Genomic DNA, 54960 nt, shown 5'->3' on the forward strand with positions numbered 1-54960 from the left:
GGTGGGACGGTACCTGACGCCGGATCCGGTGAAGCTGGCGGGCGGGTTGAACCAGTACCGGTACGTGCCGAATCCGACGGGGTGGGTGGATCCGTTGGGGTTGAGTTGTAACTGTCCAGGAGCCATTTCTGCTGAGGGGCCTTATAGCGAAATTGTTCCAGGTGGGGGCTTAGAGGCTCACGAGTCTCGAGGTGGGCATGCTATTGCGAGACATGTAGATAGGTCGGAGGCTCAACTCAGAGCTAGGCTAGCGGCCGAGCCGAACATACCTATTGCGTCAACATTTATAAATAGGTCAGAAGCTGAAGCTGCACTCTCGAATGTCATTAGAAACAACAAAGTGACAATTGATAATTTTTTGCAGGGTAATGCAAGCAAACTTGTAATTAATGAACAGGTGTCTACTCCTGCTGGGGTGGGTGTAGTGAGACAAAGCGGAAGGTTGGAACCTTTGTCTAGTATTAGATTGGTGTTGCGGCGAGATGCAGCTTCACCGCTTGGATACTTTATTTTGACGGGATTTGTAAATGACAATTGAAAATTTTCCTAGCCTGTTTCAGTTTCTCGGGGCCTATTTTCATGAGGACTGGATGTGCGAATTTGACTCGGCAGATGATGTTGTTAAATCTTTCATAGCGGAATCGGAAACTCGCGTACTTGAGAAGTTGGTAAAGGAAATCGATTCTCTTTTGTCGATGAAAATTTCAGAAAATGAAACTCGAGATTTTTTGCTGAAGAAGAATGGTTGTTGCTATTGCTACTGGAATGAGTGGCAAGACGGAAGCGCGTGGTTGAAGCACGTTTCTGTACTTGTTAGTGAGGGTTCGAATAATGATGTTTAAGTGCTTTTGGGTTTGTTAGTGGCTTTGTTATCCATTGAATAAGTAGGTGAATTTAAGAGGGGGTGGTGTTGTGGTTGAGCAGAATCGTAAAGTTTGTTTTTTATCAAGGGTTTTGTTTTGTTGTAAATGTATAGGGATGTTTATGATGCAAAGGGCGAAGCTTCTGGTTCAGGAAGTTGAAGAGTTGGCTAGTCATAAACAAGAATTAAATGAGGGGCCTGTTGCTAAAGTTGAAAAATTCCGAGGGGTTCATAGCTCTCGCTTTTTGAGTCATAGAGCGCAGAGGAATGCATATAACGAGGCTGTGACAAGAGAATCCAGAAAAATGCCCCGCTTCACAGGAGAGGATAGTATGGGGAATTTGGTAGTGAGAATGGAGACTGAAAATATTGGTGAGGGATATGAGCCAAATCCTGAAGAACCATCTGATCCACGCTACATCCCTGAAATGTATGGTTTTGAAATGAGGTTTGATTTCGAGACGTTGGAGCCTTGGGCTCTTTATCCGATTGAGAAAGCATAATGTTGATGCATCCTTACCTTGATATTCCTTATCGTCCACGGCTGTCTCACTTTCTCGGTGGCTTTGATATATATGATCGCGAGGAGAGCTTGGGTGAGACGCTGGCTGCGTACGATCCTGAGGATCCATCAGACAGAAGTATTTTAATCTCCAGGTACGTAATTACGCGGTTTTCTAAACTCAGCTATCGGCATAAATTCGTTTTGTTTGCCGTGTTGGGAGAGGCGCTTGAAAAAAGTGGTGATGTCTTTCAAGAAGTGCTGGAGCATGATCCATTCTCTCACTCCTTGCTACCAGACGGCTGGGATGAGATGAGTGATCCAAGGGCGTTTTTCGAAAGCATGTACTTTCAGTTGTCCGAAGCGTGGATAGACGAGCTTTACAAAGCCAGCCAAGAAGACTCATCAACTTGGTGACCAAGACTTGGTGCTCGCCGCGATTTTTTTAAGTTTTGTTGGTATTCATAGGGTGAAGATGCTGGTTGCACGAATTCGGTTATGTCGAATTACCGATGTCCGAGTGTAAGTGCTTCTGCAGGTGGCTGCGCGAACAGGCTATCAATCACATGCAAACTATACCCCGGCGCATTCTTAGCATGATGCTTCGCCTGCGAAGCCATCTCCGCCAACTGGCTGGCATCCAGTTGCGCACACGCTTCAGGATGCAAATGCACCACGCCAATGGACAATGACAACAACGGAAACTCCTGCCGAATGCCTTGGCGATTCGGCGCAACAAAACACCCAGCCTCAAGATGTTCAGGGCGGTAGAAGCGACGGCATTGGCTCTGGAAATCATCAAGCAATTGGTTCAGCCGTTTGCGCCAATCCTCCGGACCCAGCACCAACAGAAAATCATCCCCACCAATATGCCCGACGAAATCGCGGGACGGGTCTACACGTTCGTTCAGGCATTGCGCCAGACACAACAACACCTCATCCCCACGCCCATACCCGTAGATATCGTTAAAGGGCTTGAAGCTGTCGATGTCGACATAGCAAATAACCGACTCCCGTCCCTGTTGCAGCAACCGTGTCAGGCATTGCTGGATCGGTACGTTACCGGGTAGCAGAGTCAGTGGGTTGGCATACCGGGCCTGCTGAATTTTCAGCTCGGTAATCAGTTTGAGCACGTCAATCACCCGACCCAATCCCAGATAGCTGCCGTTGAGGGTGATGATGAAATCTTCTTCGATGCGTTGTCGGGCGCGGCTGGTGATCAGGCGGCTGACCTGTTGCAGCGACTGGCTCATTTCCACGGCGAGGAAGTCGTCGTTCATCAGGCGGCTGATCGGTTTGCGGGCGAACAGGTCGGTGGCGAATGGTTTGAGCAAGGCATCGGACAATGAATGGCGATGCACGATGCCGCAGGGCTGGCCTTGTTCGTCCAGCACCGCCAGCGAGTTCAGGTTGGCCTGGCGGCGAAACGCTTCGAGGACGGTGGCGGTGGGCGTGTCGCGATTCACGGCCGGCTGATCGTTGAGGAGGGCGCTGAGGTCGCTGCCTTCGTCATTCAGCGCGACGGCGCTGCTGTCGTGTTTGGGCATCAAGGCCCGGGCGTCGCGTGGCGGGTGTTCCTGCGGACGCCCGAGCAGGTAGCCCTGCACCAGATCAACGCCCATTTCGGTCAGCACCGCCAGCTCTTCCGGCAGTTCGATACCTTCGGCAATCACCTGCGCCCGGGAGGCCTTGGCGATTTGCAGGATCGATCCGACGAACTCGCGTTTCAACGCATCCTGGTGAATGCCGTCGATAAAGTGCCGGTCGATCTTCACGTAATCCGGCCGCAGCTCCGACCACAGGCGCAGACTTGAATAACCCGCGCCAAGATCGTCCAGTGCAATCGAAAAACCCATTGCCCGGTAGTGATGCAGCGCAGTTTGCAGCAACTGGAAGTCATCGATTGGCGTCTGCTCGGTGAGTTCGATCACCACCTGGCTTGGCGGAATACCGAAATCCTGCAGCAGTTGCAGCGTGCGCCCCGGCTGGTGCGCGGCTTCAAGCAGGGATTCGGGAGAGACGTTGAGAAACAGCTTGCCCGGCAATTGCTGTTCGTTGAAACGGCGGCAGGCGCTTTGGCGGCAGGCGATTTCCAGTTCGCTCAAACGCCCGGCCTGACGAGCCACGGCGAACAGGGCGATGGGGGAGTGCAGCGGGCTGTTGGACGGGCCGCGAGTCAGGGCTTCATAACCGAGAATCCGTCGTTCAGAGAGGCAAATGATCGGCTGGAACAGGCTGTGCAAACCGCTTTGAGTCAGGATCGAGCTCAAGGCACTCAGCTGTTCGGTCGTGGTCATGGCAATCTCTGGCGATAAAAAAAGGACTGGGAGCGCTCTCGATGAAGAGAACCGCTCCCAGTCCTTTATTGCACGACAGAATGATGACTGTTTGATGACGATCCGGGGATCGTCACCATTAAATTGCCATCACCTTACTTCTTGGCCACCTGATTGCTCAGCTTCAGGTAATCCAGCAGCACGCGCCCGGTCTCGCTCAGGTAGGCGTCGTCTTCCGGTTTGACCTTGTCCGGCTCGGCTGCCGCGAGGGCGTCGTCGTCTTCTTTCTTCAGCTCTTTGAGCGGTTCTTCGCCTTTGGCCTTGCGACGGATGTTTTCCATCGCCAGTTGCTTGGCGTCGATGTCGGCGTGCTGGGCACGACGATCGGCTTCATTGAGGCTGACGGTTTTCTCTTCCAGCAGCTTCTGCGCCAGGGCCAGCTTGTCGCGGATGAACACGAACTCCGCGTCCTTGGCCGAACGGGCGTCATGCTCGGACTTGAGCTGGGCCAGATACGGCTTGAACGGGTCGACCGCCGGTTTGATCGCCGCGCGGATGGTGTCCCACGGCATGGCTTCCGGCAGGGCGCTCTCGCCGATTTCCTTGGTGTCGATGATCGACGGGTAGTCGATATCCGGCAGTACACCCTGATGCTGGGTGCTCTGACCGGAAACCCGGTAGAACTTGGCCAGGGTCAGTTTCAGTTCGCCATGGTTCAGCGGCTGAATGGTCTGCACGGTGCCTTTGCCGAAGGTCTGGCCACCGATGATCAGCGCGCGGTGGTAGTCCTGCATGGCGCCGGCGAAGATCTCCGAAGCCGAGGCGGACAGGCGGTTGACCAGCAATGCCATCGGGCCTTTGTAGAACGCGCCCGGGTTTTCGTCTTCAAGCACATCGACCCGGCCATCGGCGTTACGCACGAGCACGGTAGGGCCCTTGTCGATGAACAGGCTGGTCAGCTCGGTGGCTTCCTGCAGGGAACCGCCGCCGTTGTTGCGCAGGTCGATGACCACGCCATCGACTTTCTCTTTCTGCAGTTCGGTCAGCAGTTTCTTGACGTCGCGAGTGGTGCTCTTGTAATCCGGATCACCGGCACGGAACGCCTTGAAGTCCAGGTAGAAGGCCGGAATCTCGATCACGCCGAGCTTGTAGTCCTTGCCGTCCTGTTTGAGGCTCAGGATGGATTTCTTCACGGCCTGGTCTTCGAGCTTCACCGCTTCACGGGTGATCGGCACGATCTTGCTGGTCTGGTCGTTCGGCGCATTGCTGGCCGGGATGACTTCCAGACGCACCACGGTGCCTTTCGGACCACGGATCAGCTTGACCACTTCGTCCAGGCGCCAGCCGACCACGTCGACCATCTCTTTGTTGCCCTGGGCAACGCCGATGATCTTGTCGGCAGGAGCAACTTGCTTGGTCTTGTCGGCAGGACCTGCCGGCACCAGACGCACGACCTTCACCTGATCGTTGTCGCTCTGCAACACGGCGCCGATGCCCTCGAGGGACAGGCTCATGTTGATGTCGAAGTTTTCCGCGTTATCCGGCGACAGATAGTTGGTGTGCGGATCGTAAGACATGGCGAAGGTGTTGATGTACGCCTGGAAGATGTCTTCGGCACGGGTCTGGTCCAGACGCGCCAACTGGTTCTTGTAGCGCTTGGTCAGGGTTTCCTGGATCTGCTTCGGCTCTTTGCCGGCGATCTTCTGCCGCAGCACTTCGTCCTTGACGCGTTTGCGCCACAGGTCGTCAAGTTCGGCGGTGGACTTGAGCCACGGGGCGTCCTTGCGATCGATCAGCAAGGTTTCCTTCGTGGTGAAGTCCATCTTGTCGACGCCCTTGTCCAGCTCGGCGATGGCGAAGTCCAGACGCGCCTTCACGCGGTCCAGATAACGTTTGTAGATGGTGAAGCCGGCGTTGAGGTCGCCGCTCTTGAGGAAGTCGTCGAACTGGTACTTCCACTTGTCGAATTCGGCGATGTCGCTGGCCATGAAGTAGCTGCGCGACGGGTCCAGCAGCTTGATGTAGCTGTCGTAGATGATCGCCGAGCGCGCATCGTCGAGCGGCGGCTTGCTGTAGTGGTGGCGCTTGAGCAACTCGACGACGTTCAGACTGGCAATCACTTCATCGCGATCAGGCTGCAACTTGTCCCAGCTGTTGGCTGCGAATGTGCTGCCCGACACCGGCAAGAGGCCGATACCGATGAAAAGAGCGAGGGCGGTGCTGGGGAGCAGATGCTTCATGCTGATTCGACGCGGGGACAATTGATAACGCATATTAGGCCGTCTTTGAAGTCGCCGGTACCTCTACGCTCTGTACGATAACTGCTGTTCAGCGATCGTTCAGACCCCAGGGCCGGTCGCATAATGCAAAAAGCCCGGCGCTACAGCTTCGGGCTCAGTCCAGACTCACTATGGAGGCACTGTGAAGGCATTGCAAGGCGTTGAAGGTCAAGTGGCATGGGTTGATGAGCCGAGTCCTGCGTGTGATGTAGGACAAGTTCGCATCCGGGTGGCGGCAGCCGGCCTCAATCGCGCGGATTTATTACAGAAGGCGGGGCTTTATCCACCGCCGCCGGGTGCCAGTCAGGTGCTGGGGCTTGAATGCTCCGGAGTGATCAGCGAAGTCGGTGCCGGCTCATCCTGGCAGGTCGGTGATCGGGTCTGCGCCTTGCTGGCCGGGGGCGGGATGGCCGAAGAAGTGGTCGTCGACGGGAGGCATGTGCTGCCGGTTCCGGAAGGTGTGTCGCTGACCGAAGCGGCTGCACTGCCCGAGGTGTACGCGACGGTCTGGCTGAATGTGTTTCAACTCGCTGCGCTCAAACCGGGTGAGAAAGTTCTTCTGCATGCCGGCGCCAGTGGCATCGGTTCCGCCGCCATTCAACTGTGCAAGGCGTTTGGCAATCCGTGCTGGGTCAGCGTCGGATCGGCCGAGCGTTTGGCCTATTGTGAAGCGCTGGGCGCCCAGGGCGGTGTGGTGCGCACTGACGATCTGGAAAGCCTGCGAGACTTCGGGCCGTTCGATGTGATCCTGGACCCGGTCGGTGGCAATTACTCGGCGCTGAATCTGAAGCTGATGGCTCAGGACGGGCGCTGGGTGCTGATCGGCCTGATGGGTGGCCGCGAAGCGAAACTGGATCTCGCCCAGGTGCTGGCCAAGCGTGTGCAACTGCTGGGCTCGACCCTGCGCAGCCGTGACGATCAGTTCAAGGCGGATCTGTTCAGCGATCTGAGCCAGCATGTGTGGCCGCTGTTTTCCGAAGGGCGCCTGAAACCGCAACTGGCCAGGACTTTTGCGATCAAGGACGCCGAAGCGGCGTTCGCCGAGCTGGCGAGCAACACGGTCGCCGGGAAGCTGGTACTGGTGATCGACGACAGCCTGAGCTGATCATCGAGGCTTGTGGGAGCAAATGTGCTCCCACAAGACAATCGCTTACTTCCAGAGATGGATCGGCCAGCCAGCTTTCTCGGCCTGCTCGCGCAACACCGGATCCGGATTGACCACATGCGGGTAATCCACTTTCAGCAGCAGCGGAAGGTCATTGCGTGAGTCGGAATAGAAACTCGCGCCCTCAAGGTTTTCCTCTTCGGCGTCCAGCCACTCCAGCAAACGGGTGATCTTGCCTTCGCGGTAGGTCAGGGTGCCCACGGTGTGGCCGCTGTACACGCCATGGGCCACTTCCAGCTCGATGCCCAGAACTTCATCGATGCCCAGTCGTTCGGCAATCGGTTTGACCAGGTGTGTGCCCGAGGCCGAGATCACCAGAATCCGGTCACCGGCCTTGCGGTGGGCGGCGATGGTTTTGGTCGCGTCACTGAAGATGATCGGTTCGATGAAGTCTTCCACCCAAGGCCCGACCAGATGCTCGACTTCTTCCGGGGTGCGACCGATCAGCGGTTCGAGGCTGAACTCCATGTAGTCTTCCATGCGCAACTTGCCATGGCTGTAGGCGTCCATCAGCTCGTTGTTCTTGCGCATGAACGACTCGGGATCGACCCAGCCCAGGCGGCCCATCTGCTCGCTCCAGAGGGTGGCGCAGTCGCCGTGGATCAGGGTTTCGTCCAGATCAAAAATTGCCAGGGCCATCAGTGCAGTTCTCTCTTCAACGTCAGCAAAGTCATCAGGCTACCTCACACAGGGCCGTCGGATCGATGGAAAGCGCCAGGCGCTGACCGTCGGGATGCAGATCCGCCGCCGAACGGTTGAGCACATCCACCACCAGTTCCACGCCCCGGGCCTCGATGCGGTAGCGGATCACGTTGCCCAGCAGGCTGTGGCTGCGAATCTGCGCATCGAGTTCACCGTTCAGACTCAGTTCGATGGCCTCCGGGCGAATTGCGATGCGGTGGCTGATCGGCCGCTGCAACAGCTTCGAGGCACTCTCGGCATCCAGCAGGTTGTAGTTGCCGATGAAGCCGGCGGCGAACACGTCGACCGGTGCGGTGTAGAGGGTTTCGGCATCGCCGCTTTGTACGATCTTTCCCTGATTCATCAGGAAAATCCGGTCAGACATGGTCAGGGCTTCTTCCTGATCGTGGGTGACGAAGATCGTGGTCAGGCCGAGTTCGCGCTGGATCTGACGGATCTGTTCACGCAGGTGTTTGCGAATCCGGGCATCGAGGGCCGACAAGGGTTCATCCAGCAACAACAGGCGCGGACGGGTGACCAGCGAGCGGGCGAGGGCGACACGCTGACACTGACCGCCGGAGAGTTGATGCGGATAACGACTGGCGAAGTCGTTGAGTTCAACCAGTTTCAACGCCTCGGTGACACGCTTGTGGCTGTCGTCGGCGTTGACCTTCTGCATGCGCAAACCGAAGGCGACGTTCTGCTCCACGGTCATGTTGGGAAACAGCGCGTAGCTCTGGAACACCATGCCGATCCCGCGTTTCTGTGGCGTCAGCGGGACGATGTCGACGCCGTCGAGCAGGATTTTGCCGCCATCCACTGGTGTCAGGCCGGCGATGCAGCGCAGCAGCGTGGACTTGCCGCAACCGGACGGTCCGAGCAGGGTGACGAATTCACCTTTCTGGATTTCGCAGTTGATGTCGCTGAACACCGTGGTGCCGGCGTAGTTTTTCTGAAGGTGTTGGACGCTGACATAGCTCATTCGCTTTTGTCCTTGTTCAAGATGTTGGCGACCCAGGTCAGGACCAGCACGAAAAAGAAGTAGGAAATCACCAGTGCGCTGGTGAAGTGACCGCTGCTGTTGCGCATGTTGTTGAGGTAGACCTGCAGGGTTTCGTAGCGGGTACCGACCAGGATGTTGGCGAACACGAACTCACCGAACAGGAACGAGAACGACAGCAGCAACGCGACCATCAGGCCTTTGCGCAGGTTCGGCAGCACCACCAGAAACGCCGCCTGAAAGGTGCTGGCGCCAAGCAGTTGGGCGGCATCCATCAGGTCGCGCAGGTTGATCGCCTGCAGGTTGTTGGTGATCGCCCGGTACATGAACGGCAGCGCCACGGTGAAGTAGCAACCGATCAGGATCCACGGCGTGCCGACCATCGCGAACGGTCCGGAACCATAGAGCTGCAACAGCCCCACCGACGACACCACCGGCGGCACCGCGAAGGGCAGCAGGATCAGGATGTTCATCAGCGCATCGAGTTTCGGGAAGTGGTAATGCACCACGAACAGCAGCGGCAGGATCAGCACCACCGAGAGGAACAGCGCGCCGACGCAAACCAGCAGCGACTGGCCGAAGGCGTGCAGGAAGCGCGGATCGCTCCACAACTGGATGTACCACTTGAAGGTGAAACCGCTGGGTAGCACGGTGGCCGACCAACTGCTGGCAATCGAATAGATCAGAGTGCCCAGCAGTGGCAGCAGCAGAATGGCGAACAGCAGGTAAACCACGACGCGGTGGTAGACGCCGGCCGGGCCGGATTCAGCGCGAGACATGGTAGCTCCTCTTCAGCAGCAGTTGATGCACGACGGTCACCAGAGTCATCAGCGCCACCAGCACCACGGCCAGGGCGCTGGCCAGGTTCGGATCGAGGGAAATGTCGCCGGAGACCATCGCCGCAATGCGGATCGGCAACACGTTGAAGTTGCCGGTGGTCAGCGCGTACACCGTGGCATAGGCGCCGAGGGCGTTGGCCAGCAGGATCACGAAGGTGCCGAGCAGGGCCGGGGTCAGCACCGGCAGGCCGATGTGGCGCCAGAACTGCCAGCCGTCAGCGCCGAGCAGCGCGGCGGATTCACGCCAGTCTTCACGCAGCGCATCGAATGCCGGGTACAGCAGCAGGACGCCCAGAGGAATCTGGAAGTAGGTGTAGAGGATGATCAGCCCGGTTTTCGAATACAGGTTGAAATCCTGAATGATCCCGGCCTGTTTCAGCATGATGGTGATGCTGCCGTTGAAGCCGAGCAGGATGATGAACGCAAAGGCCAGGGGGACGCCGGCGAAGTTGCTGGTCATGTTGGCGAAGGCGTTGACGAAATTGCGCAGTTTCGAATCGACCCGACGCAGGGAGTAGGCGCCGAGCACCGCGATGATGATCCCGAATACGCTCGACCAGAAACTGATTTCGAGGCTGTACTGGATCGCTTGCAGATAGAACTTCGAATTGAAGATCTTGCTGAAATTGGCGAACCCCCAGCCGAACTCTTCCGATTGCAGGCTGTTGATCATCACCCAGATCAGCGGGGCGATTTCGAACACGATAAAGAACAGCGCAAAAGGCACCAGGCACAGGGCGGCCAGCCATTTGCCGCGAGTCATTGAGTTCACTTGAGCAACTCCCGGCACACAGGTTTGTCGTGGGGTACGCCGAGCAACTCGCAAACGGTGCCGCAGAGGTCGGTCTGCTTCGGCGTGGCGTCGGCGTTCAGGCTGAAGGCATCACCGAGCACGAACAGCGGCACCTGGCGTTCTTCCGGCAGCAGGCCGTTGTGCGAGCGGTCGTTGTTCATGCCGTGGTCGGCGGTCACCAGCACCTGATAACCGGCGTCGAGCCAGCCTTGCAGGTAGTCGGCGAGGATGATGTCGGCACTGCGTGCGCTGTTACGGTATTGCGGGGTGTCGAGGCCGTGCTTGTGGCCGGCGTCGTCGATGTTCATCGGGTGGATCAGCAGAAAGTCCGGGGCGTGGCGCAGGCGCAGGTTTTCGGCGTCGGCGAACAGGTGCGAGTCCGGATAGTGATCGTTCCAGTAAAAATGGCCGTGCTGGATCGGCAGCGCCGGATCATCGGTATGACGATCCCGTGCGGCCACGAACGGCGAGCGGTTGTAGAGCTCGCTGACCCAGTGGTACGCCGCAGCAGCGGTTTTCAGACCGGCATCGCGGGCGTAGTGATAGATGCTGCGTTGGTTGGACAGGCGCGAGACGTTGTTGTGGACGATGCCGCTGTCGATCGGTGGCACGCCCGTGAGGATGCATTCGTAAAGCGGTCGGGACAGGGCCGGCAGCTCGCACTCCAACTGGTAGAGCGCGGCGCGTCCTGCGCCAACGTAAGCCTGCAGATGCCCCATGGCGTGACACGCGACCTCGTAATTGAGGCCGTCGAGCACGACAAGGATGACGTTGTGCTTCATAGGGGCAAAAACTCCGCGAAACAGATCAGATTTTGAATTCAACGCAGATTCCCCTGTGGGAGCGAACTCGCTCCCACAGGGGATCTTCAGTAACCCCGAAAACGGGATCTACAGCATCACTTCATTTCTACGATGACTTCTTCGTTCCACTTCTGCGGCAGAGCCTTGGAGGTTTTCTCCCACGCATCGGCGTCCTTGATCGGCGTGACCTTCTTGTACTGCTCGTTCGGCAGCAGCTTGGCTTTCACGTCTTCCGGCAGGGTCAGGTGCTCGGCGCGGATCGGGCGAGCGTTGCCACGGGCGAGGTTGGTCTGACCGGCGTCGCTGAAGATGTATTCGCGGGTCAGCTTGGCGGCGTTCGGGTTCTTCGCGTATTTGTTGATGATGGTGGTGTAGCCGGAAATCACCGAGCCGTCGGACGGGATCAGCACCACGTAGTCATCCGGGTTGGCCATCTTGGCCTTGTAGCTCAGGCCGTTGAAGTCCCAGACCACGCCGACTTCGATCTCGCCTTTTTCCATGGTGGCGATGGTCGGGTTGGCCATCGACAGGCGACCCTGCTTGGCGATGTCTGCGAACAGCAGCAGGGCAGGCTGGATGTTTTTCTCGTCGCCGCCGTTGGCCAGCGCAGCGGCCAGTACGCCGTTGGCAGCCTGGGCGGCGGTGCTCACGTCACCGATGGAAACCTTGTATTTGCCGCCCTTGAGGTCAGCCCATTTGGTCGGTACTTCGGAGCCGTGCAGCAGCTTCTTGTTGACGATGAAGGCGATGGTTCCGGTGTAGGCCAGCGCCCAGTTGCCGTCCTTGTCCTTGGCCCATGCAGGCACTTGATCCCAGGTGGTCGGCTTGTACGGTTGCACCACGCCTTGCTTGACCGCGATCGGACCGAAAGCGGCGCCAACGTCGCCGATGTCGGCGGTGGCGTTGTCTTTCTCGGCGGCGAACTTGGCGATTTCCTGGGCCGAGCTCATGTCGGTGTCGATGTGTTTCAGGCCGTAGGTCTTGGCCAGGTCTTCCCAGGTGCCTTTCCAGTTGGCCCAGTCATCGGGCATGCCGACGCTGTTGACGGCGCCTTCCGCTTTCGCAGCGGCTTCGAGGGTTTTCAGATCATCAGCCGCCATGGCGGCGGTGCACATGGCAATGGTCGAGCCTAACAGTGTTGCCAGGAAAAGCTGTTTCATTCCGAAGCTCCTTGGTCGTGTTCAACGCTGCGATTGCGGTTTGTGTTGGTCTAGGTCAGCAATACCTGAGCCAATGTAGGGGGGCTGGATGACACTTTGATGTCGGCGGATGCCTGACCAGCGATTATTTTCTCCGGTATCTACGACTGCCCGGTAAGCGTAGACCACCCTCAAAGTGCCGGCTGGCAAGGGACTTGGCCGATGTATTGCAAGTTGTCAGCGCGACCGCTCGGTAGTTTTGTCATCTCTCGGTCATCTGCACTGCCTAGGCTTGCAGCACGACCGAACGACGCAATAGTCGTGCGGTTTTGCCCCGAAACAGTGCTGGTCTAGTCCAGATAGGTAACGTTGATGCGCGATGAGGCAACAAAAGCGGTGACAGCCATTGGGCAGATCCTTCAGGAGCAGCTCGACCACGGTTTGCTCGTGGCGGGCAGCAAGTTGCCGGCCGAGCGCAAGCTCAGCGAGTTGTTCGGCACGACACGGATCACTGTGCGTGAAGCCTTGTTGCAACTGGAGGCGCAAGGGCAGATTTATCGCGAGGAGCGCCGGGGCTGGTTCGTGTCGCCACCGCGACTGGCCTACAACTTGATGCAGCGCAGTCACTTTCACGCGATGGTCAGTGCGCAGGGGCGGGTGCCGTCGACCGAGGTGATTTCGGCGCGGCTGCAACCGGCGTCAGCGGCGGTGTGTGCGTGGTTGCAGTTGCCGGCGTTGTCGAGCGTGATTCAGATCTGCCGGTCGCGGCGGATTGACGGGCGGCTGGTGTTGTATGTGGAGCATTATCTGAATCCGCAGTATTTCCCGGGGATTCTGGAGTTTGATTTGAATCAGTCGATCACCGAGCTGTATGCGCGGCATTACGACTTGCACTATGGGCGGGTGCGGTTTGAGATCGTGCCGACGTCGTTGTCGGTGGATGCGGCGGCGGCTTTACGGGTTTCGGTGGGGAGTCCGGGGTTGCGGATTGCCCGGGTCAATTATGATCAGTCGGGGCGGTTGATTGATTGTGATCTGGAGTTTTGGCGGCATGATGCGATTCACGTTGGCGTTGACGTTGTTTGACCTTGACCTTGGCGGCCTCTGGGCCGACCAGGTTTTGGGTTGATTGGGGTGAATATCCGTTGCTTCGGGTGTGGCGGCTGACGGTTTCGCCCTTACGGCGAGTCACTTTGGCAGACGCCCCAAAGTAACCAAAATGCTGGGCCCCGGCGTTCGGCCCCTCGCTGAGGCTCGGGGTTCCTTCGCTCCGGAATTCATCCGGGGGCATCGCCTACGGTTTGCTTCGCTGCACCTCCTCTCGATGTGTTTGGCTTCGCCAAACGGCGCTGCGCGCCTACCCCCGGATGAATCCCTCCACTCAGCCTTCCGATGGGGCCGACACGTCAAAAGCGGTACTCGAGCTAACGCTCATCGTGTTGAGTGGTGGGAGCTGGCCTGTCAGCGAAGAGGGCTTTGATGGTGGCCCTATTCTTGAGTTTGGCCGCCACCTGCGGTAATCACCTGCACATTCATCCTCGGCGTCGCCAGATCCAGTCCGGCCTCGTCCAGATGTCGTTTCAGCGACAAATTGAATGCCCGTGAAACTTCCCACTGTTTGATCGGGGCGGTCTTGAAGCGGGCGCGTAATATCGCGTTGCCCGATTCAAAACTTTCCACACCCTGAATCTCCAGAGGCGACCAGATGTTGCGGCGCTGCAGCGGGTCGGTGCGCATTTTCTGGCCGACTTCGCGCATCAGTTTGATCGCTTCGTCGATGTTCATGTTGAACGGCACTGCAACGCGGAAGATCGCGTAGCCGAACTCCCGGGAGTAGTTCTTGATGCTTTTGATTTCGCTGAACGGGATGGTGTGGACGATGCCGTCGATGTCCCGCAGGCGTACGGTGCGGATGGTCAGGCCTTCGACTGTGCCGAGGTGCCCGCCGACGTCGACGTAGTCGTCGATGGCCAGGGAGTCTTCGATGATGATGAACAGGCCGGTGATCAGGTCGGCCACCAGTGACTGCGCGCCGAAGCCGATGGCCAGGCCGATTACACCGGCACCGGCCAGCAGGGGCGTGACGTTCATGCCCATGTTCGCCAGGGCGACGATCAGGGCGATGATGAAGATCGCCACGAACAGTACGTTGCGGATCAGCGGCATCATGGTTTGTGCGCGGGCGTTGGCCAGGCCTTTGCGTGAGCGGGTGAGGGCGTGGTGGACGGCGGTGTCGCTGAGGATCCAGATCAGCCAGGCGAAGATCAGCGTGCCGATCAGGCTGAATAGTTTGACGCTGATGTCGTGGCCTTCGCCTTCGGTGAAGCCGATCAGCGACATGCCCCAGACCCGCAGGCCGAGTTCGATGAAGGCCAGCCACACCAGCAAATGGGCGAGGGTGTAGAAGAAGCTTTTCAGGCGTTCGGAATACAGCGCGTGGCGTTTTGGCCCGCGTTGGGGTTTGAGGGCGTGGCGGCGGACGAGGCCGTTGATGACCATGCACAACACCAGCAGCACGGTGCAGATCAGCGACTGACGCAAGGCCGTGCTGGTATCGCCGGCGGAGACGAAGGTGGCGAACAGGGAAATCCCCACCAGTACCAGCGCCGGTACATACCAGAAGGTACCGAGGATATCGATGGTGTCGCTGAGGGCGCGGCGGGTCAGGCGGCGGGACAGTGGCTGGTTGCGGATCAGGTGGGCGATGGGGCGACGGAAGCGCAGGATGAACAGGCCGGTCGAGAGCGCCGCCAGCACATTGGTGACGGTAGCGGCGGTGTGGGCCAGGTGTACGCCCAGACCAGCAACCAGGCGCGGATCGTTCAGCCCCTCACCGAATGCGGCGAAGCTGCCGATCAGCCACAGCGGGCGGAAGGCCTGATGCCGCAGGATGTACAGCGCACGGTGGCGGTGCGGGCCGTCGAGTACGGAAAAGGCGATCACGCAGATCGCCGAGAAACAGGTGCCGACCACCAGTGCGTAAGCCAGCACCATCGCCAGGCTTTTGCCCAGGGACGATGGCAGCGCGTAGCTCATGTAGACGGTGATGACCAGTGCGATCATCCATGGTCCGAGCTTGCGCAGGGCGAAGCGCAGCATGTCGAGGGCCCGGGGGTGTTGCGGCAGTTCTTCGGTCAGGCCGAAGCGCATGCGTACCCGGTGGCCGAGCCAGATCAGCGCGGCGGCCAGCAGGCTCCAGACCATCAGGATCATGGCGAAGCCGAAGATGATCGGCAGCCATTCGCTGGCCGGCATTATCAGGGCGGACAGTTCGTCTTTGGCCAGTTCGAATTCGGCGGACCAGCGATTGAGCGGGCTGTCGCTGCCGGTGAACTGTTTTTCGAAATTGGCCAGGGTGCCGCCGATCAGGCCCAGCACGCCTTCTTCCGGGGTGGCCTGGGCTTTTTTCGTGGCGTCGCGCAGTTTTTTCAGGTCGCCCAGCAACTGGGTGCGCTGCTGATCGTTTTCCAGGGATTTGATGACTTCGTCGAGTGACTGGCCGAGCGGTTCCTGGGCTTCCGGTTGCGCCTTGTTCGAGCCATTGAGCAGGCCGGGCAGACTCACCGCGTGGGCAGGCGCCGACGGCAGCAGCGTCATCAGGCAGACGAGGAAGAGACAGGGCAGAGCAAAGAAACGAGCGAACACTAGGCGGTCAACCTCGCAAGGGGCGGATCGGGCGAGTGTACGAGTCCGCCAGAATCAATGCGAGCCGGGCGCGGATTTATTCGTTGAGTTTGGCGAGGATCTTGTAGACCACGGTGGCGAGGATCATCAGCATGCCGATCCACATGGCGAGCACGCCGGCGTTCTTGTCGCGGAAGTTGAAGCCGATCGCCAGCAGAATCATTCCGGACAGGATCGGAATGAGCATGGAGTGGAACGCAGACATCGAGATCATGGCGACAGCCTTGTCGAAGGGGATGACTTGAGTCTAGGTCGCTTTTTGCCGACCGGTGGTGATGTGTATCAGAAATGAGCCGGTTTCGCAGGGCAGGGGATCGCAACGCGGAGTTGCGATCCCCATGGTTTCTACGGCAGTTCGCGGCAGGCGTAGAACGCGCTCAGTACTTTCACCAGATGCGCCAGGTCATGGCTGCCGCACAGTTCGCGGATCGAGTGCATGGCGAACGTCGGCAGGCCGATGTCGACGGTGCGCACGCCCAGGTGGCTGGCGGTGATCGGGCCGATGGTCGAGCCGCAGCCCATGTCGCTGCGCACCACGAAGCTTTGTACCGGGACTTCTTCGGCCATGCACAGGTGACGGAAGAAACCGGCGGTTTCGCTGTTGGTGGCGTAGCGCTGGTTGCTGTTGACCTTGATCACCGGGCCGGCGTTGAGTTTCGGGCCGTGGTTGGCGTCGTGCTTCTCGGCGTAGTTCGGGTGTACGCCGTGGGCGTTGTCGGCCGAGACCAGCAGGGATTTCTGAATGGTGCGGACGAATTCGTCACCTTCGGGCAACAGGCGACGCAGGGTCTGTTCCAGCATCGGGCCGTCGGCGCCGCAGGCCGAGCAGGAGCCGACTTCTTCGTGGTCGTTGCACACCAGCACGCAGGTTTCTTCGGTGTCGGCGGTCAGCAGGGCTTGCAGGCCGGCGTAGCACGACAGCAGGTTGTCGAGGCGGGCGCCGGCGATGAAGTCACCGTTCAGGCCGATGACCGCAGCGCTCTGGGTGTCATAGAAGCTCAGCTCGTAATCGAGCACCACGTCGGCATTCAGACCGTGCTCGCGAGCCAGTTGATCGGTCAATACTGCGCGGAAATCCACGCGTTCGTCACCGGCGAACTGCGCGAGAATCGGCGGCAGTTCGGTCTGGGCGTTGATGGCCCAGCCCTGGTTGGCTTCACGATTGAGGTGAATCGCCAGGTTGGGAATGATCGCGATCGGGGCCTTGAAGTCAATCAACTGGCTCTCGACCTTGCCGTCGCGGCGGAAGGTGACGCGGCCGGCCAGCGACAGGTCGCGGTCGAACCACGGCGCCAGCAGCGCGCCGCCGTAGACTTCGACGCCCAGTTGCCAGAAGCCCTGGCGTTGCAGTTCAGGTTGCGGCTTGACCCGCAGGCACGGGCTGTCGGTGTGGGCGCCGACGAGACGGATGCCGTCGTGCAGCGGGGAGTTGCGGCCCATCTTGATCGCGACGATCGAGGAGTCGTTACGGGTGACGTAGTAACGGCCATTGGCTTCGGTGTGCCAGGTCTCGCGCTCGTCGAGGCGCACATAACCGGCGGCCTCCAGGCGTTGAACAAGGCTGGCGGTGGCGTGGAACGGGGTAGGTGAGGCCTTGAGGAAGTCGATCAGGCCTTGGTTCAACTCTTCGCGCATAAGAAGCTCCAGACAGCAATGGGCGGGAGTTTAACGCATCGGCCTGATGCTTGGGACATGACATGTACCGCTCGCGTCAACGAGCGGCGGCCACGCGTTTTTTCAGGTAGGACATGATGACTTTTTCGTCTTCGGTTTTTTCCGGGCGGGGCAGTTGTTGCGGCCAGCGGTTCTGGTTCAGGAGCTTTTTCTGACGGCTTTCGTCCCAGCGCAGAATCTCTCGCGAGGCACATTCCCACCATTCATGGCGACAGGCGCTGTAGTACGGATGATCCGGGGCGGCGCTGCCGTACAGCAGATCGCGACCAACCTTGCGCAGGGTGCCTTTCTGGTTGCGCAGCTTCCATTTGATTTTCAGGCGCTGCCACGCAGACGGGAACGGTTTGACCCGCGGCACGTCCTTGCATAGATCCACCAGCCGCTGGCTGAACTTTTCGCCGTGCTGGGCGAAGAAGAACGCCTGCATCGCGTGGAAAAAGCGCTTTTCCGCAAAGTAGTGATAGATGTACTTGCGGGCCTCGACCACCGGCCGTTTGCGCATGGCGAACGACAGGGCGACCTGTTCGATGGTATGGATCTCGAAACCGTCGGCCGTCCATTCGTCGATCAGGCGGATCGACTCCTCGAACAATGCTCCGTCGCTGTAGGTCACACCGCAGAGCCCGCTGTTGTAGAGCTTGAAGCCGTTTTCCGGGGTGACGCCATGGGCACCGAGATCGCGGCCGAGCTTCAGGTAATCTTCGCGCTCGAAGACATCTTTCCAGTCGTATTCGAAGCGATCCATCACCGATTGCTCGGGGGTGATGTGCGGGAACAGGCGATTCGGGTCGCTGGTGAACAGGGTGTCGGTGTCGACGAACAAGGTCTTTTCGGCAAGTTGCAGGCCGGCGGCGATGGCGCAGGCCTTGCGTCGGTGGTGATAGCCGTTGTGGCCTTGCCAGCGAGTCAGTGTCGGTTCGTCGAGCAGCACGGTATCGACCGGCCAGCCTTCGTAGTCCTGCGGCCGGTCAGTGAGGATCCTGATCGCCGGACGTTTGCCGGTCTTGGCCTGAGACAGGGCGGTCAGGATGCTGAACTTGGCTTCGCGCCGGTAAACATCCTGGTTGCCGTAAATCAGGTAAAGCAGTTGGTGACGGGTCTTCTTGACGGGTGTTGCCAGGGAATCAGTACAACTCATCCGGAACATAATCCTTTAAAACAGGCGACTGCCGGTCAGGCAGTGCTTAAAACGGAGCCGGGCATTCGAAGCGCAAGCGTTCGCCGGACTGTGGGTGGGTGAAGCTGAGCATGCTGGCGTGCAGGCACAGACGCGGCCAGGCGGCGAGGGCTTGTTCGTGAGCGTAGAGCCCGTCACCGAGCAACGGATGACCGATGGACAGCATGTGTACGCGCAACTGGTGCGAACGGCCGGTGATCGGCGTCAGCTCGACGCGGCACCAGTCGCCGCAACGTTCCAGAACGCGCCAGAAGGTCAGGGCGTGTTTGCCGAATTCGTGGTCCACCACATGGCGTGGTTTGGTCGGCGGGTCGTAGCGCAGGGGCAGGTCGATGCTGCCGCTGTCCAGTTCCGGCTGGCCCCAGGCCAGGGCGGTGTAGGCCTTTTCGGTTTCGCGATCGTGAAACTGCCGCGACAGTTCGCGGTGGGTATCGGCGTCGCGAGCGAGCAGGATGATGCCGGAGGTTTCCCAGTCCAGACGATGGACGATACGTGCTTCCGGGTAGCCGTTTTCCTGCAGGCGGGTGATCAGGCAGTCCTTGTTGTCATCGGCCCGGCCGGGCACCGAGAGCAACAGGGTCGGTTTGTTCACCACCAGTACGGCGGCGTCCTGATAAATGATTTGGACGTTGGACAGCGGCATTAAAACAGCCTCGTAACAAATGCCAACGGCGGCTCAGGGCCCTTCCTGTATCGGAGGGGTCCTGAGCCGCCGTCGTTCCTGCCGGATCGACTCAGCGATCTGGCAGGGTGATGTTGAGTTCCAGAATCGAGCAGCTGCCCTGGCTTTCCAGTGCCACGTGTACGTCGTCGTTGCCGATGTTGACGTACTTGCGGATCACTTCCACCAGTTCCTTCTGCAAGGATGGCAGGTAGTCAGGGGTGCTGCGCTGGCCGCGTTCATGCGCCACGATGATCTGTAGACGCTCTTTCGCGACCGAGGCGGTACTTGGCTTTTTGTTGGCACGAAAGAAGTCAAAAAGGTTCATTACCTACCTCCAAACAGACGCTCGAAGAATCCCTTCTTCTCGACATTCAGGAACCGGTGTTCTTTTTCCTTGCCCAGCAAGCGATCAACGGTATCGCTGTAGGCCTGGCCGGCGTCGCTCTGGTCGTCGAGGATAACCGGGACGCCCTGGTTGGAAGCCTTGAGCACGGCCTGGGATTCCGGAATGACACCCAGCAGGCGCACGGCGAGGATTTCCTTGACGTCTTCAACGCCAAGCATTTCGCCTTTTTCGACGCGTTCCGGGTGGTAGCGGGTGATCAGCAGGTGTTCCTGGATCGGCTCCTCGCCGCGTTCGGCGCGACGGGACTTGCTGGCCAGCAGGCCGAGCATGCGGTCCGAGTCACGTACCGAGGAGACTTCAGGGTTGGTCACGACGATTGCTTCGTCAGCGAAGTACATGGCCAGGTGGGCGCCTTTCTCGATGCCCGCCGGGGAGTCGCAGACCACGAACTCGAATTGTTCCTTGAGCTCCATCAGGACTTTTTCCACGCCTTCCTGGGTCAGCGCGTCTTTGTCGCGGGTCTGGCTGGCGGCCAGCACGTAGAGGTTTTCCAGGCGCTTGTCTTTGATCAGGGCCTGTTGCAGGTTGGCTTCGCCGTTGACCACGTTGACGAAGTCATACACCACGCGGCGCTCGCAACCCATGATCAGGTCGAGGTTACGCAAGCCCACGTCGAAGTCGACGATCACTGTTTTGTGGCCGCGCAGAGCGAGGCCGGTACCGATAGCGGCGCTGGTGGTGGTCTTACCCACACCACCCTTGCCGGATGTAACCACGAGAATCTTGGCCAAGGTGTTTCACCCCTAAGGAAGAAGGACTGTTCAGCCCCTGAAAAACATCTCTTGAAAACTACTGCAGTCGGACAGCCTTGGCTGGAATTCGGCTTTTGGCCTTTTTCCTACTTCGTTTGAGCCGTTTTCGCTACGTTTTAGAGATGCTTGGAAAATGCGGCAGTATCCGTTAAAGCCGAATGATGTTCAACACGTCGCCCGACAGGCTGACCTGTACGCCCGAACCCCACATCGGATCGCGACGCAGGTCTTCGGAAACCTTGTAATGGCCTGCGATGGAGATCAGTTCAGCGCTCAATTGCTGACAGAAAATCCGCGCCTTGGTGTCACCCTTGACCCCGGCCAGCGCACGACCGCGCATCGGGCCGTATACATGGATGTTGCCATCGGCGAGAAGTTCCGCCCCCGGACTGACCGAGGAAACCACCACCAGATCGCCACCTTGCGCATATATCTGTTGGCCACCACGTACTGGCGTGGTGATGACTCGGGTCGGTTTGACGGTCGGCTCCGGCGGCTTTTCCGGTTTCTTCGGTGCAACGGGTTCGGCGGTTTCCAGCGGCCGTTCACGGGCGCCGGACGGCGGCAGCACCGGAATGTCGATGGCGATGGCGGCGGCGATGTCTTCGATGCGGCTGGCGCGGATCGCCAGGGTGCGCAGGCCGTGCTGGCGACACACGCGCATCAGGCCCGGCAGATCGACCGCGCCTTCGCTCGGCGGCAGCTTGTCCAGCGCCAGAACCAGCGGCGCGTTGCTGAAGAAGTTCGGTGCCTGGGCGACTTTGGCGGCCAGTTGCCGATCGAGGCTGTCCAGGTCGTTACGGGACAGTTCGAGCACCGTGATGGCGAGCATGCTGCCCTTCAACTGGAACACGGGATCTTGGTCTGGCGATTCGTTTTGGCTCATGTCGGCATACAACGGCTTGTCACTAAAAGTGCCGAGACTTATAACGAGAACGCCCGCCAGCCGCAAGCCGGGCTGAACGATGTAGAATGCGCGGCCACTTATTTACGGAAGCTTTAATGGATCGCCCGCGTTTTCGAAAAGCATTTCTTGCTCCACGCTTCTGGCCGCTCTGGTGCGGCCTCGGGCTGTTGTGGCTGACGGTGCAGTTGCCCTATCCGGCATTGCTGGCCATCGGTCGTTTTCTTGGCGCCCTGATGTATCGCTTCGCCGGCGACCGGCGGCGCATTGCCAAGCGCAATCTGGAACTGTGTTTCCCGGAAAAATCCGCCGCCGAGCGCAAACGCCTGCTCAAGGAAAACTTCGCCTCCACCGGCATCGCGTTCTTTGAAATGGCGATGAGCTGGTGGTGGTCCCGTCAGCGTCTGGCAAAACTGGCCCATGTCGAAGGCCTCGAGCACCTGCAAAAGGCCCAGCGCGAAGGCAAGGGCGTGATTCTGATGGCGGTGCATTTCACCACCCTGGAAATCGGCGCGGCGCTGCTCGGCCAGCAGCACACCATCGACGGCATGTACCGCGAGCACAAGAACCCGCTGTTCGATTTCATCCAGCGTCAGGGCCGCGAGCGGCACAATCTCGATTCGCTGGCGGTGGAGCGCGACGACGTGCGCGGCATGCTCAAGCTGCTGCGTTCCGGGCGCGCGATCTGGTACGCGCCGGATCAGGACTACGGCGCCAAGCAAAGCATCTTCGTGCCGCTGTTCGGCATTCAGGCTGCGACGGTCACCGCCACCAGCAAGTTCGCCCGACTGGGCAAGGCGCTGGTGGTGCCGTTCACTCAGGAGCGTCTGGCCGACGGCAGCGGCTATCGTCTGGTGATCCATCCACCGCTGGAGGGTTTCCCTGGCGAAACCGAAGAAGCCGATTGCATCCGCATCAATCAGTGGGTCGAAGGCGTGTTGCGTGATTGCCCCGAGCAATACCTGTGGGCGCACCGGCGCTTCAAGAGCCGTCCGCCGGGCGAGCCGAAGCTGTACGCCAAACGTCGTTGATTCACCCCATCCCATAAGCACCACGGAGCGTTGCGATGAGCCCAACTGAACCGGTCACAGGTTTGATTCTTTCCGGCGGCGGGGCTCGGGCGGCGTATCAGGTGGGGGTGCTGGCGGCGATAGCCGAATTGCTGCCGCTGGGCGCGGACAATCCGTTCCCGGTGATCGTCGGTACCTCGGCCGGGGCGATCAACGCAGTCAGTCTCGCCAGCGGCGCCACGGACTTTCGCGCCGCCATCGAACGCCTGACCCTGTTCTGGCAAGGCTTTCGCAGCCACCGCGTGCTGCGCAGCGACTGGCCGGGGGTGATCCGTCAGGCCAGCCGCTTCGTCAGTCACAGTTTGCTGGGCATGGGCCGGCACTTGCCGGTGGCGCTGCTCAACAGCTCGCCGCTGCGGCATCTGCTCGATGAAAAACTGCACATGCCCGGCATCGCCGAATCCATCGCCCGCAAGCAATTGCATGCGGTGGCTGTAACCGCGTTCGGCTACGAATCCGGACAAGCGGTAACCTTCTATCAGGGCGGCGGCACCATCGACTCATGGTTGCGTCATCGGCGCATCGGAGTGCCGACGCAACTGACCGTGGAGCACTTGCTCGCCAGTTCGGCGATCCCGCTGTTGTTCGCGCCGGTGAAAATCGGCGAGGAATACTTTGGTGATGGCGCGGTGCGGCAATCGGCGCCGATCAGCCCGGCGCTGCACCTGGGCGCGAGCCGGGTGCTGGTGGTGGGTGTCAGCGGCAACCCGCGCGGTTTCGATCCGGCACAACCGCTGGAGCGCACTTATACCGGTCAGCAGCCGACGCTGGCGCAGATCGGCGGGCACATGCTCAACAGTACGTTCATTGACAGCCTGGAAAGCGATATCGAGCTGCTTCAGCGTCTGAACCAGTTCAGCCATTTGATGCCCGAAGGCACGCCGATACGCACGCTGGGCGTGGCGCCGGTGGAGGTGCTGGTGATTTCGCCAAGCCAGCCAATCGATGAAATCGCGGCACGGCATCGTCAAGAACTGCCGGCGGCGTTGCGGCTGTTCTTGCGTGGGCCGGGGGCGACCAAAACGAGCGGGGCAGGGGTGTTGAGTTATTTGCTGTTCGAGGCGGGGTATTGCAGCGAATTGATCGATCTTGGGCGGCGCGATGCACTGGCCAAGCGCGATGAGCTGTGCCGGTTTCTCGGGATTGGCGAGGCGGTGGTTCCGGCCTGAAACAGATGGCGCCCGGGTGGGCGCCATCGGCATCACTATCAGAAGTGGAACTTCACCAGGAAGCTGGTCACGTTCTGATTGGTGGTGAAGCCACGGGTGTCGTCGATCCCGTACTTGTCTTTCCAGTAGTCGTATTCCACACCGACGTACAGCTGCTTCTCGCCGAAATTCAGCGCCTTGCCCAGGTCGTATTTGACCTGTGGGTTGAAGTGCAGGTTGGCGTGGTATTCGCCTTTGCTGTTGACGTCGTTGTCGACCACCCAGTCCATGTAGCCGTCGATCAGCACGTTCGAGTTGCCGACCGGAATGGTGTAGGACCAGACCGGCGTGATCTGCCAGACGTTGTCACCCGGACGCGAACCTTCGGTGTGACGCTGGTAGAAGTTCAGCTGGAAGTAGTCGAAGCCCGGAATCGCCAGGTCGAAGCCTGGACCGATCAGGTAGGACTCGACGTCGCCTTCGCCGAACTCGTAGGTCATGGCCAGCAGCACGTCTTTGATCGGTCCGAATTCGATCTTCTGGTCGAGCACCTTGCCCAGCGAGATACGTGGCTGGAACTCACCGTAGTAAGTGTTGTTGCCGACGCCGCCGTCAGGCTTGCCGTTATAGAAAATCTTGTCGACGAACAGGAAGTTGTCGCCGTACTTCCACGCATCGGCGTGCTCGAAGGTGACGGTCTGCTGGATGGCCGGGTTGACCTTGAAGTCCTTGCCGTACAGGTAGGTCAGGCTGTTGTTCTGCCATTGCAGCAGGCCGTCGGCCATGGTCTGGCCCCCCGCCAGCATGGTTCCCGCAAGCATCAGGCTGGTGCTCATACGTTTCATTCGGTTGCTCCCAAAGTAGGTATTCCACGTTTATTTTTTTGAGTCGGCGCTCTGGTGTGGCGCCTTTTTTCGTTGCCGCAAAAATCATCCATTCGGTCAGCTTTAATGCTGTTAGCAAGAGCTGAGCCAAGGCTTTTCGAAAAGCAAAAAAACGCCCGTCGGCTGCTGAAAAACAGTCGATTGAGCGTGTTTTCGGGACGCCTCGGTACTGACCGCGGCCGGGATAAGTTGGCCCGTCGGTCAGGAATTAAATCCGGGCTTTTTTTTAGACCGAATTCAGGAGGCCGCGGAGAATACTGACTCAACGGCCAGGCCTCAAGTGCCCCGCAACAGAGCACCGACGACAGGTAGGCGGCACGGTTGCGGGTCATCTTAGAAGTGCACCTTCACCAGCAGGCTGGCGGTGTTCTGATTGGTGTCGAGGTTGTGGCTGCTTTCAACCCCGTATTTGTTCTTCCAGTAGCTGTACTCGGTGCCGACATACAGCTGCTTCTGACGCCAGCCGAGAGCTTTGCCCAGGTCGTATTTGATCTGCGGATTGATGTGCAGGTTGGCGTGATAGGTGCCGCGGGAGTTCTCGTCGTTGTCGACGACCCAGTCGAGATAGCCGTCGATCAGCACGTCGGAATTGCCCACCGGAAAGCTGTAGGACCAGCCCGGGGTGATCTGCCAGACACCATCGCCCGGGCGCGGGCCTTCGGTCTGGCGGCGGAAGATGTTCAGGGTGACGTAGTTGAAGCCCGGCACTTTCAGGTCGAAGCCGGGGCCGATCAGATAGGCCTCGCTCTCGCCTTCGCCGTACTCGTAGGTCATTGCCAGCAGCACGTCCTTGATCGGGCCGAATTCGATCTTCTTGTCGAAGATCTTGCCGAAGGAGAAGCGCGGGGTGAATTCACCGTAATAGGTGTGCGGGCCTTTGTTGCGGTCTTCCTTGCCGTTGTAGAAGATCTTGTCGACGAACAGGAAGTTGTCGCCGTACTTCCACTTGTCGGCGTGCTCGAACGTCACCGTCTGCTGGATCGACGGATTGATCGCGAAGTTCTTGCCGTACAGGTAGCTCAGGCTGTTGGTCTGCCACAGCAATAAATCGCCGGCCATGGCTTGTGATGCGGCCAGCAGGCCGCCGCTCAACAACACGTTGGTTTGAGTCCGGATCATCTGTTGCTCCCTCTTGTTTTTATTGTTTGAGGCAAAGCTGTCGCGAGGGGGCAGGCTTTGGCGAGCCCCCTTTTTTTACTCTTCGGATCAGTGCGGGTGTGCGTGACAGTCGTTGATGGCCGCGCGTTCGGCGCCGCCGAGAATGTTGAACAACAGGTTCAGCGTCAGGGCGCTGAGGGTGGCCATGGCGATCCCGCTGTGGGTGATCGGGCTCATCCACAACGGCAAGTGGGCGAAGAACTCCGGCCTTACCACCGGGATCAGGCCCATGCCGATGCTCACCGCCACCAGCAATTGATTGCGGCGGTCGCCGATGTCGGCTTCCTGCAGGATCTTGATGCCGGTCGCGGCCACCATGCCGAACATCGCAATCGCCGCACCACCCAGCACCGCCGATGGAATCGACGCCACGAGGAATGCCGCTTTCGGCAGCAGGCTCAGGACGATCAGCAGACCGCCGGCAACGATGGTCACCGAACGGCAGCGCACGCCGGTCATCTGCACCAGGCCAATGTTCTGCGCGAAGGAGGAGTGGGTGAAGGTGTTGAAGAATCCGGCGACAAACGAAGCGCCGGCATCACACAGCAGGCCACGACGCAACATGCGCGGGCAGACTTCCTGACCAGTGATCTTTCCCAGCGCCAGGAACATCCCGGTGGATTCGACAAAGATGATCACCACCACCAGACACATCGACAGGATCGGCGCCAGTTCGAACTTCGGCATGCCGAAATGCAGCGGGGTGACGAACTGAACCCACGGCGCGTTGGCCATGCCGCTCAGATCGACCATGCCGATGGCACCGCAGAGCACGTAGCCCAGGCACATGCCGATCAGTACGGAAATATTGACCCAGAAACCGCGCATGAAGCGGTGGATCAGCAGAATGGTCGCCAGCACCAAAGCGGCGATGGCCAGATAAATCGGCGAACCGAATTGAGCGGCGCCAGCGCCGCCACCGGCCCAGTTCACGGCCACGGGGAACAATGACAAACCGATCGAGGTGATGACCGTGCCGGTCACCAGCGGCGGGAAGAAGCGTACGACCTTGGACATGAACGGCGCGATGATCATGCCGAAGAACCCGGCAGCGATGGTCGCGCCGAAGATTCCCTGCAGACCGATGCCGGGCATGCCGGCCATGGCGACCATGCTGCCGACGGCGGCGAAACTGGCGCCCATCATCACCGGCATGCGAATGCCCATGGGGCCTATCCCTAAGGACTGCACGATGGTGGCGATGCCGGCGACCAGCAGGTCGGCGTTGATCAGGAAGGCGATTTCTTCACGACTCAGGCCAGCGGCCTGTCCGATGATCAGCGGTACCGCGATGGCGCCGCCGTACATCAGCAGAACATGTTGCAAACCGACCAGGATCAGTTGCAAAAGGGGCAAACGCTGAATGGCGGGTGCGTCGGGGATGCGCGCTTTGGACAGCTCGGACATGCAACACCTCGGATCTTTTTTATTCTTGTGATTGAACAGCTGCCGGGTTGCTCACAGCTGTTTCTTTGCATCAGGTAAACCGCGTTGCGGCTAATCGCAGGCAAGCCAGCTCCCACGGGATTGTGTGAATCCCTGTGGGAGCGGGCTTGCCCGCGATGCTTTTATTGCTTAGTTGGTCTGGGCTCCCTGGGCGATCCATGCACCGATCAGGTCACGTTCCTGCTGGGTCATCTGCGTGATGTTGCCCAGTGGCATGATCTGCGTGGTGATGGCTTGCGCCTGGATCCGCGCCGCGTTCTGGCGGATCTGCTCGGGGGTGTCGAACATCACACCGGCCGGGGCAGCGCTGAACAGCGGGCTGGTCGGTTTGGCCGAATGGCAGACCGCGCAGCGTTCCTGGATCACGTTGTGCACCTTGTCGAACGCAGGCCCGGCGTTGGACGCCTGAGCCGGAGCAGCGGCCGGTGCAGCGGCCGGTTGTGCCGCTTCAGCCGGTTTCGCACCACCACCCAGGGCCGTTTCCGGCAGCGGCTGGTACTCGATTTTCGCTGGAGCCTTGGCCACTTCCGGCGCGGTCGGCATCGGCGCAGGGCCGGTGACGTAGGCCAGGGTGATCATGCCCACCGCTGCCACCGGCAGGGTCCAGGCAAACTTGTGGCTGTCGTGACGGGTGTTGAAGTAGTGACGCACCAACACCGCCAACACTGCGATCCCGGCCAGGATCAGCCAGTTGTACTGGCTGCCGTAAGTGCTCGGGAAGTGGTTGCTGATCATGATGAACAGCACCGGCAGGGTGAAGTAGTTGTTGTGACGCGAACGCAGCAGGCCTTTGGCCGGCAGCGCCGGATCCGGCGTGCGGTTCTCGGCAATCGCGGCCACCAGTGCGCGCTGTGCCGGCATGATGATGCGGAACACGTTGCCGACCATGATGGTGCCGATGATCGCGCCGACGTGCAGGTACGCACCACGACCGCTGAACACCTTGCTGAAGCCAAACGCCGCGCCGATGATCAGCACGAACAGGATGAAGCCGAGCAGGGCGGGTTTCTTGCCGAGGGGCGAATCGCAGAGGAAGTCGTAGATGAACCAGCCGGCGATCAGCGAACCGATGCCGATGGCCACGCCTTCAGGGCCGGTCAGGCCGCTGCCGGGTGCCACGAGGTAGAGCACGGGGTTGGAGTAGAACACCACGCACAGCAGCGCGATCCCCGACATCCAGGTGAAATAGGCTTCCCATTTGAACCAGTGCAGGTTCTCCGGCATCGACGGAGGGGCCAGTTTGTATTTTTCCAGGTGATAGATACCGCCGCCGTGGATCGCCCACAGATCACCGGCAAGACCGGTTTTCGGGTTGACGCGGTTGAGGTTGTTCTCCAGCCAGACGAAGTAGAACGACGCGCCGATCCAGGCCACGCCAGTGATCATGTGAACCCAGCGCACGCTCAGGTTCAGCCATTCCAACAGATGTGCTTCCACAGTCTTTACCTCTCGCCTGTCACTCTTGTTGTCGAGTGATCAGACCTTCTCTTATTGGTGGGGGGCGAGGATCAAACGCTCATCCTCTTTGAAAAAATGCTCATCGCAGTTATTGCCTGTGCCACTGCGATCAACCACCAGGAAGTCATCCCGCTTTTCGATCGTCAGCACCGGGTGGTGCCAGACGCCGCGATGGTAATTGATGCCCTGCCTGCCGTTGGTGACGAAGGCGCGGACCAAGCCTGATACAGGTACATCGCCAAGTGGCGCGACCACGATCAGAAAGGGGTTGCCGAGCAGCGGAATGAAAGCCTGGCTGCCCAGCGGATGGCGTTCCAGCATGCTCACGGTCAGCGGCATGTCCTGCGCGTCGGCGCGGAAGATGCTGATGATCGCGTTGTCCTCGGGCGTTGCGGTTTCGACCGTCGCCAGTTTGTGGAAGCGCATGGTCGAACCGTTGTTGATCATGAAGTGATCGCTGCCGTCGGTTTCGATCACGTCACCGAACGGGGCGAAGGCTTCTTTGGTCAGCGGTTCAATCGTCAATGTGCGCATGCTGTTCTTTTCCGAATTCTGTGTTGTTGGTTCTGCTTTGTGTGAGGAGGGAGCAAGCTCCCCCCTTACAGGATTCAACGCTTACTTGGCGACCTTGCCGAACAGGCGCAGGCGACTCACACCACCATCCGGGAACACGTTCAGACGGATGTGGGTGATCGGGCCCAGTGCCTTGATCTGCTCGACGAAGGTGTGTTCGGCGTGCATTTCCAGCTTCTGGCTCGGCAGCAGTTCGCGCCAGAACAGCGACTGGGTTTCGATCTGGCTGTCGGTGCCGCCTTTTACGAACGCGCCCTGGATCGAGCAACTGTCCGGGTAGTTGCCCTTGAAGTGCAGGGTATCGACGACGACTTTCTCGATCTCGCCCGGGTGGCCCAGCGCGACGATCACCCAGTCATTGCCTGGCGTGCGACGACGTGCGGTTTCCCAGCCGTCGCCCATGTTGATGCCACGGCCCGGGTTGAGGATGTTGCTCATGCGGCCGAAGTGTTCGTCGGAGCAGGCGAGGGCGCGGCCACCGTTGAGGGCTGCTGCCAGGTCGACTTGCTCGTTGTCGCCGACAGCCGACCAGTCGCGGAACGGAATGCCGTACACACGCAGACGGGCCACGCCGCCATCCGGGTAGATGTTGAAACGCAGGTGGCTGAACGCCTTGTCGTTGCTGATTTCGTGGTAGTGGTGGCTGTTGCCTTGCAGCTCGACGGCCGACAGCACTTCGGTCCACTGGGTGTTTTCGTCCGGCTCGCCCGAGGCCAGGAAGCACGCTTCCAGCGAGGCCGATGGCGGGAAGTTGCCGGTGAAGAATGAAGTGTCGATGTCCACGCCTTTGATCGAACCCGGTACGCCCAGGCGGATTACCGCGCTGTCGTAGCCTTCGAAGCGCTTGCGGCGGGATTCCCAGCCGTCCATCCACTTGCCGTTGTCGTCGAACACGCCCTCCTTCCATACGGCCGGGGTCGGCTGAAACAGACGATTGGCGTCTGCGAACCAGTCATCGGTGACCGAGATGATTTTGGTGCCCAGACGGGCATCGGCCAGGTTGACGAACTTCTCGAAAGGTACGGCGTAAGCTTTCATTCTTCTTGTCTGCCTTTAAATAAGTGGCTTGGGATGCTTGCAAGACCCTGGGTGCTCTCCGCGTTTGATGCACTCGGGTCAGGCTTGCTAGAGAGTCAGTAAACGGAACAAGGCGATCTTGTTGATCTCCGCCAGCGCGCATTTGAACTCGGTGTCGACCGGGTTGTGAATGCGCGTTTCGAACGCCGCGAGGATCTGATGCCGGTTGCTGCCTTTTACCGCCATGATGAAGGGAAACTTGAACTTGGCCTTGTAGGCGTCGTTCAGCTCGGTGAAGCGAGAAAACTCTTCGGCCGTGCATTGGTGAATACCGGCGCCAGCCTGTTCATTGGTGCTGGCTTCGGTCAGCTGGCCCTGGACGGCAGCTTTGCCGGCCAGGTCCGGGTGAGCGTTGATCAGTGCCAGTTGACTGGCGTGATCGGCGCTCAACAGGATGTCGCTCATGCGCTGGTGCAGTGTTTCGATCTGGTCGATCGACGCGTCCTGGCCCAGGTCGAAGGCCTTCTCGGCCACCCATGGCGAATGTTCGTAGATGTCGGCGAAGGCTTTGACGAAGGCGTCGCGGCTCAGGGTCGACGGTTTCAGGGTTTGAAAGGTGCTCATTTGGCAGCCCCTTGATACGGGTGGGTTTCATGCCAGTGACGCGCGATGTCGACGCGACGGCTGAACCACACCTGTTCATGACTTTTAGCGTATTCGATAAAGCGCTTGAGCGAAGCCAGACGCGCCGGACGGCCCACCAGACGGCAGTGCAGACCGATCGACAGCATCTTCGGTGCTTCGGCGCCTTCGGCGTAAAGCACGTCGAACGCGTCTTTGAGGTATTCGAAGAAATCGTCGCCCTTGTTGAAACCCTGGACCTGGGTGAAGCGCATGTCGTTGGTGTCCAGAGTGTACGGGATCACCAGGTGCGGCTTGCCGGTCGGGTTGTTCGGTTCCCAGTAGGGCAGGTCGTCGTCGTAGGTGTCGCAGTCGTAGAGGAAACCGCCTTCTTCCATCACCAGACGACGGGTGTTCGGGCCGGTGCGGCCGGTGTACCAGCCCAGCGGGCGCTCGCCGGTGAGTTCGGTGAGGATGCGGATCGCTTCGAGCATGTGCTCGCGTTCCTGGGCTTCGTCCATGTACTGGTAGTCGATCCAGCGGTAGCCGTGGCTGCAGATCTCGTGACCGGCCTCGACCATCGCACGGATCACGTCCGGGTGACGCTGGGCGGCCATGGCCACGGCGAAGATGGTCAGCGGAATGTCGAATTCCTTGAACAGTTTCAGGATCCGCCAGACGCCGGCACGGCTGCCATACTCGTAAAGCGATTCCATGCTCATGTTGCGCGCGCCTTGCAGCGGTTGAGCGGCAACCATTTCCGAGAGGAAGGCTTCCGATTCTTTGTCGCCGTGCAGGATGTTGCGCTCGCCGCCTTCTTCGTAATTGAGTACGAACGACAGGGCGATCCGGGCATTGCCCGGCCAGTGTGGGTGAGGAGGGTTACTGCCGTAACCGATCAGGTCGCGTGGGTAGTCAGCGCTCACTGCAGTCTTCCTTCTTATTCGTTGACAGATTGTGTGGCGCCCTGAAGTTTGGATGGCAGGCTGGCGTCACAGCGATGGGCTGATTGTATACAACTTTATTCTTAATTTGTAAGCCTGAATTTTCGCATTTTTCACCGGCTGTCATCTTTTGCTGTTAATGGCGTGAACCTGCAAGAAACCTGCCTGACCAGTCAGCTAATGGATTGGGGGTTCAATGAATGCAAGGTTGCACGGCAAATCACCGGGAAATCGAAGGATGGCGGGGGTGAGCGGAAAAATGTCGTTTTTATTGTGTACAATTTTTTTGAAAAGTGTCTTAATCAGTCGCTCGCCGCAGCTTTTCGTGCTCCGAAACGGTGCGGTCTCCTTTCAACTGACTTCGGGAGGCGCGAAGTCTGACTGCTCCACGCAGGCAGGCGCGCAGAATCAATGGGACGTTTGACAACACACGTTTTGGACGCTGCACACGGTTGCCCGGGCAGCTCGATCAAGGTCGAGCTGTACCGCGTTGAAGGTTCGCAACTGGAATTGGTCGCCAGTGCGCTTACCAACAGCGATGGCCGGGTCGATGCGCCGCTGCTGCAAGGCGATGACTACCGTACCGGTGTCTATCAGGTTCAGTTCCACGCCGGCGATTACTACCGCGCCCGTGGCGTCCAGTTGCCGGAGCCGGCATTCCTGGACGTGGTCGTGCTGCGGTTCGGCATCTCTGCCGAACAGGATCACTACCACGTGCCGTTGCTGATCTCGCCTTACAGCTATTCCACGTACCGGGGCAGCTGACCCCCAAGCAGCTGCCTCCACCGGGAAGCGACTGCGCATATAGCTTCTTTGGTCTTTCGCCCGCTCACACTGCGGGCTTTTTTTCGTCTCGCCAAAAGCGATCCGGATTACAGGTTCGCTAGCGTACCGAGCCTCGAATCATTATCCCTGACGATGAAAATGCTGTCCGATTGCGAGTTATGGACCTGAGATCCACCCTTGAGCCACACCAGTCGGTTTTCAGCATGCGCCTGGAGCATTTCCTGCAATGCCGGGTATCCGACCTGAGTGTTCAACCGGGCGTCGGCAGCATCGGGACCGGAATTCAGGGGTTGATGAATTGTCCTGCCCTTTGATACGCGATGCAGGCTGATGAAAAAGACAAAGGAATGATTTTTCCGGCGAAACACCAAGGCCGGAGAGTAATGTGAAGGTGTTGGCGTGAAAACATCATAGCCCTGGCGATTCAGGATGCTGGCCATGAGCCGCTTGAGGTCAGCGCCTGAGTGCGTTGTTTTGAAATAATCCCACTCTTGCCTTGTCAGGTCGAAATCCAGTCGCTGCAGGGAACCTTCCGGGGTCAGGGTTGGCAATTCCAGGGTGCGGCTGAGCCCTGACCCACTAATGGATGTCGCCAGTGTCGGTAGCATCAGCAATGGATCGGCCAGTGGTGGATGAGGCGTGCTGTTACCGCGCTTCCAGTCGTTGAACGTTTGCCTGAGGCGAGTCAGGCCCACGTCGGTTGCCATATCCCCATCGTTGGCGAGACCGAATTGATGTCTGGCCACCTTGTTCAACGAGGTATCTGACAACAGCGGAAAATAAGTGGCGATGTACTGCTTCAGCGGGTATTGAAAGGGCAGGTTCGGATCGACTTCCCACTGATTGGCAGGAGGAACGCGGATCGCACCTCTGGGTTGCTGCATCAGGTCAGTGCCGAGGATGCGTTCCATGTAATCGAAGTCATACACCCGGTGTTCCGGATTCTTGATGTAAACGATCGGGTGGTCCGGGTCGGTACCGCGCGGTAAAAGCAGAAACCGGGTGCCATCCACTTCAATGCCGTCGATGGATGACTGCTGAGGTGGCGAATCCCATTTTTTCCAGGGATCGGACCATCCGTCACCCGTTGAGGTGGAAGAGCGTTTGGGCGCAACCACTTCTTGCGGACCATCATCCGGGTTTCGCAGGCGCTTGAGCGTCAATCTGGAATCGCTGCCGCCGACACTCTCGTCGCTGGGTTTCACGCGCCAGGTGAGGGTGCCTTCCACCCGTTCGAGTCGTGGACCGGAAGGTCTGGAGTCACTGTTCAATCTGGCCCGGAAATGGTTTTCCGAATCAATGCCCAGCAACACGGTTCCCCCTTCCTGAAGATCCACGAAGTGCTTCTGCGTCCCGAGTTCCCGAATGCCGGAAAGCGCATTCGGCGCGGGAAGTCTGGATAGCTGATTAGGCGCAAGGAAAAAGTGCTCGATCGGCGCATGGACTACGACAGAGGTGATATGGGTCTCGGCCGGAAGGTCGACGATCTCCAGAGGTGCATGGTGGGAGGGGGGGGATTGAACAGGCGTCCTCAGGTGATCTACAGGTATTCGGCCTTCGCCTTGGGGCGCGATGTTCAGCGGCAGCCTGTGGAGTGCCGGAGGCCCGACATCGGGAAGGTTGAAAGGCGTGTCGGGGGAGGTGTTTGATGCACCGGGTTTTATCGGGCGTTTGGGGCTCATGGGTATTTCACTCGCAAGGTCGATTCACGTTGGTCTGGCCAGAAGAGGCTGGATGTTCGGTGAATCAACGTTGCGAAGTGCGGTACATATATCTATGCGCCAGGCGAAATATTGCCGGGTGTTGGCCGCTCTCGATGGCCTCAGTGACTGCTCAGCAATGAGGCTGCGCCTGCGCCGCCAAACAGTCCGGCACTGATGCGGTTGAACCAGCTCTGGCCCTTGCCGCTGCGCAAGTAGCGCGCGGCACCGTGGGCGCCGAGGCCGTAGGTCAATTTGCACAGCAGATCAAGTACGGTCCAGGTCGCGATCATCACCAGCAGTTGTGGCAGAAACGGTTGTTCGGCGCTGAGGAATTGCGGCAGAAACGCGGCGAAGAACAGGATGTCTTTCGGATTGCTGGCGCCGAGCATGAATGCACGTCCGAAGAGTGCGCGAAAGCGTGGAACCGGTGCCGCCTGCGGCACTTCTGCGCCAACCGATGGCTGACGCGATTGCTGCCAGCTCTGCCAGGCGAGATAGAACAGGTACAGCGCACCGATGATCTTCAATGCACTGAACAGTTTTTCCGATGCCAGCAGCAGGGCGCCCAGCCCCAGGGCCGAAGCGCTGAGCAGGCAGATCGACGCACTCACGCCACCGAGAAACGCCGGGTAGGAGCGGCGTAGACCGTAATTCAGACTGTTGCTGATCATCAGCAACGACAGTGGCCCCGGAATCAGGATCACCACCAGCGCAGCGCCGCTGAACAGCAGCCAGGTTTCCAGACTCATCACTTTCTCCTTTTTATCGTTATCAAGAATGTGCAAAAGCCCCACCCGCAAGGGTGAGGCTGTTTTGACGCTCGAACCGCGTGTCGCTTACAGGAAGATGAACTTGGCGATGAAGATCGCGCAGAGCACCCACAGGCTGACCGAAATCTCTTTGTACTTGCCGGTGCCGGCCTTCAGCGCGACATAGGTAATGAAGCCCAGCGCGATGCCGTCGGCGACCGAGAAGGTCAGTGGCATCATGATCGCGGTGACGATGGCCGGAATGCTGTCGGTCGCTTCGTCCCATTCGATGTGCGCCATGCCGCCCATCATCAGCATCGCTACATAAATCAGCGCGCCGGCGGTGGCATAGGCGGGAATCATGCCGGCCAGCGGTGCAAAGAACATCGCGGCTATAAATAGCACACCCACGGTCACTGCGGTAAGACCAGTCCGACCACCAGCGGCGACACCGGCGGCACTTTCCACATAGCTGGTGACTGGCGGTACGCCGACTACTGCGCCGAATACGCTGGAGGCGGAGTCGGCTTTCATGGCACGGGAAAGGTTTTCGATGCGGCCGTCAGCGCCCACCAGATTGGCGCGCTGAGCAACGCCCATCAGGGTGCCGGCGGTGTCGAACATGTGAACGAAAAGGAAGGCCAGTACCACGCTGATCATGCTGACGTTGAACACGCCGGCGACGTTCATGGCCATGAAGGTCGGCGCCAGGCTCGGCGGAGCGGACATGATGCCCTCGTAGTGCACCAGACCGATGCCCCAGCCGGCCAGGGTCACGGTGATGATGCTGATGAGGATCGCGCCGAACACCTTGTGGTAACTGAGGATCGCGATCATCAGGAAGCAGATGGCGGCAAGCAGCGGGCCGGGTTCACGTAGCGAACCGAGCTTGATCAATGTGGCCGGGCTGTCGACGACGATGCCGGCGGTTTTCAGACCGATCAGCCCGAGGAACAGACCGACACCGGCGCCCATCGCAAAGCGCAGGCTGACCGGGATGCTGTTGAGCAGCCATTCGCGAATCCGCGAAAAGGTCAGGATCATGAACAGCACGCCCGAGACGAACACCGCACCGAGAGCGGTTTCCCAGTTGTAGCCCATGGTGCCGACCACGGTGTACGTGAAGAACGCGTTGAGGCCCATGCCCGGCGCCAGGCCCACCGGCCAGTTGGCGTACAGGCCCATCAGCAGGCAGCCCAGCGCGGCGGCGATGCAGGTGGCGACGAAGGCCGCACCGTGATCGATCCCGGCATCGGCCATGATGTTCGGGTTGACGAAAATGATGTAGGCCATGGTGATGAAGGTTGTCAGACCGGCGATCAGCTCGGTCTTCACCGTGGTGCCATGCAAGCTGAGTTTAAAGAGGCGCTCCAGCAGGCCATTGCGTAACGGCGGCGAGAGTTCCAGCGTCGATGCTTCGGATTTGCGGCTTTCCACAGCGAGTACTCCTCAAGAGTTTTATTGTTATTTCCAGGGCCGGACCCTATGAGGGGGTGGCAGCGGCCCTTTGAGGCATACGCGAATTTGTTGACCATGCGGTCAGGAACTCGCACGCAGTGGATTATGCTTTTGTGTACAAATAAAGCAAATATTGTTTTTGATTTTGTGGACGAAAGTTTTGAGGATCGCGCTATATCACTCGGCCGAGCGGTTTTTCCCCAACGCCATATTTACCGCCAGCCAGCCATTCACCGCGCTTTCGCCGGCCTCGGCAAACACCCGTTCAAGCAGTTTCACCTGCTCGCGACGCAGCGCCTGTTCAAACTTCGCGCCTTCGGTGGTCAGTTCCAGCAGACGCTTACGCTTGTCAGCCTCGGATGCAACGCTGTCCACCAGGTGCATTTCCTGCAACTGACGCAACGGCATGTTCAATGCCTGCTTGCTCACGCCGAGCAGCGCGAGTAACTCCTTGACGCTCAGGTTCGGATAGCGAGCGATGAAAAACACGATGCGCTGATGCACTCGGGACAGGCCGCGACGCTCGAGCATTTCGTCAGCCTTGGCGGTAAACGCCTGGTAACCGAAGAAAAACGCTTCCATGGCTTGTTGTTGGCTGGCGCAGTTTTTAAGGTCAAGCATATTGACGTTTCCAGAGAGGGTGTCGTAATTTCAGTCAATAAGTTTGACTCATTTTTCCCATGCCTCGCTAGCGGTGACTTCCATGGCTTTTTCCGAACGTGTGTCGCGTCTCAAAAGTTCTCTGATCCGTGAAATCCTTGCTGCGGCCCAGCGCCCGGAAGTCATGTCTTTCGCGGGTGGCTTGCCGGCTGAAGCGATGCTGCCGAAGGTTGAATGGGCCGACATGCCGCTGTCTCTCGGCCAGTACGGCATGAGCGAAGGTGAGCCCGCGCTGCGCGAAGCGCTGGCGGCAGAGGCGAGGGCGCTGGGTCTGCCGTGTGAGGCGAGTCAGGTGTTGGTGGTCAGTGGTTCCCAGCAAACTCTCGATCTGGCGGCCAAGCTGTACATCGACAAGGGCACCGAAATCCTGCTGGAAGCGCCGACTTATCTGGCGGCCTTGCAGATTTTCCAACTGTTCGGCGCCGATTGCTTGACCGTACCGCTGGAAGCTGACGGTCCGAACCTCGCGCAATTGCGCCAGCGTCTGGAACAGCATCACCCGGCGTTCATCTACCTGATCCCGACCTTCCAGAACCCGTCCGCCGTACGCTACAGCGAAGCCAAGCGCGAAGCTGTCGCGGCGTTGCTCGACGAGTTTGGCGTAACCCTGATCGAAGACGAGCCTTACCGCGAACTGACCTTCGACGGCGGCAGCGCCCAGCCGATTGCCGGACGTTTGAAGAAGTCCAGCTGGATCTACACCGGCACCGTATCGAAAACCCTGTTGCCGGGCTTGCGCGTCGGCTACCTGATCGCCAGCCCGGATCTGTTTCCGCACCTGCTCAAACTCAAGCAGTCGGCAGATCTGCACACCAACCGCATCGGCCAATGGCAGGCGTTACAGTGGATCGGCAGTGAAAAATATCAGCAGCACTTGAGTGAATTGCGCGGCTTCTACCGTCAGCGCCGCGATGCCTTTCAAGCAGCGCTGGAAACCCACTTCGCTGACCTGGCGGACTGGAACAAGCCGCAGGGCGGGCTGTTTTTCTGGCTGACCCTGAAGCAACCGCTGGACACACGGACCTTGCTCAATACCGCGCTGGCCAACGATGTGGCGTTCATGCCGGGCGAACCGTTCTTCCCCGAACCGGATCGCAATCCCGGCCATCTTCGCCTGAACTTCAGTCACATCGATCCGGCCCGACTGAACGAGGGGCTCAAGCGTCTGGCGGCGGTGGTGCGCCAGGCACAGGCCGCGCAGGCAGCATGAAAAAACCGGCCATCAGGCCGGTTTTTTTTGGTTCAGACTGCGGCGAACCGCTTGTTCAGATATTCGATGATCGTGTTGGACTCATACATCCAGGTGGTCTGGCCGTTCTCTTCGATGCGCAGGCACGGCACTTTGATCTTGCCGCCCTGTTCAAGCAGGGTCTGACGATCCTGCTCGTTGTTCTTCGCATCCTTCAGGGCCACCGGAACGTTCAGGCGGCGCAGGCTGCGGCGGGTCTTCACGCAGAACGGGCAGGCGTGGAACTGATACAGGGTCAGGTCTTTCGCGGCGGCGTCAACCTGAGCCTGGGCAGCGGCGGGGCGCTGTTTCTTGCCCGGGCGGGTCAGGAAATCAACGAAGATGATCAGTTGGCCGAGGCCGACACGAAGCGCTTTGACGAACACGTTACAAGCCTCACAGGGACATTGAAGAAGGCGCGCAGCTTACCCGATTTTTCACGGACGAAAAAAAACCGGCGATCAACGCCGGTTTTTTTGTGTCACGAATTACTTGATCAGGCTGAGAAACTCGCTGCGGGTCGCCGCGTTTTCGCGGAACTCACCGAGCATCACCGAGGTGATCATCGACGAATTCTGTTTCTCCACACCGCGCATCATCATGCACATGTGCTTGGCCTCGATCACCACGGCCACGCCCAGCGCGCCGGTGACCTGCTGGACCGCATCGGCAATCTGGCGGCTGAGGTTTTCCTGGATCTGCAGGCGGCGGGCGTACATGTCGACGATCCGCGCGACCTTCGACAGGCCCAGCACTTTGCCGCTCGGGATATACGCGACGTGGGCCTTGCCGATGAACGGCAGCAGGTGGTGTTCGCACAACGAGTACAGCTCGATGTCCTTGACCAGCACCATTTCGCTGTTGTCGGAGCTGAACAGGGCACCGTTGGTGACCTCTTCGAGCGTCTGTTCATAACCGCGGCAGAGGTACTGCATGGCTTTGGCGGCACGCTTTGGCGTGTCGAGCAGGCCCTCGCGGGACACGTCCTCGCCCAGTTGGCCGAGAATCGCGGTGTAATTCTGTTCCAGGGACATGAAACTACCTGTGGGGATTTTCGCAAAGGGCAAGGGTACGGTGGCGGACACGACCCTGCAAGTTCGGTGTGACGGGATTATTCGTCGCGGCCTTCCATCATGGTGCGTTTGAGCATCACGTAAACCGCGCCGGCACCGCCGTGTCTGGCCTGGCACGAGCAGAATCCGAGCACTTGCGCATGCTGGCGCAGCCAGGTGTTGACGTGGCTCTTGATCATCGGCCGCTTGCCGTCCAGTCGCACAGCCTTGCCGTGGGTGACGCGCACGCAGCGGATTTCGAACTTGGTCGCTTCGGCCAGAAACGCCCAGAGGGTTTCCCGGGCCTTTTCGACGCTCATGCCGTGCAGGTCGAGGCTGCCTTCGAACGGGATCTGTCCGACCTTGAGCTTGCGCATCTGGCTTTCCTGCACGCCGTCGCGGGCCCACATCAGTTCGTCTTCCGGCCCGACGTCGATCACGAACTGGTCGGACAGACCGTCAACGGTGGTGGTTTCGGTGCGGATGGTCGCGGACTGGCGCAGCTTGGCGATTTGCGCGCGGTCAGTCTTGGGTTTGCCGGTGTCGGCGCGGTCGTGCTTGATCGGCTTGACGCCTTGGATCGCACTTTTGAACAGGGAAAAATCGTCGTCTTGCATATCAGCCTCCGCGAAGGGCGGCCAGTTTACCCAAACAGACACAAAACGGCCCGGCAAAAAGCCAGGCCGTCGATTCAGTCGTGTTTTTTCATCAGGTGCGGGGACATGTTCAGCTCCCGCGATTGCCGTGCGCGACGCCGGCAACGACGCCACAGGGCCACGCCGAAATACAGGAACAACAGGCCGACGGCCAGAATGATCGCCGAGCCCATCGGCGTCGCATTCAAGTCGCCGAGTGCCGGCGGATGCCCGATCAGGCTGGCAGCCCCGGCCATCGCCAACAGCACACCGAACGTCGCCAGAATGGCGGCGATCGCTGCGCCGAATCGAAAACGCCAGTTGCTTTGGCCTTTGGGCCGCAAGCGGCGTGCGTCAAATCCATCGGATAACTTCATTCCGACCTTCCTCAATGGGTATCGGCCCTTCGACCGGGAGTTGACCGGGTTGTTCCTGAGGCTAGGGTAATTGAAGCAAATGCGAGGCTTTTGCGGATGAGCGGCGGGCCGGGCCGCTCATTGGCGGTCGATCAGATCAGGTCATTGGTCAGCGCGAGGGTGGCGAAATTGTCGGCCATGATCGCCATTTCCGCCTCCTGAACCTGTTCGGCACTGAGCACGCGGCCCTTGAACGGCAGATCGCGGGTGGCGCAGGCGTCTTCGACCAGGGTGCAACGGAAACCCAGGTTTTTCGCGGCACGCACCGTGGTGCTGACGCTGGAGTGACTCATGAAGCCGCAGACGATCAGGTCGAGCGAGCCGAGGGTTTGCAGGCGATCGTAGAGTTCGGTGCCGTGGAAAGCGCTCGGCAGCAGTTTGCCGATGATGGTTTCATCGCCCTGGGGTTCCAGGCCAGGGATGAATTCGCCGCGTTCGCCCTGCGGGTCGAACAGACCGCCGACGGTGCCGAGGTGGCGCACGTGCACGATCGGACGGCCGGCTACGCGGGCGGCGGCAACCAGTTGTTTGATGTTCGCGACAGCCGCGTCCATGCCGCTCAGGGCCAGCGGGCCGCTGAGGTACTCTTTCTGGGCATCGATGATGACCACGGTGGCATGGCTCAACGTGGCCGCTGCGTAACCGCGACCGCTGAGTTGAAACATCGTTTTTGGAACGGACATTCTGGGGCTCCTTGGGGTGGGGCTTTTGCGACATTGTCCTCTGGCTGAGCGGTTCTGTGAATCGCTACCATCGTAGGCACCGTCGTTACTGGCCTGCAGCCTCGTCAAGTTACACGTTCTGTTCAATAGCCGATAAGGAATTCGGAACACTCCTACCGTCGGCCCGGGATTTTTCCTGCGTCGTCGTGGCGCGTTTTGGCTGGTAGAATCGCCAGTCGTTTTTTCTGGAGTTCTGCCCCGTGATCACTTCCCGACTTCGTACCCTGCGCGACCACATCCGTTGGGCCGTCAGCCGCTTCCATGGGGAGGATCTGTTTTTCGGCCATGGCACCGACAATGCCTGGGACGAAGCCCGGCAGCTAGTGCTCGGTGCCTTGCACCTGCCATGGGAAATCGCCGACAGCTATCTGGACTGCGCGCTGGAAGACGACGAACTGGTCAACCTGCAACGCCTGCTCAAGCGCCGCATCGAAGAACGCATTCCGACCGCCTACCTGTTGGGCGAAGCATGGTTCTGCGGCATGTCGTTCATCGTCGATGAGCGTGTGTTGATCCCGCGTTCGCCGATTGGCGAGCTGATCGAAAATCGTTTTGCGCCGTGGATCGGTGACGAACCTGCGCGGATTCTCGACCTGTGCACCGGCTCCGGTTGCATCGGCATCGCCTGCGCCTACGAGTTCCAGAATGCCGAAGTGGTGCTGGCGGACCTGTCGTTCGAAGCCCTGGAAGTGGCGAACCAGAACATCGAGCGCCATGGCGTCGATGAGCGCGTGTTCACTGTACAGGGCGATGGTTTTGATGGCCTGCCGGGTCAACGTTTCGACCTGATCGTGTCGAACCCGCCCTACGTCGATGCGGAAGATTTCGCCGACATGCCGGACGAATACCAGCACGAACCCGAGCTGGGCCTGGCCTGTGGCGACGATGGTTTGAACCTGGTGCGCCGGATGCTCGCCGAAGCGGCAGATCACCTGACCGAGAAAGGTTTGCTGATCGTCGAGGTGGGCAACAGCCAGGTACACGTCGAAGCGCTGTACCCGGAAGTCGATTTCGCCTGGCTGGAATTCCAGCGTGGCGGACATGGCGTGTTCATGCTGACCGCCGAACAGTGCCGCGATCATCAGGCGCTGTTTGCTTCCCGCGTCTGATCTGAACCGATCGTTCCCACCTCGGTGGGAACGATCGTTGGCTTAGCGGTGCGTGGCAATCCAGATCAGCAAACCGGCCTGGAACACCGCAAACGCCACCAGACACGTAATGGTGAAGCGCAAGCCCGCGTCTTCACGCTTGAACTTGCTGACCTTGTCTTCCTGCTTTTTCAGCTTCACTTCCTGCTCGGCCAGGTTCTGCTCGGCCTGCTGCAACATCTGCGCAGCTTCGAGAATCTCGACGATCTGCAGCTTTTCGCTGTTCCAGTCGCCCAGCAAATCCCCGACCTGCACTTCCTTGACGCTGCCCTTCAAATGCTGGGCGTCGGCGTACACCACATCAAAGCCATGAACGCGCAGAAAGTGATCGCGGCGCAGACGGGTGTCTTCGTTCAGCGCGTCCTTGTTGTTCAAGTCCATGCCGTCGACGGTGTAGGTGGGCCAGCGTTTTTTCGCCCAGTTGATGCCCTGGGCGGCCATGAAGCGGCCGATGCCACGGTTCAGCGGTTCGATCTGCAAGCCGCTGTCCGGGCCGAAATGCACGCGTTTGGTCTTGTGGTCGACCCACACGTCGAGCTGATTCTGTTCCTTGCGCACACGCTGCGCGGGCAGCTTGATCGCCATGCGCATCAGGCTGTGTTCCTTGCTGTTGCGCTCGGCGTAACCGAATTCGACGAAACGCAGCGGCCGCCCGCCGGTGTTGCGGTCGGTCTGCAACGGCGCCAGGCGGAGCATCTTGTGGTGCTCGACGTGGACATCCGCCCATGGCAGCTCGACCGCTGGCGGTGCGTCTTTTTCAGCGGTGGTGTCGGGTGAAGTCTGGGTATCAGTCATAACGGCGAGATCCTGTCCAAGCTGCTTGTCGCCAGCCAGTACGCTGGCGACAAAGGCTTATCGGCCGTTTTTTTCAGGACTGGAGGGTCTGGGGGCGTTCTCAGCTAGTTTTTACGCCGCGTTGTCGCCTTAAAGCGGGCCAGGCAAGGCGTAGGCCGCTGGAAATGGTTGTTCCCTTTCCAAGGCCTGCAACGCAGGCTGGCCCGCTTTAAGGCACAACCCGAAGGGCCGGGCCTGCTGTTGTGCAGGGCAGCGTTGCTCGAAGCTTATTTGGAATGACCAAATCACGCTTCTCGCGCCTTGCCCTGCACAACAGCAGACCCGGCGCGGCGTGAAAACTAGCTGAGAACGCCCCCTGCGCTTAACGGGTGCGAAGTCCGTCAATAAATTCGAGGATCCGGGTCCCCAGCTCGGCCGCCAGAGGCAGATTCGGGTCCTTGTAGGAGGCCATTTGCCGCTTCACGTCGTTGGGCACGATGCGCATCACGTGGTTCATGCCTTCGATCAACGCCAGTGTCGCATCGGGTTTTGCCGCCTTGAGCAGGTTGGCGTCATCGACCTGCACCTGAATGTCGTTACTGCCCTGGACGATCAAGGCCGGCATTTTCAGTTGAGCGAAAGCTGCGGACGGATCCTGCCGGAACAGCGAAATCAGATACGGCTGCACGCTCGGGCGGAAGATCGCCTGCAACGGCGGCGGGACATTGTCGTCGGTGTGCCCGGTCTTGAGGCTGTCGAGCAGTTCATTGCTGCGCAACATCAACGGTGGCGGAAGACTGCGCGCCAGTTGCCGACGCAACACCTGATCAATCGGCCGTGCCGTGCCGGACAGCGAAATGACTGCCGCAGCGTCGACTTTAGGTGCGGCCAGGCTGGCAATCAGTGCGCCCTCGCTGTGACCCAGCAGGATCAACGGGCCGAAACGCGGGTCAGCCTTGAGCTTCTGGCCCCAGGCCACGGCATCCGCGACATAGGCATCCACCGACAGATTGCGCTCATCCGGCGTCGCGGCCAGGCTCGCGGCCACCCCGCGCTTGTCGAAACGCACGCTGGCGATATTGTGTTTGGCCAGCACCCAGGCCAGCCGCTTGAGGCTGTCGTTGCGCCCGCCGTCGGGGTTGTTTCCGTCACGATCCGTAGGACCCGAGCCAGAAAGAATGAGGACAACCGGCACCGGGTTGTCAGACTTTGGCAGCAACAGCGAGCCGAAAAGTTCGCCGCTGCCGGTGTCCAGAGTCACCGGACGTTGCAGGACAGTTGCCTGGACGAAGCCAGTAAACAGGGTAAGGCTCAAGATCAAAACTCGCAGCATCATCACGCCATCATTTGCAAAGGTGCCGGTTGGACTCACCAACACCGCCAAGGTTCGAGGATGAACTACTCGGTTAGCCTGCGTATACTGGCGCGCATCATGAATTTGGGTTTGATTTCACGGAGCGTCCTGCATGTCCGGCAATACCTACGGCAAGTTGTTCACTGTCACCACCGCGGGCGAAAGCCATGGTCCGGCGTTGGTCGCCATTGTCGACGGCTGCCCGCCGGGCCTGGAGATTTCCCTTGAGGACCTGCAGCGCGACCTCGATCGCCGCAAACCGGGCACCAGCCGCCACACCACCCAGCGCCAGGAAGCGGACGAAGTCGAAATCCTCTCCGGCGTGTTTGAGGGCCGCACCACCGGCTGCTCCATTGGCCTGCTGATCCGCAACACCGACCAGAAGTCCAAGGACTACTCGGCAATCAAGGATCTGTTCCGTCCGGCCCACGCCGACTACACCTACCACCACAAATACGGCGAGCGTGATTACCGCGGCGGCGGTCGCAGCTCGGCGCGGGAAACCGCCATGCGCGTGGCGGCCGGTGCGATTGCCAAGAAATACCTGGCGACCCAGGGCATCGTCATTCGCGGCTACATGAGCCAGCTCGGCCCGATCGAAATCCCCTTCAAGACCTGGGAATCGGTCGAGCAGAACGCCTTCTTCAGCCCGGACCCGGACAAGGTGCCGGAACTGGAAGCCTACATGGACCAGTTGCGCCGTGATCAGGACTCGGTCGGGGCCAAGATCACCGTGGTTGCCGAAGGCGTGATGCCGGGCCTGGGCGAGCCGATCTTCGACCGTCTCGACGCCGAACTGGCCCACGCGCTGATGAGCATCAACGCGGTCAAAGGCGTGGAAATCGGCGCCGGTTTCGCTTCGGTCGCCCAGCGTGGCACCGAGCATCGCGATGAAATGACCCCGGAAGGTTTCCTCAGCAACAACGCCGGCGGCATCCTCGGCGGCATCTCGTCCGGTCAGCCGATCGTCGCGCACCTGGCGTTGAAGCCAACCTCGAGCATCACCACCCCGGGCCGTTCGATCGACATCGACGGCAACCCGGTCGAAGTGATCACCAAGGGCCGTCACGATCCGTGCGTCGGCATCCGCGCCACGCCGATTGCCGAGGCGATGATGGCCATCGTGCTGATGGATCACCTGCTGCGTCACCGTGGCCAGAACGCCGATGTGCGCGTGAACACCCCGGTTCTGGGCCAGCTCTGATGGGTCAACTCACAGCCGCTGCGGTCTGACCGTGGCGGCGCTCCCGTACTGGCGGCTGTCCAGTTTCTATCTGTTCTATTTCGCCTTGCTCGGCTCGACGGCGCCATTTTTGGCGCTGTACTTCGATCACCTCGGATTCAGCGCCGCGCGCATCGGCGAGCTGGTGGCGATCCCGATGCTGATGCGCTGCGTGGCGCCGAACATCTGGGGCTGGCTCGGCGACTACACCGGCAGACGCCTGGCCATCGTGCGCTTCGGCGCGGTGTGCACGCTGCTGACGTTCTCGCTGATTTTCGTCAGCAAGACCTACGCCTGGCTGGCGATGGTCATGGCGCTGCATGCGTTCTTCTGGCACGCGGTGTTGCCGCAGTTCGAAGTCATCACGCTTGCGCATCTGCAGGGCCAGACCTCCCGCTACAGCCAGATCCGGCTATGGGGCTCGATCGGTTTCATCATCACCGTGGTCGCGCTCGGGCGATTGTTCGAATGGCTGAGCCTCGACATCTACCCGGCGGCGCTGGTGTTGATCATGGCCGGCATCGTGCTCAGCAGTCTGTGGGTGCCGAACGCGCAGCCACCTCAGGGCAACCGGCCGACGGGCGAGGGTTTTCTCAAACAGTTGCGCAGTCCCGGGGTGCTGGCGTTCTACGGTTGCGTGGCGCTGATGCAGATGAGCCACGGGCCGTATTACACCTTTCTGACCTTGCACCTTGAGCGACTGGGTTACAGCCGTGGCGTGATCGGCATGCTCTGGGCCGTTGGCGTGGTGGCGGAAGTGCTGATGTTCATGGCCATGAGTTGGATCCTCGCGCGGTTTTCCCTGCGCCGCGTGCTGATGGCCAGTTTTCTGCTGGCGGCGCTGCGCTGGTTGCTGCTAGGTTCGTTCGCCGAATTCCTCTGGGTGCTGCTGTTTGCCCAGGTGCTGCATGCCGCGACTTTCGGCAGCTTTCATGCATCTGCCATCGCGTTCGTGCAACGTAGCTTCGGCGCACGCCAGCAAGGGCAGGGCCAGGCGTTGTATGCGGCGCTGGCCGGCACCGGCGGTGCGCTCGGCGCGTTGTATTCCGGCTACAGCTGGAATGCCCTCGGCGCGACATTGACCTTTAGTATTGCCAGTCTCGCAGCGCTCGCCGCTGCCGTTATCATTGCCATTCGAATGCAAGAGGACAGGCCATGAGCCTTACCCGTGAACAGCTTGCCCAGCAAATCGTCGATGCCGGGCGTTTTCTTTATGGTCGCGGCTGGTCGCCGGCCACCAGCAGCAACTATTCGACGCGCCTGTCGCCGAGCGAAGCGTTGCTGACCGTGTCCGGCAAACACAAGGGCCAACTGGGGCTGGACGATGTTTTGGCCACCGACCTGTCCGGCAACAGCCTGGAACCGGGCAAAAAGCCGTCCGCCGAAACTCTGCTGCACACCCAGCTCTATAGCTGGCGCCCGGAGATCGGCGCGGTGCTGCACACCCACTCGGTGAACGCCACGGTGCTGTCGCGCCTGACGCCGGAAGACTTCATCGAGTTCGAAGACTACGAACTGCAAAAAGCCTTCAGCGGCATTTCGACCCACGAATCCCGGGTGCGTGTGCCGATCTTCGACAACGATCAGGACATTGCACGCCTCGCCGCCAAGGTGCAGCCTTGGCTCGACGCCCATCCCGATTGCGTCGGTTATCTGATTCGCGGCCACGGCCTCTACACCTGGGGCGCGCAGATGAGTGACGCGTTGCGCCAGATCGAGGCCTTTGAATTCCTGTTTGAATGCGAGTTGAAGACCCGCAGCGTCATGAACCGCCAAGGCTGACTTCACCAGAACCAGCCCATTTGCCTGATGAATGCAGTGCCCGACCGGTCTCGAAGAACCGGACGGCAAGGCCGATACCGAGGAATTGCCCCATGAGCAGCCTGTCCGTCTATCACGTTTCCAGCCCTGAAATTCCGAACAAGGTGCTGACCCATTTCGAAGACATCGCCTCGACCCTGGCCGAGCAGGGCGTGCGTTTCGACCGCTGGCAAGCCGCCGCGAAGATCCAGCCCGGCGCCAGCCAGGAAGAAGTGATCGGCGCCTACAAAGAGCAGATCGACAAACTGATGACCGAGCGCGGTTACATCACCGTCGATGTGGTCAGCCTCAACAGCGATCACCCGCAAAAAGCCGAGTTGCGCGCCAAGTTTCTCGAAGAACATCGCCATGGCGAAGACGAAGTGCGCTTTTTCGTCGCCGGTCGTGGTCTGTTTACCCTGCACATCGACGATTACGTCTACGCCGTGCTATGCGAGAAGAACGACCTGATTTCGGTACCAGCGGGCACCAAACACTGGTTCGACATGGGCGAGAACCCGCACTTTGTCGCGATCCGCCTGTTCAACAACCCTGAAGGCTGGGTCGCCAACTTCACCGGCGAAGACATCGCCGGCCGCTTCCCGCGCCTGGAGGACTGAGCCGATGTCGATCAAGGTCATCCTCACCGATATCGAAGGCACCACCAGCGCGGTGAGTTTTGTGTTTGACGTTTTGTTCCCGTATGCGGCAAAACACCTGCCGGACTTTGTTCGCCAGAACGCCCAGCGCGCCGACGTCGCCGAACAACTGGACGCCGTGCGTCGCGACAGCAACGAACCGCAGGCCGACGTTGAGCGGGTCGTGGACATTCTGCTGGCATGGATCGCCGAAGACCGCAAAGCCACGCCGCTGAAAGCGTTGCAGGGCATGGTCTGGGAACAGGGCTATCAGGCCGGGCAGTTGAAGGGGCATGTTTACCCGGATGCGGTCGAAGCTCTCAAACGTTGGCATCAGGCCGGGTATCAACTGTTCGTGTACTCGTCCGGTTCGATCCAGGCACAGAAGCTGATTTTCGGCTGTTCGGAGGCCGGGGATCTGACGCCGCTGTTCAGAGGCTACTTCGACACCACGTCGGGCCCCAAGCGCGAAGCGCAGTCTTACAGCAATATCCAGCAGGCCATCGGGGTCGAGCCGCAGGAAATCCTGTTCCTGTCCGACATCGTGCAGGAACTCGATGCGGCCCAGGCCGCAGGCTTGCAAACCTGCGGGCTGGCCCGTGAGGGCGGGGAGCTGGAAGGGCATGTGACCGTCGACAGCTTTACCGGGATCGAACCGGAAGCGTTCTGACTCCAGAAAATCGATGCGCAAAAAAAACAGGCCGTGAAGCGGAAGCTCCACGGCCTGTTTGTTTAAGCGGTGTTCGTATTACATCGAGTGATAGGTCGGCAGGGCAAAACGCTGCTGACTTTGCAGCATGCCGATTTGCGGCAGCTCGCTGGCCTGTTCGGCCAAGTCACGGCGGATCGCGCTGATTGCCCACGACAGTTGGTCGCCGGCATGCAATTGCTGATAAGTGAGCGCACGTTTGAACACTTTGCCGTCGGCACTCTTCAGTGTCAGCAGGATCCCGCCATCGGGACGCGGTTGGGTGGTGACTGCGAAGTTGGAGAACAGGGAGGTAAATTTTTCTTGGATCAGGCTCATGTCTTTCAGCTCCGTATGCACTTGAATGGCAAGCATGCGGAGGAGGTTGCAGCGATTGTGCCAGTATTTTGTTTTTATAAAGTCGTTATAAATCAATAAGTTATAAATTATGCAAATTCGACTCGTCGTGCATTCTGCATGAATGGCCATCGTGCATCCTGCATTTTGCGGGATCGCTGTCGATCCGATGGAACCATTCCCTGCGGCTGCAATCCCGTTTCGCCTTGTAGCGTTGGCGGATACAAAACATTGCAAAAACCGCGTGTACAGCCCGAGAAGCCCTGACGTATTTTCGGCCTCGACCCTCGCTCGAGAAGCGCCGGTTGCCTCACCTGATTGCCCGACAATAAAAATCCGGCCTGCACGTCAAGGTCGAACGGGAGCTGCCATGAGTCACGCGCCTAGCGACACGATTACCTGGGGCATGATGCTCCGCAAACTGCCGATGATCGCCAAAGCCATCCCTCGGGTGGTGAAAGGCATGAAGGTGGCCAACGTCAAGGATCCGACCCAAACCTGTGGCCTGGGCTGGACATTCGAGCAAGCGACCCTGCGCAATCCCGAAGGCCCAGCGCTGCTGTCGGGCGAAGTGGTGCTGAGTTATTCACAGGTCAACCAGTGGGCGAACCGCATCGCCCACTATCTGATCGGGCAGGGCATCGGCAAGGGCGACGTGGTGGCAGTGTTCATCGAGAACCGTCCGGAACTGCTGGTGACGATTCTGGCGCTGGCCAAGGTCGGCGCCGTCAGCGCACTGCTCAATACCTCACAGACCCGCGACACGCTGATCCACAGCATCAATCTGGTGGCGCCGGTGGCAATTGTCGTCGGCGAGGAATTGCTGCCAGCCTTCGCGGCGGTGCGCGAGCAAGTGTCGATTCCGGCAGCGCGCGTCTGGTTTGTCGCCGATCAGGACACCTTCAGCCATCCGGGCATTGCGCCGGAGGGTTACACCAATCTGATCAGCGCCAGCGCCGATGCATCGGGCGACAATCCGGCCAGCAGCCGGCAGATCTTCTTCGACGACCCGTGCTTCTACATCTACACCTCCGGCACCACCGGTTTGCCCAAGGCCGGGGTGTTCAAGCACGGCCGCTGGATGCGCAGCTCGGCGAGCTTCGGCATGATCGCCCTCGACATGCGCCCGGACGACATCGTCTATTGCACCTTGCCGCTGTATCACGCCACCGGGCTTTGCGTGTGCTGGGGCTCGGCGGTCAACGGCGCGTCGGGTTTCGCGATTCGCCGCAAGTTCAGCGCCCGGCAGTTCTGGAGCGATGTGCGTCGCTACCGCGCCACCACCATCGGCTACGTCGGCGAGTTGTGCCGTTATCTGGTGGATCAGCCGGTCAGCAGCGATGACAGCCGCCATGACGTGCGCAAGATGATCGGCAACGGTTTGCGGCCCGGTGCCTGGGCCGAGTTCAAGACCCGGTTCGCGGTGGATCACATCTGCGAACTGTATGCGGCCAGCGACGGCAACATCGGCTTCACCAACATCCTCAATTTCGACAACACCATCGGCTTCTCGCTGATGGCCTGGGAACTGGTTGCCTACGATCAGGACAGCGGCGAACCGATTCGCGGTGACGACGGCTTCATGCGCAAGGTCGACCGGGGTGAGCGTGGCCTGTTGCTGGCGCGGATCGACGACAAGGCGCCGCTGGACGGCTACACCGATCCGCAGAAAACCGCGAAAGTCGTGCTGCAGGATGTATTCGCCAAGGGCGATCGCTTCTTCAACACCGGCGATCTGCTGCGCAACATCGGTTTCGGCCATGCGCAGTTTGTCGATCGCCTCGGCGACACCTACCGTTGGAAGGGCGAGAACGTCTCGACCACCGAGGTCGAGAACCTGCTGCTCCAGCATCCGCACATTTCCGAAGCCGTGGCCTATGGCGTGGAAATCCCCAACACCAACGGTCGCGCCGGCATGGCGGCGATCACCCCGGCCGAGTCTCTGGCGACGCTGGACTTCACCGAGTTGCTGGCCTTCGCCCGTCAGCGCATGCCGGCCTATGCCGTGCCGCTGTTCCTGCGGGTCAAGGTGAAGATGGAAACCACCGGCACTTTCAAATACCAGAAGACGCGTCTGAAAAACGAAGGCTTCGACCCCGGCCAGACAGGCGATGACCCGATCTATGCCTGGCTGCCGGGCACCGACACCTACGTGCAGGTCACGGATGAGATCCTTGCGGACATCCAGGCACGCAAGTTCCGTTATTGATATTGGCTATCGCGAAGCTTGGAAAAAAGGGGGTGACAGCTATCGCCTCGCTCGGGAAACTAGCGGCTTTCCGATTGACCGAAAGTGGAGTTGCCCCATGTCCGACCAAAGCCGCCAGATGACCCCCGAAGAAGCTGCCGAATTCACCGAGCAGGTATTCAACAAGGCGCGCGAAGGCGATGCGGTGATGCTGGACCGCCTGATCACCGCCGGTCTGCCGGTGAACCTGACCAACAGCAAGGGCGACACCTTGCTGATGCTCGCCAGTTACTACGGGCATGTGGACGCGGTGCAAGTGCTGCTCAAGCACAAGGCCGACCCGGAGCAACGCAATGGCAACGGCCAGAGCCCGATTGCCGGCGCGGCGTTCAAGGGTGATCTGGCGGTGGTCAAGGCGTTGGTGGCCGGTGGCGCGCAGATTGAAGGCGCCTCTTTCGATGGCCGTACGGCGCTGATGATGGCAGCGATGTTCAACCGCGTTGAAATCGTCGACTTCCTGATCGACCAGGGCGCCGACCCGAAAGCCAAGGACGCCAACGGCGTCACCGCGCTGGACGCGGCTCGCACCATGGGCGCTGTGGACACCACCGCGCAGCTGGAAAAACTGCTGGGCTGACACCGTCGGTCCGCAGGCGGCTCTGTGGCGAGGGCGAGAATGCGCTATCCTTCGCGCCCTCGAAATTCCCCAAGCCACAGGACCTGCCCCCATGAAAGCCGTACTCGCCGAACTCATCAGCAAAATCAGCTCCGGCTGCATGGGCGAAGACGAGATTCAGAAGGTCGCCGATGAAGCCGCTCAGGCCTACGCCGATGCCGACGCTTTTCTGACCGCCAATCCGGACATCAACTACGACGACACCTTCCCGATTCCGCTGGGTGAGTGGGTCGTGGTCGGCAGTCTGCCGGAGACCGTGCTGTTCCAGGCCGATACCTACGTCGATCTGTTCGCGCAGATCGTGGCTTCGTTCGGGCCGGGCGTGGAGTTCAACCTCAAGCCCAAGCAACTGGCCAAGACCGAAGCGCTGACCGCGCTCAACCGCATCCAGGTGCAGATGAGCAGCCTGAACAAGGAAAACGGCGGCTATACCCTGATGAACTTCAGCCAGTTGCTCGACGACGAGCTGCAAGTGGTGCTGGTCTACGGCAACGACGTGCCGCGCGTGCTGGAGCTGTGCGCCGAAGTCGGCATCGCCGCCGCGCCGTCGCTGGAAGCCTTGAAGGTCGCCGTTCACGTCTGAACGCAATAAAAAGGAACCCTGCGCGCGACCGTCTATCCTAAAAGTGCATGCCACTATTCTGGAGCGACACCATGGGTTCCACGTTCAACGGCCTGATCGGCCTGATCATTCTTGCCCTCGACATCTGGGCGATCATCAACGTGCTGAAAAGCGGCGCCGAGACCGGGATGAAAATCCTCTGGGTGCTGTTGATCATCCTCCTGCCGGTGCTGGGCCTGATCATCTGGGCGATCGCCGGGCCGCGGGGCAATGTGCGGATCTGACCGTTCGCACCCTGATCGGGTCGGGCCGATGAACTGAGGTTCGACCTGTCATCTTCGGCAACGTAGAATGCGCGCCTTTCCCGGGCAATCGAACCTGACGATTGGCGCCCGCGCATTCATCGGAGCACTTCACCATGACCGTCACCAAGACCAGCGAATACCTGGAAACCCTCTACGAAGGCTACGGCCAGCGTTTTCGCATGGAAAAACTGCTGCACGAAGTGCGCACCGAACACCAGCACCTGGTAATTTTCCAGAATCCGCGCATGGGCCGGGTGATGGCGCTGGACGGCGTGATCCAGACTACCGAAGCCGATGAATTCATCTACCACGAAATGCTCACCCACGTGCCGATCCTCGCCCATGGCACCGCCAAGCGCGTACTGATCATCGGCGGCGGCGACGGTGGCATGCTGCGCGAAGTGACCAAACACGCCAGCGTCGAGCACATCACCATGGTCGAAATCGACGGCACCGTGGTCGACATGTGCAAGGAATTCCTGCCTAACCACTCCAAGGGCGCCTACGACGATCCACGTCTGAACCTGGTGATCGACGACGGCATGCGCTTCGTCGCCACCACCACCGAAAAATTCGACGTGATCATTTCCGACTCCACCGACCCGATCGGACCGGGCGAAGTGCTGTTCTCGGAAAACTTCTACCAGGCCTGCCATCGCTGCCTGAACGAAGGCGGCATCCTCGTGACCCAGAACGGCACGCCGTTCATGCAGATCGACGAAGTGAAGACCACCGCGGGTCGCCTGCGCAGCCTGTTCCCGGACTGGCACTTCTACCAGGCGGCCGTGCCGACCTACATCGGCGGTTCGATGACCTTCGCCTGGGGTTCGACCAACCCGGCCTACCGCAAGCTGAGCCGTGAAGTCCTGCAACAGCGCTTCATCGGCAGCGGCATCGTCACCCGTTACTACAACCCGGAAATCCACATCGGCGCCTTCGCCTTGCCGCAATACGTGTTGCAAGCGGTGAACAAGCCAAGCAACGACTGATCACTCGGCCGTCATCACTGCGGGAGCGGGGCGATTCGCTCCCGTAGATGAAAGGTTTTTCATGTTTCATCGGTGTAAAGCTTTTGAACGATCAATCCTGACAAAAGTCGAGATAGATGTAAGCCCATTTGCGGGTTTGTTCGAGGAGGCTCCAATGCAAAAGTGGAAAGTCACTTTCGTGGATGATCACGGTGAAATTGTCGATGAAGTCTTCGAGCGTGCGGAATGCCCCAGCGATGATGAGGCCGCACGACTGATCAAGGAACGACTCCTTCCTGTCGCCGCCGCACTGGATCTGAACGATCTGGAAGGGCGCACCTCCGATGCAGGCGCCAAAAGCCTGAAAACCCAGAACAGCATCGAAATCCGCAGCATCACACCCATCTGAAAATCTTCTTGTCAGTAACGCACCAGGCCTTGGCAGCGGCTCTATCTTGGGGCTACTCTGCAAGCGAGATCAGCGAACGGATCGCTAAGGTCTGGTCTTGTCAGCTACATGCTTGTTTCCCGTCGGCAACACGGTTGCCGTAACGCCTGAGCCGTTCGGCCAGGTGCAGGGAATACGGAAAGTCTATCCATCTATGCGAGGGGGACGTTCATGAGCACAGCCTATCAAGAAGACATCAGCAGCCACGTGCTGCGCCGCATGAAAGAAGGCGGTTTCGATTTTTCCCGATTCCATCCCATCGAGTTCTACGCCATTTTCCCGGACGAGGAGCGGGCGCGCAGGGCGGCAGGCAAGTTTCGCGGTGAATCCATCAATGCCCAGGTCAGTGCGCGCGACGACGGCGCGTGGTCCCTGGAATTGAGCAAGGTGATGTACGCAACTTACGACGACATCGGCGATTTCGAACAGGGCTTTTCGGCGGTGGTCGAGCCCTTGGGCGGCATCATCGAAGGCTGGGGCGTGAAGCAGGAGGTGCGCAACCGC

General features: G+C 59.8%; 58 protein-coding genes and 1 pseudogene (1 of these 59 only partly in view). 23 read left to right on the forward strand and 36 right to left on the reverse strand.

Annotated features, from left to right (window positions below):
* The 4 genes and pseudogenes from ACKLNA_RS28025 to ACKLNA_RS28040 all read left to right on the forward strand — a co-directional run.
* The coding region (locus tag ACKLNA_RS28025) for an RNase A-like domain-containing protein (RefSeq protein ID WP_408987752.1) at window positions 1-538 on the forward strand (538 nt) is incomplete at its 5' end.
* Window positions 539-599: 61 nt separating this feature from the next.
* Window positions 600-842, forward strand: a pseudogene (locus ACKLNA_RS28030) (contact-dependent growth inhibition system immunity protein); the annotation flags it as partial.
* 136 nt (window positions 843-978) lie between these two features.
* A complete protein-coding gene (locus ACKLNA_RS28035) occupies window positions 979-1365 on the forward strand; it encodes a hypothetical protein (RefSeq protein ID WP_408987753.1) in 387 nt (128 codons plus the stop codon).
* The gene (locus ACKLNA_RS28040) at window positions 1365-1781 is read left to right on the forward strand and encodes a hypothetical protein (RefSeq protein ID WP_408987754.1); all 417 of its coding nucleotides are present in this window, start codon (window positions 1365-1367) and stop codon (window positions 1779-1781) included. The genes ACKLNA_RS28035 and ACKLNA_RS28040 overlap by 1 nt, the downstream gene beginning before the upstream one ends.
* An 89-nt stretch (window positions 1782-1870) precedes the next feature.
* On the opposite strand, the gene ACKLNA_RS28045 is transcribed toward ACKLNA_RS28040, so the two are convergent.
* Together ACKLNA_RS28045 and ACKLNA_RS28050 are read right to left on the reverse strand one after the other, a co-directional pair.
* Window positions 1871-3661 carry a bifunctional diguanylate cyclase/phosphodiesterase gene (locus ACKLNA_RS28045; RefSeq protein ID WP_408987755.1) on the reverse strand — a complete coding sequence of 597 codons (1791 nt, stop codon included), beginning with the start codon at window positions 3659-3661 and terminating at the stop codon, window positions 1871-1873.
* A 134-nt stretch (window positions 3662-3795) separates the two neighbouring features.
* Window positions 3796-5880 carry a carboxy terminal-processing peptidase gene (locus ACKLNA_RS28050; protein WP_162803468.1) on the reverse strand — a complete coding sequence of 695 codons (2085 nt, stop codon included), beginning with the start codon at window positions 5878-5880 and terminating at the stop codon, window positions 3796-3798.
* 181 nt (window positions 5881-6061) lie between these two features.
* Between ACKLNA_RS28050 and ACKLNA_RS28055 the strand changes: the two genes are divergently transcribed.
* Window positions 6062-7024 carry a zinc-binding dehydrogenase gene (locus tag ACKLNA_RS28055; protein ID WP_408987756.1) on the forward strand — a complete coding sequence of 321 codons (963 nt, stop codon included), beginning with the start codon at window positions 6062-6064 and terminating at the stop codon, window positions 7022-7024.
* Window positions 7025-7069: 45 nt separating this feature from the next.
* Here ACKLNA_RS28055 and ACKLNA_RS28060 read toward each other — a convergent pair whose 3' ends face one another.
* From ACKLNA_RS28060 to ACKLNA_RS28085, 6 genes are all read right to left on the reverse strand, one after another.
* Window positions 7070-7723, reverse strand: coding sequence for an HAD family hydrolase (locus ACKLNA_RS28060; RefSeq protein WP_408987757.1), 654 nt, complete (start codon window positions 7721-7723; stop codon window positions 7070-7072).
* 34 nt (window positions 7724-7757) lie between these two features.
* Window positions 7758-8747 (reverse strand): ABC transporter ATP-binding protein, encoded by a 990-nt coding sequence (locus ACKLNA_RS28065; RefSeq protein ID WP_408987758.1) that lies wholly within the window; start codon window positions 8745-8747, stop codon window positions 7758-7760.
* On the reverse strand, window positions 8744-9544 hold the full coding sequence (locus ACKLNA_RS28070) for an ABC transporter permease (protein ID WP_114881981.1): 801 nt from the start codon (window positions 9542-9544) through the stop codon (window positions 8744-8746). The genes ACKLNA_RS28065 and ACKLNA_RS28070 overlap by 4 nt, the downstream gene beginning before the upstream one ends.
* Window positions 9531-10367 (reverse strand): ABC transporter permease subunit, encoded by an 837-nt coding sequence (locus ACKLNA_RS28075; protein WP_170931592.1) that lies wholly within the window; start codon window positions 10365-10367, stop codon window positions 9531-9533. Before ACKLNA_RS28075 ends, ACKLNA_RS28070 begins: the two co-directional genes overlap by 14 nt.
* Window positions 10368-10372: 5 nt before the next feature.
* Window positions 10373-11179 carry an alkaline phosphatase family protein gene (locus ACKLNA_RS28080; protein ID WP_408987759.1) on the reverse strand — a complete coding sequence of 269 codons (807 nt, stop codon included), beginning with the start codon at window positions 11177-11179 and terminating at the stop codon, window positions 10373-10375.
* Window positions 11180-11295: 116 nt separating this feature from the next.
* On the reverse strand, window positions 11296-12360 hold the full coding sequence (locus ACKLNA_RS28085; RefSeq protein WP_085710620.1) for an ABC transporter substrate-binding protein: 1065 nt from the start codon (window positions 12358-12360) through the stop codon (window positions 11296-11298).
* A 351-nt stretch (window positions 12361-12711) separates the two neighbouring features.
* On the opposite strand from ACKLNA_RS28085, the gene ACKLNA_RS28090 reads away from it, so the two are divergent.
* Complete coding sequence (locus ACKLNA_RS28090) at window positions 12712-13425, forward strand: UTRA domain-containing protein (protein ID WP_134825959.1); 714 nt, start codon at window positions 12712-12714, stop codon at window positions 13423-13425.
* Between the two features lie 402 nt (window positions 13426-13827).
* On the opposite strand, the gene ACKLNA_RS28095 is transcribed toward ACKLNA_RS28090, so the two are convergent.
* The 8 genes from ACKLNA_RS28095 to minC all read right to left on the reverse strand — a co-directional run bounded on the left by ACKLNA_RS28095 (window position 13828) and on the right by minC (window position 21582).
* A complete protein-coding gene (locus ACKLNA_RS28095) occupies window positions 13828-15984 on the reverse strand; it encodes a mechanosensitive ion channel domain-containing protein (RefSeq protein WP_248744630.1) in 2157 nt (718 codons plus the stop codon).
* A 76-nt stretch (window positions 15985-16060) separates the two neighbouring features.
* Complete coding sequence (locus ACKLNA_RS28100) at window positions 16061-16237, reverse strand: hypothetical protein (RefSeq protein WP_167443765.1); 177 nt, start codon at window positions 16235-16237, stop codon at window positions 16061-16063.
* A gap of 131 nt (window positions 16238-16368) precedes the next feature.
* A complete protein-coding gene (locus ACKLNA_RS28105; RefSeq protein WP_192553133.1) occupies window positions 16369-17658 on the reverse strand; it encodes a M18 family aminopeptidase in 1290 nt (429 codons plus the stop codon).
* A 76-nt stretch (window positions 17659-17734) separates the two neighbouring features.
* Complete coding sequence (locus tag ACKLNA_RS28110) at window positions 17735-18835, reverse strand: hypothetical protein (protein ID WP_408987760.1); 1101 nt, start codon at window positions 18833-18835, stop codon at window positions 17735-17737.
* A 46-nt stretch (window positions 18836-18881) separates the two neighbouring features.
* Window positions 18882-19517 carry an RluA family pseudouridine synthase gene (locus ACKLNA_RS28115; RefSeq protein WP_408987761.1) on the reverse strand — a complete coding sequence of 212 codons (636 nt, stop codon included), beginning with the start codon at window positions 19515-19517 and terminating at the stop codon, window positions 18882-18884.
* Between the two features lie 91 nt (window positions 19518-19608).
* On the reverse strand, window positions 19609-19863 hold the full coding sequence (gene minE / locus ACKLNA_RS28120) for a cell division topological specificity factor MinE (protein WP_007960071.1): 255 nt from the start codon (window positions 19861-19863) through the stop codon (window positions 19609-19611).
* Entirely contained in the window at window positions 19863-20675 is an 813-nt protein-coding gene (gene minD, locus ACKLNA_RS28125) for a septum site-determining protein MinD (protein ID WP_064378705.1), read from the reverse strand. The genes minE and minD overlap by 1 nt, the downstream gene beginning before the upstream one ends.
* A gap of 169 nt (window positions 20676-20844) precedes the next feature.
* A complete protein-coding gene (minC, locus tag ACKLNA_RS28130; protein ID WP_085710676.1) occupies window positions 20845-21582 on the reverse strand; it encodes a septum site-determining protein MinC in 738 nt (245 codons plus the stop codon).
* Window positions 21583-21698: 116 nt separating this feature from the next.
* Here minC and ACKLNA_RS28135 point away from each other — a divergent pair, with 116 nt between their 5' ends.
* Together ACKLNA_RS28135 and ACKLNA_RS28140 are read left to right on the forward strand one after the other, a co-directional pair.
* Window positions 21699-22631, forward strand: coding sequence for a lipid A biosynthesis lauroyl acyltransferase (locus tag ACKLNA_RS28135; protein WP_085710628.1), 933 nt, complete (start codon window positions 21699-21701; stop codon window positions 22629-22631).
* Window positions 22632-22666: 35 nt separating this feature from the next.
* On the forward strand, window positions 22667-23839 hold the full coding sequence (locus tag ACKLNA_RS28140) for a patatin-like phospholipase family protein (RefSeq protein WP_408987762.1): 1173 nt from the start codon (window positions 22667-22669) through the stop codon (window positions 23837-23839).
* A gap of 38 nt (window positions 23840-23877) precedes the next feature.
* Here the strand turns inward: ACKLNA_RS28140 and ACKLNA_RS28145 are convergent, their stop codons facing one another.
* The 8 genes from ACKLNA_RS28145 to puuE form a co-directional block, all read right to left on the reverse strand.
* The gene (locus ACKLNA_RS28145; RefSeq protein ID WP_408987763.1) at window positions 23878-24663 is read right to left on the reverse strand and encodes an outer membrane protein OmpK; all 786 of its coding nucleotides are present in this window, start codon (window positions 24661-24663) and stop codon (window positions 23878-23880) included.
* Window positions 24664-25035: 372 nt separating this feature from the next.
* The gene (locus ACKLNA_RS28150) at window positions 25036-25821 is read right to left on the reverse strand and encodes an outer membrane protein OmpK (RefSeq protein WP_408987764.1); all 786 of its coding nucleotides are present in this window, start codon (window positions 25819-25821) and stop codon (window positions 25036-25038) included.
* Between the two features lie 87 nt (window positions 25822-25908).
* Window positions 25909-27267 carry a nucleobase:cation symporter-2 family protein gene (locus ACKLNA_RS28155; RefSeq protein WP_408987765.1) on the reverse strand — a complete coding sequence of 453 codons (1359 nt, stop codon included), beginning with the start codon at window positions 27265-27267 and terminating at the stop codon, window positions 25909-25911.
* Window positions 27268-27435: 168 nt separating this feature from the next.
* Complete coding sequence (locus tag ACKLNA_RS28160; protein WP_408987766.1) at window positions 27436-28743, reverse strand: urate hydroxylase PuuD; 1308 nt, start codon at window positions 28741-28743, stop codon at window positions 27436-27438.
* 51 nt (window positions 28744-28794) lie between these two features.
* Window positions 28795-29298, reverse strand: coding sequence for an ureidoglycolate lyase (locus tag ACKLNA_RS28165; RefSeq protein WP_027613342.1), 504 nt, complete (start codon window positions 29296-29298; stop codon window positions 28795-28797).
* A gap of 81 nt (window positions 29299-29379) precedes the next feature.
* On the reverse strand, window positions 29380-30375 hold the full coding sequence (gene alc, locus ACKLNA_RS28170; RefSeq protein ID WP_408987767.1) for an allantoicase: 996 nt from the start codon (window positions 30373-30375) through the stop codon (window positions 29380-29382).
* An 87-nt stretch (window positions 30376-30462) separates the two neighbouring features.
* On the reverse strand, window positions 30463-30978 hold the full coding sequence (uraD, locus tag ACKLNA_RS28175; RefSeq protein WP_085710634.1) for a 2-oxo-4-hydroxy-4-carboxy-5-ureidoimidazoline decarboxylase: 516 nt from the start codon (window positions 30976-30978) through the stop codon (window positions 30463-30465).
* Window positions 30975-31901, reverse strand: coding sequence for an allantoinase PuuE (puuE, locus tag ACKLNA_RS28180; RefSeq protein ID WP_007960032.1), 927 nt, complete (start codon window positions 31899-31901; stop codon window positions 30975-30977). Before puuE ends, uraD begins: the two co-directional genes overlap by 4 nt.
* A 429-nt stretch (window positions 31902-32330) precedes the next feature.
* On the opposite strand from puuE, the gene uraH reads away from it, so the two are divergent.
* A complete protein-coding gene (gene uraH / locus ACKLNA_RS28185) occupies window positions 32331-32684 on the forward strand; it encodes a hydroxyisourate hydrolase (RefSeq protein WP_115077097.1) in 354 nt (117 codons plus the stop codon).
* 107 nt (window positions 32685-32791) lie between these two features.
* Here uraH and ACKLNA_RS28190 read toward each other — a convergent pair whose 3' ends face one another.
* The 4 genes from ACKLNA_RS28190 to ACKLNA_RS28205 form a co-directional block, all read right to left on the reverse strand.
* Window positions 32792-34387 carry a hypothetical protein gene (locus ACKLNA_RS28190; protein ID WP_408987768.1) on the reverse strand — a complete coding sequence of 532 codons (1596 nt, stop codon included), beginning with the start codon at window positions 34385-34387 and terminating at the stop codon, window positions 32792-32794.
* 140 nt (window positions 34388-34527) lie between these two features.
* Window positions 34528-35157, reverse strand: coding sequence for a LysE family translocator (locus ACKLNA_RS28195; protein ID WP_408987769.1), 630 nt, complete (start codon window positions 35155-35157; stop codon window positions 34528-34530).
* Window positions 35158-35244: 87 nt separating this feature from the next.
* A complete protein-coding gene (locus tag ACKLNA_RS28200; RefSeq protein WP_085710637.1) occupies window positions 35245-36594 on the reverse strand; it encodes an NCS2 family permease in 1350 nt (449 codons plus the stop codon).
* Between the two features lie 198 nt (window positions 36595-36792).
* Window positions 36793-37236 carry a MarR family winged helix-turn-helix transcriptional regulator gene (locus tag ACKLNA_RS28205; RefSeq protein ID WP_408987770.1) on the reverse strand — a complete coding sequence of 148 codons (444 nt, stop codon included), beginning with the start codon at window positions 37234-37236 and terminating at the stop codon, window positions 36793-36795.
* Between the two features lie 82 nt (window positions 37237-37318).
* On the opposite strand from ACKLNA_RS28205, the gene ACKLNA_RS28210 reads away from it, so the two are divergent.
* A complete protein-coding gene (locus ACKLNA_RS28210) occupies window positions 37319-38485 on the forward strand; it encodes a PLP-dependent aminotransferase family protein (protein WP_408987771.1) in 1167 nt (388 codons plus the stop codon).
* Between the two features lie 32 nt (window positions 38486-38517).
* Here the strand turns inward: ACKLNA_RS28210 and ACKLNA_RS28215 are convergent, their stop codons facing one another.
* The 5 genes from ACKLNA_RS28215 to ACKLNA_RS28235 form a co-directional block, all read right to left on the reverse strand.
* Complete coding sequence (locus ACKLNA_RS28215; RefSeq protein WP_007960011.1) at window positions 38518-38889, reverse strand: glutathione S-transferase N-terminal domain-containing protein; 372 nt, start codon at window positions 38887-38889, stop codon at window positions 38518-38520.
* Window positions 38890-38991: 102 nt separating this feature from the next.
* On the reverse strand, window positions 38992-39537 hold the full coding sequence (gene folE, locus ACKLNA_RS28220; RefSeq protein ID WP_003204506.1) for a GTP cyclohydrolase I FolE: 546 nt from the start codon (window positions 39535-39537) through the stop codon (window positions 38992-38994).
* 77 nt (window positions 39538-39614) lie between these two features.
* Window positions 39615-40172 (reverse strand): Smr/MutS family protein, encoded by a 558-nt coding sequence (locus ACKLNA_RS28225; protein WP_085710640.1) that lies wholly within the window; start codon window positions 40170-40172, stop codon window positions 39615-39617.
* A 74-nt stretch (window positions 40173-40246) separates the two neighbouring features.
* Window positions 40247-40567: a hypothetical protein gene (locus ACKLNA_RS28230; protein ID WP_085732350.1), complete on the reverse strand. Its 321-nt coding sequence runs from the start codon at window positions 40565-40567 to the stop codon at window positions 40247-40249.
* A 131-nt stretch (window positions 40568-40698) separates the two neighbouring features.
* Window positions 40699-41289, reverse strand: a complete 591-nt coding sequence (locus ACKLNA_RS28235) for a cysteine hydrolase family protein (protein ID WP_408987772.1) — start codon at window positions 41287-41289, stop codon at window positions 40699-40701.
* A gap of 239 nt (window positions 41290-41528) precedes the next feature.
* Between ACKLNA_RS28235 and prmB the strand changes: the two genes are divergently transcribed.
* Window positions 41529-42437, forward strand: a complete 909-nt coding sequence (prmB, locus tag ACKLNA_RS28240) for a 50S ribosomal protein L3 N(5)-glutamine methyltransferase (protein ID WP_085710643.1) — start codon at window positions 41529-41531, stop codon at window positions 42435-42437.
* Between the two features lie 42 nt (window positions 42438-42479).
* On the opposite strand, the gene ACKLNA_RS28245 is transcribed toward prmB, so the two are convergent.
* Together ACKLNA_RS28245 and ACKLNA_RS28250 are read right to left on the reverse strand one after the other, a co-directional pair.
* The gene (locus tag ACKLNA_RS28245) at window positions 42480-43271 is read right to left on the reverse strand and encodes a hypothetical protein (RefSeq protein WP_085710644.1); all 792 of its coding nucleotides are present in this window, start codon (window positions 43269-43271) and stop codon (window positions 42480-42482) included.
* A 361-nt stretch (window positions 43272-43632) separates the two neighbouring features.
* The gene (locus ACKLNA_RS28250) at window positions 43633-44586 is read right to left on the reverse strand and encodes an alpha/beta hydrolase (protein WP_408987773.1); all 954 of its coding nucleotides are present in this window, start codon (window positions 44584-44586) and stop codon (window positions 43633-43635) included.
* A 130-nt stretch (window positions 44587-44716) separates the two neighbouring features.
* Between ACKLNA_RS28250 and aroC the strand changes: the two genes are divergently transcribed.
* The 5 genes from aroC to mtnC all read left to right on the forward strand — a co-directional run bounded on the left by aroC (window position 44717) and on the right by mtnC (window position 48934).
* Window positions 44717-45808 (forward strand): chorismate synthase, encoded by a 1092-nt coding sequence (gene aroC / locus ACKLNA_RS28255; protein WP_114882003.1) that lies wholly within the window; start codon window positions 44717-44719, stop codon window positions 45806-45808.
* Between the two features lie 31 nt (window positions 45809-45839).
* Window positions 45840-46985 (forward strand): MFS transporter, encoded by a 1146-nt coding sequence (locus ACKLNA_RS28260; protein WP_408987774.1) that lies wholly within the window; start codon window positions 45840-45842, stop codon window positions 46983-46985.
* Complete coding sequence (locus tag ACKLNA_RS28265; RefSeq protein WP_085710648.1) at window positions 46982-47608, forward strand: methylthioribulose 1-phosphate dehydratase; 627 nt, start codon at window positions 46982-46984, stop codon at window positions 47606-47608. The genes ACKLNA_RS28260 and ACKLNA_RS28265 overlap by 4 nt, the downstream gene beginning before the upstream one ends.
* 92 nt (window positions 47609-47700) lie before the next feature.
* Window positions 47701-48246 carry an acireductone dioxygenase gene (locus ACKLNA_RS28270; protein ID WP_085710649.1) on the forward strand — a complete coding sequence of 182 codons (546 nt, stop codon included), beginning with the start codon at window positions 47701-47703 and terminating at the stop codon, window positions 48244-48246.
* A gap of 4 nt (window positions 48247-48250) precedes the next feature.
* Entirely contained in the window at window positions 48251-48934 is a 684-nt protein-coding gene (gene mtnC, locus ACKLNA_RS28275) for an acireductone synthase (RefSeq protein ID WP_408987775.1), read from the forward strand.
* A 78-nt stretch (window positions 48935-49012) separates the two neighbouring features.
* Here the strand turns inward: mtnC and ACKLNA_RS28280 are convergent, their stop codons facing one another.
* Window positions 49013-49291, reverse strand: coding sequence for a DUF3509 domain-containing protein (locus ACKLNA_RS28280; RefSeq protein ID WP_085710651.1), 279 nt, complete (start codon window positions 49289-49291; stop codon window positions 49013-49015).
* Between the two features lie 388 nt (window positions 49292-49679).
* Here ACKLNA_RS28280 and ACKLNA_RS28285 point away from each other — a divergent pair, with 388 nt between their 5' ends.
* From ACKLNA_RS28285 to ACKLNA_RS28315, 7 genes are all read left to right on the forward strand, one after another.
* Window positions 49680-51518: a long-chain-acyl-CoA synthetase gene (locus ACKLNA_RS28285; protein WP_408987776.1), complete on the forward strand. Its 1839-nt coding sequence runs from the start codon at window positions 49680-49682 to the stop codon at window positions 51516-51518.
* Between the two features lie 97 nt (window positions 51519-51615).
* A complete protein-coding gene (locus ACKLNA_RS28290; RefSeq protein WP_262196138.1) occupies window positions 51616-52134 on the forward strand; it encodes an ankyrin repeat domain-containing protein in 519 nt (172 codons plus the stop codon).
* A gap of 91 nt (window positions 52135-52225) precedes the next feature.
* Complete coding sequence (locus tag ACKLNA_RS28295; protein WP_408987777.1) at window positions 52226-52756, forward strand: hypothetical protein; 531 nt, start codon at window positions 52226-52228, stop codon at window positions 52754-52756.
* A gap of 71 nt (window positions 52757-52827) precedes the next feature.
* The gene (locus tag ACKLNA_RS28300) at window positions 52828-53019 is read left to right on the forward strand and encodes a PLDc N-terminal domain-containing protein (protein WP_003223221.1); all 192 of its coding nucleotides are present in this window, start codon (window positions 52828-52830) and stop codon (window positions 53017-53019) included.
* Between the two features lie 134 nt (window positions 53020-53153).
* Window positions 53154-54029: a polyamine aminopropyltransferase gene (speE, locus tag ACKLNA_RS28305; protein WP_085608797.1), complete on the forward strand. Its 876-nt coding sequence runs from the start codon at window positions 53154-53156 to the stop codon at window positions 54027-54029.
* 154 nt (window positions 54030-54183) lie between these two features.
* Window positions 54184-54417, forward strand: coding sequence for a hypothetical protein (locus tag ACKLNA_RS28310; RefSeq protein ID WP_085710655.1), 234 nt, complete (start codon window positions 54184-54186; stop codon window positions 54415-54417).
* A gap of 210 nt (window positions 54418-54627) precedes the next feature.
* A protein-coding gene (locus ACKLNA_RS28315; protein ID WP_408987778.1) for a ribonuclease E inhibitor RraB crosses the window boundary here: on the forward strand, window positions 54628-54960 show its 5' portion. 15 nt of this gene lie beyond the right edge of the window; only the first 333 of its 348 coding nucleotides appear in the window; it begins with the start codon at window positions 54628-54630; its stop codon lies beyond the right edge, outside the window.

The organism is Pseudomonas sp. UV AK001, assembly GCF_046097675.1.
GTDB lineage: Bacteria > Pseudomonadota > Gammaproteobacteria > Pseudomonadales > Pseudomonadaceae > Aquipseudomonas > Aquipseudomonas kribbensis.

What these genes read in the sequence shown, in the direction of transcription:
- ACKLNA_RS28110 (WP_408987760.1), bottom strand. Translation starts at nt 18,835, where the DNA reads ATGAGTTGTACTGATTCCCTGGCAACACCCGTCAAGAAGACCCGTCAC.
- ACKLNA_RS28105 (WP_192553133.1), bottom strand. Translation starts at nt 17,658, where the DNA reads ATGCGCGAAGAGTTGAACCAAGGCCTGATCGACTTCCTCAAGGCCTCA.
- ACKLNA_RS28085 (WP_085710620.1), bottom strand. Translation starts at nt 12,360, where the DNA reads ATGAAACAGCTTTTCCTGGCAACACTGTTAGGCTCGACCATTGCCATG.
- ACKLNA_RS28190 (WP_408987768.1), bottom strand. Translation starts at nt 34,387, where the DNA reads ATGAGCCCCAAACGCCCGATAAAACCCGGTGCATCAAACACCTCCCCC.
- ACKLNA_RS28050 (WP_162803468.1), bottom strand. Translation starts at nt 5,880, where the DNA reads ATGAAGCATCTGCTCCCCAGCACCGCCCTCGCTCTTTTCATCGGTATC.
- ACKLNA_RS28270 (WP_085710649.1), top strand. Translation starts at nt 47,701, where the DNA reads ATGAGCAGCCTGTCCGTCTATCACGTTTCCAGCCCTGAAATTCCGAAC.
- ACKLNA_RS28035 (WP_408987753.1), top strand. Translation starts at nt 979, where the DNA reads ATGTTTATGATGCAAAGGGCGAAGCTTCTGGTTCAGGAAGTTGAAGAG.
- ACKLNA_RS28070 (WP_114881981.1), bottom strand. Translation starts at nt 9,544, where the DNA reads ATGTCTCGCGCTGAATCCGGCCCGGCCGGCGTCTACCACCGCGTCGTG.
- ACKLNA_RS28235 (WP_408987772.1), bottom strand. Translation starts at nt 41,289, where the DNA reads ATGTCCGTTCCAAAAACGATGTTTCAACTCAGCGGTCGCGGTTACGCA.
- uraH (WP_115077097.1), top strand. Translation starts at nt 32,331, where the DNA reads ATGGGACGTTTGACAACACACGTTTTGGACGCTGCACACGGTTGCCCG.
- ACKLNA_RS28100 (WP_167443765.1), bottom strand. Translation starts at nt 16,237, where the DNA reads ATGATCTCGATGTCTGCGTTCCACTCCATGCTCATTCCGATCCTGTCC.
- ACKLNA_RS28135 (WP_085710628.1), top strand. Translation starts at nt 21,699, where the DNA reads ATGGATCGCCCGCGTTTTCGAAAAGCATTTCTTGCTCCACGCTTCTGG.
- ACKLNA_RS28300 (WP_003223221.1), top strand. Translation starts at nt 52,828, where the DNA reads ATGGGTTCCACGTTCAACGGCCTGATCGGCCTGATCATTCTTGCCCTC.
- ACKLNA_RS28145 (WP_408987763.1), bottom strand. Translation starts at nt 24,663, where the DNA reads ATGAAACGTATGAGCACCAGCCTGATGCTTGCGGGAACCATGCTGGCG.
- minC (WP_085710676.1), bottom strand. Translation starts at nt 21,582, where the DNA reads ATGAGCCAAAACGAATCGCCAGACCAAGATCCCGTGTTCCAGTTGAAG.
- ACKLNA_RS28150 (WP_408987764.1), bottom strand. Translation starts at nt 25,821, where the DNA reads ATGATCCGGACTCAAACCAACGTGTTGTTGAGCGGCGGCCTGCTGGCC.
- minE (WP_007960071.1), bottom strand. Translation starts at nt 19,863, where the DNA reads ATGAACCTTTTTGACTTCTTTCGTGCCAACAAAAAGCCAAGTACCGCC.
- mtnC (WP_408987775.1), top strand. Translation starts at nt 48,251, where the DNA reads ATGTCGATCAAGGTCATCCTCACCGATATCGAAGGCACCACCAGCGCG.
- ACKLNA_RS28090 (WP_134825959.1), top strand. Translation starts at nt 12,712, where the DNA reads ATGCGCGATGAGGCAACAAAAGCGGTGACAGCCATTGGGCAGATCCTT.
- folE (WP_003204506.1), bottom strand. Translation starts at nt 39,537, where the DNA reads ATGTCCCTGGAACAGAATTACACCGCGATTCTCGGCCAACTGGGCGAG.
- ACKLNA_RS28285 (WP_408987776.1), top strand. Translation starts at nt 49,680, where the DNA reads ATGAGTCACGCGCCTAGCGACACGATTACCTGGGGCATGATGCTCCGC.
- ACKLNA_RS28140 (WP_408987762.1), top strand. Translation starts at nt 22,667, where the DNA reads ATGAGCCCAACTGAACCGGTCACAGGTTTGATTCTTTCCGGCGGCGGG.
- ACKLNA_RS28080 (WP_408987759.1), bottom strand. Translation starts at nt 11,179, where the DNA reads ATGAAGCACAACGTCATCCTTGTCGTGCTCGACGGCCTCAATTACGAG.
- ACKLNA_RS28290 (WP_262196138.1), top strand. Translation starts at nt 51,616, where the DNA reads ATGTCCGACCAAAGCCGCCAGATGACCCCCGAAGAAGCTGCCGAATTC.
- ACKLNA_RS28205 (WP_408987770.1), bottom strand. Translation starts at nt 37,236, where the DNA reads ATGCTTGACCTTAAAAACTGCGCCAGCCAACAACAAGCCATGGAAGCG.
- ACKLNA_RS28265 (WP_085710648.1), top strand. Translation starts at nt 46,982, where the DNA reads ATGAGCCTTACCCGTGAACAGCTTGCCCAGCAAATCGTCGATGCCGGG.
- ACKLNA_RS28210 (WP_408987771.1), top strand. Translation starts at nt 37,319, where the DNA reads ATGGCTTTTTCCGAACGTGTGTCGCGTCTCAAAAGTTCTCTGATCCGT.
- aroC (WP_114882003.1), top strand. Translation starts at nt 44,717, where the DNA reads ATGTCCGGCAATACCTACGGCAAGTTGTTCACTGTCACCACCGCGGGC.
- ACKLNA_RS28245 (WP_085710644.1), bottom strand. Translation starts at nt 43,271, where the DNA reads ATGACTGATACCCAGACTTCACCCGACACCACCGCTGAAAAAGACGCA.
- ACKLNA_RS28230 (WP_085732350.1), bottom strand. Translation starts at nt 40,567, where the DNA reads ATGAAGTTATCCGATGGATTTGACGCACGCCGCTTGCGGCCCAAAGGC.
- ACKLNA_RS28280 (WP_085710651.1), bottom strand. Translation starts at nt 49,291, where the DNA reads ATGAGCCTGATCCAAGAAAAATTTACCTCCCTGTTCTCCAACTTCGCA.
- ACKLNA_RS28040 (WP_408987754.1), top strand. Translation starts at nt 1,365, where the DNA reads ATGTTGATGCATCCTTACCTTGATATTCCTTATCGTCCACGGCTGTCT.
- ACKLNA_RS28225 (WP_085710640.1), bottom strand. Translation starts at nt 40,172, where the DNA reads ATGCAAGACGACGATTTTTCCCTGTTCAAAAGTGCGATCCAAGGCGTC.
- ACKLNA_RS28060 (WP_408987757.1), bottom strand. Translation starts at nt 7,723, where the DNA reads ATGGCCCTGGCAATTTTTGATCTGGACGAAACCCTGATCCACGGCGAC.
- ACKLNA_RS28155 (WP_408987765.1), bottom strand. Translation starts at nt 27,267, where the DNA reads ATGTCCGAGCTGTCCAAAGCGCGCATCCCCGACGCACCCGCCATTCAG.
- ACKLNA_RS28195 (WP_408987769.1), bottom strand. Translation starts at nt 35,157, where the DNA reads ATGAGTCTGGAAACCTGGCTGCTGTTCAGCGGCGCTGCGCTGGTGGTG.
- ACKLNA_RS28115 (WP_408987761.1), bottom strand. Translation starts at nt 19,517, where the DNA reads ATGCCGCTGTCCAACGTCCAAATCATTTATCAGGACGCCGCCGTACTG.
- ACKLNA_RS28310 (WP_085710655.1), top strand. Translation starts at nt 54,184, where the DNA reads ATGCAAAAGTGGAAAGTCACTTTCGTGGATGATCACGGTGAAATTGTC.
- ACKLNA_RS28075 (WP_170931592.1), bottom strand. Translation starts at nt 10,367, where the DNA reads ATGACTCGCGGCAAATGGCTGGCCGCCCTGTGCCTGGTGCCTTTTGCG.
- ACKLNA_RS28250 (WP_408987773.1), bottom strand. Translation starts at nt 44,586, where the DNA reads ATGATGCTGCGAGTTTTGATCTTGAGCCTTACCCTGTTTACTGGCTTC.
- speE (WP_085608797.1), top strand. Translation starts at nt 53,154, where the DNA reads ATGACCGTCACCAAGACCAGCGAATACCTGGAAACCCTCTACGAAGGC.
- ACKLNA_RS28065 (WP_408987758.1), bottom strand. Translation starts at nt 8,747, where the DNA reads ATGAGCTATGTCAGCGTCCAACACCTTCAGAAAAACTACGCCGGCACC.
- ACKLNA_RS28165 (WP_027613342.1), bottom strand. Translation starts at nt 29,298, where the DNA reads ATGCGCACATTGACGATTGAACCGCTGACCAAAGAAGCCTTCGCCCCG.
- uraD (WP_085710634.1), bottom strand. Translation starts at nt 30,978, where the DNA reads ATGAGCACCTTTCAAACCCTGAAACCGTCGACCCTGAGCCGCGACGCC.
- alc (WP_408987767.1), bottom strand. Translation starts at nt 30,375, where the DNA reads ATGAAAGCTTACGCCGTACCTTTCGAGAAGTTCGTCAACCTGGCCGAT.
- ACKLNA_RS28295 (WP_408987777.1), top strand. Translation starts at nt 52,226, where the DNA reads ATGAAAGCCGTACTCGCCGAACTCATCAGCAAAATCAGCTCCGGCTGC.
- ACKLNA_RS28045 (WP_408987755.1), bottom strand. Translation starts at nt 3,661, where the DNA reads ATGACCACGACCGAACAGCTGAGTGCCTTGAGCTCGATCCTGACTCAA.